Source organism: Kordiimonas laminariae, from assembly GCF_023008165.1.
GTDB lineage: Bacteria > Pseudomonadota > Alphaproteobacteria > Sphingomonadales > Kordiimonadaceae > Kordiimonas > Kordiimonas laminariae.
Genome location: NZ_JAKQZA010000003.1, coordinates 456812 through 507590, shown reverse-complemented (window position 1 = coordinate 507590; position 50779 = coordinate 456812). Strand labels below are relative to the sequence as shown.

Below are 50779 nucleotides of genomic sequence, written 5' to 3'. Positions count from 1 at the left end.
CGCAGATTGCCTAGATCCTTTGCCTGGCTGACCAACCACGAAGGGGAGACTAACCCTCCCCACAATACCACCTTAACTCGACCTGCAAGAGCATTTTTTCCTAAAGTCGGATAGTTAGCTAGGCTAACTGGATCAAAGAAAGTATATTTTAATATTTGGCTGTTTAGATGGCCAACGTACTATAGTTGGCATGGAATTTGTTTTGTCGATAGGGAACTGTGGGTGCTTATTAAGTGAGGGATGGCTCTATAAAATGGATAAGAAACTAAAAATTCTACTTTGGAAACCTGGTGTCTATGACATGACTAGAGGAGAATTACCTACTATAGGGTTAAGTATACTGGCAACCTCGGCTATTAATGCCGGGCATGAGGCAGTGGTTGCCGATCACCATTTCAGCCCGCCACCTGAAGATAAAGCCGAAGAAGCAATCCTGGACCTTTTAGACGAACATAAACCCGATATTCTTGGTATTTCAGCTGTTTCGTATGAATGGACCATGCCGAGGGTGCAAGCCGCACTAAATGCTGCTAAGGAACGGAATATTCAGGTATGGCTCGGTGGCCCGCAAGCAGTTGCTTACAGCGATAAGTTGGTAGAGGACGATCGCCTGACAAAAATTGTTATCGGCGAAGCAGATGGTCGATTTAATAAAATTTTAGAGGCCGAAGAAAAAATTATTCACTTGGGCCGTAGCCCCAGCTTCGATCGACCAACATTTACGGCGATGATCGATCATGAAGAATTGACCACCTATCCACTTTTTGTATCCAGAGGGTGTCATTATAACTGTACTTTCTGCGCTGCTACAAAAGTTTTCGGCAATCGCTGGCGTGCAAGAGAATTATCACCAGAGTTGTGGGATGAAATAGACCAGATTGCAGTAAACCACCCGAAATGTAAGACCATCTCGATCATTGATGACGCATTCACACAGGATATGGATCACGCTAAGAATTTTCTGAAAGAGTATTTGAGGCGAGGATACCCCTATCAGGTAAGTGTCTTTAATGTACGGGCAGACTATCTGGATGAAGAGATACTGTTACTCCTTAAAAAAACAGGCGTTGAAACGCTTGCAGTAGGTATAGAATCAGCTGACCCTGAAGTGTTTCGGATGTTGCGCAAAGGCGAGAAACTGGAAACGATCGAAACTGCCATTAGGCTTATTCAAAAAGCTGGTTTAGTACCTTGGTTGAATATGGTTATTGGATTGCCGGGCGATAATATTGAAGCCCACCGGAGATCTCTTGATTGGGTATTACAGTTTGACCAGCCACGCGTGATACAATGGAACATATTTTCACCCTTCCGCGGCACTATGGCTTATGATTATTTCGTTAAAACCGGGGATATTGAAGATGGGTTTACTCCGCCCTTTTGGGGGAGATATGAGCAGTTGCCAGATGATGGTATGTTTGATGCCGCTGATTTTTCCAGAGAAGAAAAATCACTTGCTCAATTAGAGGCCTTTCTGAAGTGTAATGTTCCGATCATCATTCTGAGTGACAAGAAAGTCAGAGCTCTATGTAAAGAGCATGGCATGTGGGATTTGTATGAAGAGTGGCGAAAAAATGCGCCGATAAAAGAGTTTCTGGAAAATACGGTGCCGAATAAAGTTGAAAAAGGGCAGGAAAGTATTTCACAAGAAGACTATAACTCGCTTATGGCAGAGTTTGTAAACGATAATCAGTATCCAACTGATCCGTTTGTTTACAAAACGGTTTCACCTTAGGAATTCCTTGATGACGTATGTTGTTTGTGAGCCTTGTGTTCAGTGTAAACATGGTGATTGTGTAGATGCTTGTCCGGTTGATTGTTTTTATCAGGATGAGGAGATGCTATATATCAACCCTGAGGAATGTATTGATTGTGATGCCTGCGCAAGATTTTGTCCGGTAGATGCTATTTTTATCGATTCTGAAGTACCTGAAAAATGGCAGTCTTATATTAAAATAAATGCAGATTTTCAGTTCACGGAAGAAAGCCGGGTTTTAGAAGCCAAGGATGTAGTCCCTGGCCCTAAGTTAGATTCGCAAAAAGCTGAGGAAAATGAGGAAACTCATCTACCGTATAAAATTCTGTTGGAAGAAAAGAACAAAGCCGGAGCCTCATAGAGGCTTTTGTGGTGTTTGAGAGCTTCCTCATTATACAGCCTGTTATCTCGTAACTTCAAACATTCCATTTGAAGACTAAAACGTACGAAACCCCGGTTAGATTTTAGTCGGGGTTTTGGCTTTTTGAATAGTATAATGACTTTTTCATAGTTTACTTGTTGTCGTCATCCTCGACTATTTCTTTGATACTGTAATATCGGGCGTTGATCCATTTTGTGGTATCATTTGCCCAAATGAGGCTGGCAGATGTTGTTTGTCCTGACATTATTGATTGTTGATAAGATAATAATACTGTCATGGAGAGCGAGATGGAAAATTCAAACATATCAAGAAGGCGGATGGTACGGCTTCTGGGCGCTTTGCCTGTTGCTGGCGTTGTGGGGGCTTTCACCAGTAAAGCAGAGATGCTGCAAGCTGATGCTCGGACGGTTACACCGCCCCAAACGGAAGGGCCGTTTTACCCACGAACCAAGCCTGTTGATATTGATAATAATCTAACCTTAATGGGACAGAGGGCTGAGCGCGCGACTGGTGAGCAATTGGAATTGCTAGGCAGAGTGGTAGACAGGCATGGTAATCATCTCAGCGGAGCGAAGGTGGAAATCTGGCACTGTGATCACTTAGGTGTTTACCACCATGTGGGGCTTGATGATACTCAGGATGAGCACTTTCAGGGGTATGGTGAAACCCGCTGTGACAGTGAAGGAAAATACCGTTTTTTAACGGTGCAGCCGGGGCTTTATCCGGGACGGACACGCCATATCCATTTCAAGGTATTTGCGGAAGGACACCGTACGCTTACGTCCCAGCTTTATTTTGAACAAGATATGAAAGCAAATCTCAGGGACGGTATATACCGGAGGTTTACAAGCGCGGAAAAGAAAGCCGTAACAATGCAGGCTAACCCAGCGAGTGACGGTAAAGGACGTTCAGGCTTTTTTGAGATTGTAGTCGCTTAAAAGCATTAATGAAAATCGCGGCTGCGGGGTATAAGGTCTTTTACATTCCTTGGGTGCCCGCCGCTGCGATACGCTGGTAATTGCAAGCTGGCCTCTGCATCATTTTCCAGACCGTCAGAGAGTTTTAAAAGTTCAGTAGAAGCATCCGAAAGGTCGTTTGCCACTAGATGGGTGACGCCGCTTTCGTGTTGAAGTTTACCTTCGATAATAAGCAGACGGCTACTCATTACTGTGGCACGCTGGTTTTCAAATACCTTCTTCCATACCACCACATTAGCTACTCCAGTTTCGTCTTCGACAGTCAGGAAAATAACACCCTTAGCACTACCGGGCCGTTGGCGTACCAGCACAAGGCCTGCAACTGTTGCTTTTGCTCCATCTTTTAAGTTGGTGATATCAGCACAGCGTAGAATGCCTTTATGTTCAAGGGTGGGACGCAGAAAGCTAAGCGGGTGTGCCTTGAGGGATAACCTCATGCTCTGGTAATCATTCACAACATGTTCTGAAAGCGGCATTGTTGGGAGTTCAGTTTCTGGTTCAACATCTTTGTCTTTGGTATCTGCGTGAGAAAATAGTGGAAGGTCTGGACTGTCTATCAAACCGCGCACTTGCCAAAGTGCTTGTCTGCGATCAAGCCCACAGGAACGAAAAGCATCTGCTTCAGCCAGCTTTTCAATTTGGGCTACAGGTAAGCGTGTGCGTATATGCAGGTCTTCTACATCAGTATAAGGGCGCAGACGGTTATCAGTAAGTGTGTTGGCGTTATCTTCGCTGATACCTTTGATTTGCCGAAACCCTAGCCTGAGCGCCCACCCCCAGCGGTTGTCAGGCTCTGGTTCCAGAAGATTATTCCATGTACTGATGTTGATATCCACTTCGCGCGCCTTCACACCATGTTCTCGTGCATCCCTTACAATTTGCGCTGGCGCATAAAAACCCATGGGCTGGGAATTCAGGAGTGCGCAGGCGAATACATGAGGAAAATGGCACTTTAGCCAAGCGGAGGCATACGCAAGCATCGCGAATGCGGCAGCATGACTTTCAGGAAAGCCATAATCTGCAAAGCCGCCAATTTGCTTAAAACAGCGTTCAGCAAAATCCAGCTCATACCCGCGTGAGGTCATACCGTTGATGAACTTCTCCTGAAATTTATGGATTGTACCTTGGTTCCGGAAAGAAGCCATGGAGCGGCGAAGTTGATCTGCCTCTTCTGGTGTGAAGCCTGCTGCTACAATGGCAATGCGCATGGCTTGTTCTTGAAACAGGGGCACCCCATAGGTGCGTTCCAGTACCTCATTAAGCTCGTCAGCAGAGCCAAAGCGTGGGTCACGTTTGGGTAATTCTCGTTTCTCCAACCCTTGGCGTCGCCTGAGGTAAGGGTGCACCATATCACCCTGTATAGGCCCGGGTCGCACAATAGCCACTTGCACTACAAGATCATAGAATACATTTGGCCGAAGGCGCGGTAACATGCTCATTTGCGCGCGGCTTTCCACCTGAAACACACCAATAGTATCTGCCTTATGTAACATTTTATAGGTTGGCCGATCATCAGTCGGAATATTTTCCAGCGTATAGAGTTTGTTGTGGCAGGCCTGGATCATCTGGAAGGATTTTCGGATGCAGGTAAGCATACCAAGTGACAGTACATCTACTTTGAGAATTTCAAGTGCATCCAAATCGTCTTTGTTCCATTCAATAACAGTGCGGTCCTGCATTGCCGCATTCTGGATAGGTACAATTTCATGGAGGGGTGTTTCCGTGAGTACAAAACCACCTACATGCTGGGATAGATGCCTTGGAAACCCGATAATTTCATGAGCTAGATTTAAAGTTTGGCGTAAACGGTTGTCATTCGGATCAAATCCTGCTTCTTCCACTTGGCTATCAGGTATTTCCTTGCCGTATGAGCCCCACACCGTGCCGGACAGGGCTCCGATCATATCTTCTGATAATCCCATAACTTTTCCCACCTCGCGAATGGCGCTACGTGCACGATAGGTGATGAGGGTTGCCGTAAGGCCAGCGTGTGCTCTACCGTATTTCTTATAGATATACTGGATTACTTCTTCGCGGCGTTCATGTTCAAAATCTACATCAATATCGGGCGGTTCTGAGCGAGCATCAGAGATAAAACGTTCAAACAGCAAATCTACTTGCTCAGGATTTACATCAGTGATGCGGAGTGCAAAACAGATGAGAGAGTTCGCCGCAGAGCCGCGTCCCTGGCAGAGGATTTTATTGGTGCGAGCATATTCAACAATATCATTTACAGTAAGGAAGTAAGGAGCGTAATTCTTACGGCTTACAATCGCCAGTTCGTGAGCCAGTGTTTTTTTAATAGAAGCTGGAACCTTTCCATTTTCATAACGCTCTTTGATACGAGACCACACAAGATTTTCCAGATGTTCCTGCGGGGTGATATCTTTTGAAACTGCTTCTTTGGGGTAATTATAGCGCAGTTCATCAAGGCTGAAGTTACAGGCTTCTTTAATAGCCATCGTATTTTTAAGTGCCTCGGGATGGTCAGAGAACAGGCGTTCCATCTCATGAGCAGGTTTTAGAAAGCGTTCTGCATTCTGTTGCAGCAGATAACCTGCTTCTTCAATGGTTTTATGTTCGCGGATACAGTTTATTACATCAGCAATTTGCCTGCGCTCCGGGGCGTGAAACAGGATATTGCCAGTAGCAACCAGTGGAACATGTGCTTGTGCTGCCGTGTAGGCTAACCAGGCAATACGGCGCTTATCATTTCCCTGATAGCTATAGCTTGCCGCCAGATACAGGTCTGTATTTAGTTGCTCCTTGATAAGGGGTAATTCGGTGTGGAGTGCGCCGGATACGGTTTCAGGAAGTAATGTGAAGATTATACCTTCGGAGAAAGCAGTTACATCGCTCAGATAAAGATAGCATGATCCTTTCTCTGCACGCCGATTACCGATGGTAAGAAGTTCTGTGAGACGAGCATAGGCAGCTTTATCTGTGGGATAAGCAAGAAGCGACAAGCCACACACAAGATCAAGCCGACAAGCGGGGATATAGGTCATGTCATGGGTTTTGGCTGCACCATGAGCGCGCACGATACCTGCCACTGTATTACGATCGGTAATCGCTGCAGCGGATAAGCCTATCGCTTTTGCACTTATTATCAGTTCTTCAGGGAATGAAGCCCCGCGCAGAAAGCTGAAATTGCTGCTAATTTGTAATTCTGCATATTCGACCATGGCACACTCACGCAAAAAAGCCGTGCATAAACCATTGTGGCTGGGTGCTTTGTTTCCGATTTTCAGAAGGGCGAACGCCTTTGATTGGATAAAGGCCCGAACGGAAAAGCCATAACCGAGCGCCGCTTTTTACTTCTACCTGATAATAATCACGTGTTGGGTCTTCGGAGTTTATCCACCATTCTGGGGCAATGCGTTCTGGCCCCTCGGCTTTTGCGACTAAATGTTCAACCCGGCGCCAACGGAACCGTTTTGGTGCCCCTTCTGGTACTTCAGCCATCACGTGAATAGCTTCCGGGCGCAAGAGCAGTCTGATAGGACGTATAGGTAAGGTGGAAGGATATTCTTCCCAATGAAGTTCGTTGGTTTGAAGTGAAGTGAAGGTTTGCGCCTGTTCAGGAATATAGCTTTGGCGGTGTTTAATTTTCCTGACAGACGAAGGGCCAAGGCGGGCACCAATACGGTCAAGAAATTCAGTGATTGAATGCTCGGCGTGTGCTTTTGCGCTGCTGGTTTGTTCAGGCGGCAAATGGGTGGTTTCCTCTGCGCTTAACAACAGAAGATCAAAGCCAAATTCTGCTTCCAGATCAGGTAGCTTTTCCTCAAGAAGCCGCATCAGGTGTTTTTGGTCTCGGCTTGGCTTATTGGTGCCAATCATTAGTTTCTGCACACTGCCGTCTACACGAAAACCGTAGAGAGCTAATCGCATAACACCCTTATCCGCTTCAGCAAGAAGATCAGTAAGTTCGAGTAATAACTCCTTGATAGCGGTACTAACCATTTCCTGTAGTTGTAGTGGTTCGCTGAAGGCCATACGTACTTGCCATTCAGGTAATAATGTAAAAGGAATGATGGGTTCATCGCGGCGGCCTTCAGCCTGATCCATTCTTGTAATCAGCGCTTCTATCTTCTTGCTGTCTTTGCCTCGAAAGCGCTGCATTAGGGATGCTCGCGGTAAGTCAAAAAGCTGCCCTGCTTTTTTCAATCCCAGCTTAAAAAGCATTTGCTGCATACCATCATCAAGCTGTAGGGCTGCCATGGTTAAGTTACTCAGTATGGCTTGGCTTTCTGTAGGGTTTTTAGTTATTGTTCCGGGTATGTAATGAGAAAAGGCCCAAGCCATGCGGCGATTTTCCGCCATAGAAATTTGGCTGTTTATACCGCTGTCCCTTAGGCGGGTTTTGATACTATCAAGCATAGCTTCTTCACCACCAAACAGGTGGGTGCATCCAGTGACATCAAGCAGTATGCCATCGTCACCATCCACTGCTACCAAAGGGGTATAACGAATGAACCAACGGGTGAGGTCTTCCAGCTTTTGCTGGTCAGCTTCCGGGGTTGAGGGAGCAACATGAAGTACAGGATGAATGGCACGTGCTTCAGCTAAGGTCATACCAACCCGCAACCCTATTCTGTGGGCGGCAGGGCAAACAGCATATAAGGTCTGAGTTTGTCGTTCGCTAGCCGTGAGAGCAAAAGGCTCGTCAAATGGCTGCTTGTGCAATCGGTGTGATCGACGCCACTGGTCGATCGGCCACAGGGGAAGCCATATAGAGATAATCCGGCGCATGGAACCATTCCATTGTCTGAGTGATTGGGCGTTTCCCCCCGCGATGTTTTGTAAGAGCAGCACTGAGGACTGCATGCCCTGGTGCCTGCTCATTAAAGAAAGAGTGGTGGCTTTCTCCCGCTTCAGTTTGCCAGCGCGTGTAAGCCGCTGATGAGGGAGCATGTTCTGATCGCATTAAAAGAAGGCACCGGGTGTTATGGTCTTGCGCTGTAATAGTAAGGCGCCGGCTGGAAGTAAGATCCATTTGTGTTACTTCCCCAACAACAGCACTGATGGCATTCACCTTGAGGCCTTCTTCTATAGCCCACAAAGCTTCTTTTTCATCGCGGCACATCACAAATAATAACCGTTCCGGTGTTATGCCTTGCGCATGCAGACCGGGGCCATAAGGTACACCATAATCATAGGAGAACCGGCGTGTGGTAACCCAGAGAACAGGTGCTGTATTTTCTTTCTCAATAGAGAGCAAAAGTGCCATTGCTGCTGCTGTATCTATAGGCTTCTGTGCCCATATTTCATGAACACCGCTTTGTCTTAATTCGCCGAAATCAAGTGTTGAAGTAGCGTGAACAAGGGTATTTTCTGTTTCCATATCCCATGTGGGAGTTTTGCCTTCTTCTTCAATTTTCGCCACCATATGGCGTAGTTTTTTCAAAGCCTCTATTTTGTTATTAGAGCTTGCGCTGCCAGTTTGGTGTTCCTCATATGTATTATCATTATGGGCGATAAACACCGTTCTTTCCTTCATGTTTGATTCTTTTGTTCACTATATGTTCTCATTAAAAAAGAGTCAATTCACTCACGAAAGTGAAGGTTAATCTTCAGATCTGGGTGTAATTTTTCAGTAGGGTAAAATTAATTGGGCCTGATGCTATTCTTTGTTTCACCAGTCGGCGATAAAATGTTGTAATAACAAAGGAAGTAGGTGAGATATGAAATCAGTATGACACATTCTGGACCAGCAGATTTTAGTGCCCTTTTCAGTTTAGGACTGTCTTCCTTTTTTCTTCAGCAACTGAGTGTGGAAGAAAGAACGGAAGGAAAACTTGCGCGTGTTGTTGAGGTGCAGCGGTCGCAGGTCACAGCAAATGATGGAATAGATGAATGGATCATCCCACTTGGCGGTAATTGGTATCAATTACCTGCGGAACAACGTCCCACCATTGGTGATTGGGTGTTGCTGGATGCAAAGCGTGAAAAAGTCCTGAGGTTACTTGAGCGGAAAAGCGTTTTCAGGCGCGTAGCTGCGGGCCCGAAGGTTGATCTGCAATTGATTGCCGCAAATGTTGATACGCTGTTTATTGTTACTTCCTGTAATGAAGAATTTAACGAATCTCGTCTGGAGCGGTATCTGGCACTGGCTTATGAGGTGGACGTGTATCCCGTAGTGGTGATGACCAAAACCGATATGGCAGAGAATGCAGAAAGCTACCGCAGGCGAGTACAGGCGATGAAGCCTGATCTGGTGGTTGAGCTTGTTAATGCCCTTGATGTGGAAGATGTGCAAAAACTGGCAAGCTGGGTTTCAAAGGGGTCCACGGTGGCGCTTGTCGGGTCATCAGGGGTTGGAAAATCAACACTTGTAAATTCGCTTTCCGGCCAAAAACTTACTGAAACCAGTGATATTCGGGAAAAGGATGCAAAAGGGCATCATACGACCAGTTACCGCGCACTCTATCCGTTATCATCTGGTGGTGTACTCCTTGATGTGCCAGGTATGCGAGAGGTGAAAGTTGCGCACCTAAGTACATCCCTTGCGGAAGTTTTTGATGATATTGAAGCTATCGCCCAGCACTGTAAATTCAGGAACTGCGCGCATGTGGAAGAGCCCGGCTGTGCTGTAAGAGCTGCCCTTGAAGCAGGAGAGCTTGACCCTCGACGCCTGAAAAATTACCAGAAGCTTATTCTTGAAGAAGCGAGAAATACTTCGTCCTTATCAGAGCAGCGACACAGAGACCGTCAATTCAGTAAAATGGTGCGGCGTCATGTGAAAGCTAAAAAAGGACAGCAACGTTCATAGAAAAAAGGCGCATGACTGCTTATCCATGCGCCTTTCTGTTTTTTTAGTGCTTGTGCCCAGCACCAGCGCCTGAAGGAATACGAATAGTATCCACAAGCTCTTGCACCTCAGCGGGTGGTGCACTGCTGGCTTTTGAAACGGCGGTTGCTACCAGGAAGTTCAGTACCATACCCAGAGAACCAATACCTTCAGGTGATATACCAAACCACCAGTTTGCCGCTGTGTTTGCCTCTGGCGCGATGAACTTGAAATAAACGATATAAGCAAAGGTGAAAAGAAGCCCCACCAACATGCCAGCAATCGCGCCTTCCTTGTTCATCCGGCGTGAGAAAATACCCATGAGGATTGCAGGAAACAGGCTTGCAGCCGCAAGGCCAAAAGCGAAGGCCACCACTTGCGCGACAAACCCAGGTGGGTTGATGCCCAAATACCCTGCCACCCCGATGGCACAGGCTGCGGCAATGCGAGCATAAAGAAGTTCTTCCTTGTCAGTAATTTCAGGCTTGAAGGTTTTCTTCATCAGGTCATGGCTGACAGCAGAAGAAATCACTAGAAGAAGGCCTGCCGCGGTGGAAAGGGCAGCAGCTAAACTGCCAGCGGCTACAAGTGCGATCACCCAGTCTGGTAGTTTGGCAATTTCAGGATTTGCGAGCACCATGATATCGCGGTCAACATATACTTCGTTAGCGCTTGTGGTAACAGAATTGGTTATAACACGTTCACCGTTCGGGCCTCGTTTTTCGCCATCAAAAGTGGGTTTGCCGTCAAATGGTGCGCCTGCGCGGTATTGAATATTGCCGTCACCGTTTTTATCGGTCCAACCAACAAGGCCAAGGTCTTCCCAGTTTTTGAACCACTGAGGTGTTTCCGCGTAAGCTGTTTCATTTACTTCGTTAATGAAATTGATGCGGGCGAAAGCACCAACGGCAGGTGCAGTGGTATAGAGAATCGCAATAAATACCAGCGCCCACCCCGCTGATTTACGAGCATCAGACACTTTGGGGACCGTGAAGAAACGGACGATCACATGCGGCAGGCCTGCGGTACCCACCATCAGGGCTGCGGTAATTGCGAAGATATCGGTAGTGGATTTGGTGCCTTCCGTGTAGGCGGTGAAGCCTAAATCTGTTAGCACACTATCCAGCTTTCCGAGCACTGTTAAGCCTGAACCATCTGTGACTTCGGAACCGAGCCCGAACTGAGGCACAGGGTTGCCTGTAATAAGCATGGAAATAAAAATGGCAGGAACAGTATAGGCGAAAATAAGCACACAGTACTGCGCTACCTGTGTGTAGGTAATACCTTTCATGCCGCCGAGTACCGCATACATGAAAACAATAGCCATGCCGATGATCACGCCGAGATCAATATCTACTTCAAGGAAGCGAGAGAACACGATGCCTACCCCGCGCATCTGCCCTGCTACATAGGTGAAGCTGATAAAGATAAGGCAGATAACAGCCACAAGACGGGCAGCATCACTATAGTACCGATCACCAATGAAATCAGGCACGGTGAATTTGCCGAACTTTCTGAGATAAGGCGCAAGAAGGAGTGCGAGCAGCACATAGCCGCCTGTCCAGCCCATCAGGTAAACGGAGCCATCATACCCAAGGAAGGCAATAAGCCCCGCCATGGAGATAAAGGAGGCCGCGCTCATCCAGTCAGCTGCGGTGGCCATACCGTTCACAACAGGGTGCACACCGCCGCCTGCCACATAAAACTCTTTTGTGGAACCAACACGGGACCAGATGGCAATACCGATATAAAGCGCAAAACTGATGCCTACGAAAATATAGGTGAGGGTTGAAGCATCCATCAGGCATCTCCCTCATCATCAACGCCGTATTTGCGGTCAAGCTTCCGCATGGCGGAGGTATAGACAAATATCAGGGCTACAAAGACATAGATGGAACCTTGCTGTGCGAACCAGAACCCGAGCTTCACTCCAAAGAGTTCAATGGTGTTAAGTTCATCAACGAATAGAATGCCAGCACCGAAGGACACAACAAACCAAACCGCTAATAGTTTAAGGAGTAAGGCGATATTGGCTTTCCAGTAATCGTTTGATCGTTCACTGATATCTTTTGATGTGGTTTCTTCTTTCACCTCAGGTGATTGCATATAGCCCTCCAGCTTCCCTGTTCCCAAAAGGAATATGAAAACAGGGGCGGAAGGAATGCAAGCAGAATAGCTGTTTTATTTATGGCGGTGCAGTTATTGGAACAGGCTTTGGCCTATATGGTGGCCATATTCATACCCTACTGAAAAACTAAGTAAAAGTATGAACCCCAGTGCACTGGCAACGATCAGGTGGTGCGGTTTAATTTCAGTTTTTTGCATTACATTGCCCGACGGAAAAGCTTATTGAGTGGTCAGTAAGATATAAGCAGTGGTTAAGGTCAGCCCGAGGACGATAAAAACAGTTACCTGCCAAGGTTTCACAGTTGTGGTCAGAAAACCTTCTTTAAAATCGGCAATCAAATCATTTTTTAATGCCACTTTCTTAACCCTTTGTAGTGTCGTGTTCGATAGATATGGGCTGCTTAATTTGAAAGGTGTGTCCGTTTCATCAAAGAAATACTCGCTATATCTCCATATAGATGAATTACAGAAAATATTTCTTAATTAAAAGGAGTCCAAGGATAGCCAGCCCGATATAGACACCAAAAGAGACCCCTTCCTTGAAGCCTAAGCGTAATCCGGTTTTAAAGTATGCGTTCATTTGGAGCATTTTCTGTTCTCTTTAGTGCGTCAGACTTAATTATGCTTGAGTACTAAATCTTTGCCAAAAACATAACTGCAAATTGGCACCACAGTTAATACGATTAAAAACTGCGGTCGCGAAGTATTACTCTTCTGGTTATCGTTATTTTTATAATGGCGCTTGAAGCCTTTGCAAGGTTTGCATTCAGATCATCATGCAAAAAAGAAAGAGAGAAATTGCATTAGCGAATAGGTTAACTGAATATCAGATAAATCTGTATTCCATTATGAACCGCATGGGCTATAAGAGGTGCAAGAATGCTTTTGTATTTTACCCGCAAGTAAGAATAAGCTAAACCCGCCCCGAAAATGCTAAATTGCGCCATGACTGGATAGTCATAATGAATACTTGCCCATATTAAAGAAGTTAAAATAGTTGCCAGCACCACGCCAATTTTAGAAATCATAGGCACAAACAATAATTGCCGGAATATAAATTCTTCCGCGATAGGTGCTAAAACCACTGAAAATATTATTGCTTCCCATAGTTCTGTTTTAGCTATGGATTCATTAGATTTAACGGCAAAATCACTTATAAAAATTTGGGAAAAAATTTCTGCGCAAATAACAATGATTAAGGAATATGTAAATATATCTCTATATGGAAGCTTTTTCGTTATGCCCATTACTTTGAGGGTATCGCTTTTGAATTTTTTATAATGAAGCAAAGAAACTGTAATAATCAAAATAGAAAAAATCAGTGCACCAGAGTATGCATCATTAGTTTCAAGAAAATCGGGCCAAATTATAAATGCTGCAAAAACACATAAGAAAGAAATCATAACTGAAATAAAAAGAGTTATGATCGACTGGCTTAGTGAAAAATATGTAATATTTGGACTTGAATTAATCGTCTTATTCATAAAATTGCCCTTGTATGGTAAGAAGGTTGGGCGGCATAGAATTACACCGCCTAACATTATTGATTAATCTAGAAAGAAGCCAAGTGCGCGGGCTTTTTCTTCAAGATCATAATATGCGTGCCTAGCAACTCTGCCGACCCATTTGCCAGCATCGTGAATTATGCCGCCGCCAGTTACTAATGCTACTTCTGTATCACTCAGTTCTCTAATCATGTCTTTATCTCCATTTGAATTTAACACTAAAATGATTGTTGTATTTATCCGTAGGGTGAGTTCCAACCTTCTTTGAAACCTTCAGCAAATTCATCAATAAGCGCGATAGCGCCAACAGCCTCTAAAAGCCCCCGAATGCATCTAATGCCTAAGCCAGCAGAAACTTCATTGATTTCATCAATGGTTAATTCCTGAATCTGGGTGTCATTGCGATTATCTGTAGTAATGCTCATATTACTATCTCCGTTTTATTGGGTTAAATTTCGACTTACAGTGCCAAAGTTCCAAGGAACTGTTAGGCTATCAATTCGTTGAATGTCTCTTCTACATTCTTCCAAATTTCTTCCCAGCTTAAACCACCACTTACACTTGTAGTATCTTCAGAGTTGATTTCTTCAATCTGATTTTCATTGTAATTATCAATATTATCAGTCATATGACTGCCTCCATTTCTTCATGTTATGGATTGGGGCGAATGGAATGGTTTAGCGGTCATCCATTCGCTCCTTCAGTTTGCAGAGATGAACCATTCATGCCTGCCTTCATGCTATCAGTAGTTTGCAAATGTTCACTGACAGCATTGAAGCTCTCTAAATTCTGTTGTGTGTTGATTTGTTCCGCAAGCTCACCGCCTTTCATCTCCAGCACACGGTTAGCGGAGCGGATGGTTTCTGGCCTGTGGGCGATAATGATGCGAGTGATACCGAGGTTCGCGATTGATTGGTTCACCATGTGCTCGGTTGCCACATCCAGATGTGCAGTACCTTCATCCATAAACAGGATCTTGGGTTGTCTGTAGAGCGCGCGGGCCAGCATAATACGCTGTTTTTGGCCGCCGCTGAGGGCCGAACCCATATCCCCTACAAGGCTTTCATAGTTCATAGGCATTGCCATGATTTCATTATGAATCTGGGCGGCTTTCGCAGCTGCTATCACGCGTTCCATATCGGTTTCCGGGTCGAAAAAGGCGATGTTCTCGGAGATGGAACCTGCAAAAAGATCATCTTCCTGCATAACCACACCAATATGTTTGCGGTATTTGGTAAGTCCATAATCTGAAAGAGATGTATCCCCGAGCAGCACCTGGCCTTCATTTGGTTTAAAAAGCCCGGTCATAATCTTGAGCAGCGTTGTTTTTCCGCATCCACTTGGGCCTGCGATCGCAACAGATTCTCCAGTTTTAATGTGCAGGTTCACGTTTTTAAGAACGTCCGGTGTGTTGTCAGCGTATCTGTAACGAATATTCTGGAGGATGATTTCACCCGTAAGCGGTGGTTGTTCAACGGTTTGCGGTATATCCAGAGGCTGTTCTTCCTGTTCCGCATGGGCGATATCTGCGATACGCTCAAGATGCAGGCTGAGCATGCGGTATTCTATGGCCTTTTCAACAAGCGCTGTTGCTTTATCGGTGAAGTTCCGTTTGTACGCCATAAAGGCAAAAATCATTCCCACGCTAAAATCAGCGCTTAATACCATCTGCACTGCCACATAAATAAGAATGATATGTTCAATGCCGAAGATGCCTGAATTTGCGCTCTGAAACCAGATGCCGAGCTTTGAATTTTTGGCATTGGTATTGATCACTTCGGCATAGCGGTTCTGCCACATGCCTGTACGTTCGCTTTCACCGCCAAACAGTTTCAAACTGGTCATGCCGCGAACAGTTTCCATAAAGGTTGTTTGTTCTTTTGCTCGTGCGATGATGGCATCTTCCTGCGCTTGCCGGAAAGGGCGGTAAAACATCATCCGAAGGACCAGATAAAGCGCCCATGCAGTAAGTGCGATTGCAGCCAGCGTAGGGCTGTAGATAAACATCAGCACAAGTGTGGTAAGAGCCATCATACCGTCAATCAGGCTGGCAATTAGCCCTTCTGTGAGCATGGCCTTAATCGGTTCCATGGAACCAAAACGTGAGACAATATCGCCAATATGGCGCTTCTCGAAGAAATCAATGGGCAATTTAAGAAGGTGTCGGAAAAGATTTCCAACCATCTGGTAACTCATCATGCTACCGAAATAGAGCAGCACATACCCTCGCAGAGTTTGTGTAAGTACATTGATAAGGGTGAAGCCAGCGAACCCTAATGCGAGTACAAAAAGAAGGTCTGTATCAAATTTGGTAAGCACTTCGTCCACAGCAATTTGCAGATAAAAAGGGCTTGCGAGTACAAAAAGCTGCAATACAACAGACAGAATGAAAACCTGAACGAGGTTTCGTTTGAGGCCAAACATACGGCCCCATAAATCTGTCAGGCGAAGTGTGGTTTTTTCTTCCCGTTTTTCGAATGTTTCTGACGGTGTGAGTTCAAGCGCAACCCCTGTAAAGTGATCAGAAAATTCTTCAGTGGTATAGGTTCGTTCACCAAGAGCAGGATCATGAACCACCATTTTGTTTTTGCCAACAGATTTAAGCACCACAAAATGGCTCATATCCCAATGAAGAACGGCAGGTAATTTTACCTGATCAATCATCTCTAGGGGTACTTTAATTGGGCGCGTGGCAAATTCCATTTTGGTTGCCACTTCAATAATATGTCTCAGGGTCATACCTTGAAGCCCGGCCGCGTATCTGCGGCGTAAAGTGGCGAGGTCGGTTTTGAAACCATAATACCCCGCCACCATAGCTAAAGATGCAAGCCCACACTCAGCCGCTTCATTCTGCCGAATAAGCGGAAGGCGTGATTTGCCGGAAAGATTGAGTGTGGACTGCATATTTTAGCCTGAAGTATTTGAGATATTAGCGAGGAATTCTGGAGCCTGTACTGCCAGAAGAGCCAAAGAAAATGGTATTACCTTGCGGGCCAAAGTCAGCCACACTTGTAATTTCATCGCCTTCACATGCAATAGCATCTTCTTCAGAGGCAAAAAGGCCATTGCCTGCACCATTTACAAGATCAAGTTCAATCAGGTTTAGTTCTTCAAATTTATTCATGTTTGTTACTCCACAAGTTGATAATTGGCATTATTGCCTTTGTTATGTGAGGCTGATGCCTCTATCTGGTTTCAGAGAAACCAAATTCTTTAATCGTTTGAGGCTCCTATTGATTTCAAAGGTTCCAGAAGCCATTCCATAAAACTTCGGCGTTCCAGAATGATATTTGCCTGTAAGGTCATGCCGCCCTGTAAATTGATTGACTGTTCACCTGTCACAATTTGATCAGATTTCAGATTGGCAACCACCCGGTACACAGGTTCTTGAATCTCAAAGGGAGCGAGTGTTTCCGTTGGGGAAAGGATTGTTTCCGTGACACTTTTTAATGTTGCCGCATGGCTACCAAAGCGTTGGTAGGGGAAGGCATCATAGAGTAACTGAACTTCCTGCCCTTCTTTTACAAAGCCTGCTGCGCGGCTGGGCACGAACAATTCAGCTTCAAGGGTGCTGCCTTCCGGTAATATCGCCAGAAGAGGTTGGCCACCCTGTACAGATCTGCCTGCGTTCCTAATGGAGAGGCTTACAACTTTCCCTTTTACAGGGGAGGTGATGGTATAGGCTTGTCTGCCTTCCAATTCCGCTTTACGGCTATCGAGTTCAGATTTTTGATTTGCCAGACGGGTAATACGTTGTTGGCTTTCTGTGGAAACCTGATTTAAACGGATTTGTAGCTGCTCATTGCGGGCATTCGCCTCAACAAGTTCTTGCTCCCGTAACTGTTCCTGTGCTTGTTGTGCCAACCATGTTTGATGGCGGCGTTCAGATTCAACCTTGCTGATGTATCCTTTGCCGAGAATTTCCTGAACATCCTTGTAGGCTGCTTCAGCGGACGCTGTGATTTTTCTTTGGATACCTAATTGCTGGTTTAAAGATTGAATGCGGAGCGTAAGCTCTTTTTGATCTGATGACAGTTTTGCCAGTTCAGATTCCAGCTGGTTTTCTTCAAGTGTGATTTGGGTATCAATTAAGGTGTATTGATGCTGAACAGCCGCGAGGCCTCGATCAATAAAACTACTTCCATCCGCAGCATTAGGGGCAATTAAAATATCTACAAGGGCTTGCCCTTCTTCAACTAGGTTGCCTTCTTTCACATAGAGATTTTGGAGAACACCAAATTGGCTGGCCTGTATTTTAACGAGGCCTTTTGAAGGGACGAGATAACCAGCAACTCTTTCGCTTCGTGCATATGAGCCTGTAAACAATAAAATCATTAACACTGTAACGATAGCAGCAATCAGAAGTGTAATCGTGGTGATAGGTATGGGCTGCGTTAGAAACACATCTCCGTGTACCTTCTGTTTTTGTGCATTTAGAGCTTCACTACGAAACACACTCAACCCCCACGATTGAATTTGACTTATTACTGGCTAAACTTTGGATAGATTTAGTCGAATAAAACAATAAGTTGTCAATAAGGATGTGATCACAACTAATTGATTATTTAGTGCTTGTCTAAATTGTGGCGAAAATGTGGGAATTTTTTTGGAAGAATTTATATAAGTTATTGAAGCAATTGATTTAAATTTGTTTTAACTAAAATATCAAAGAGATAAGCAATAACACCATAAAGTAGATGTTATTGCTTTTGGCTATTTGGGTAGAATTTGCTGATTCATTGCTTCGTCTTTTGCAGTATCGCTTATGATAAGCTCTGCAATAAGCGGACGGCTTAATGTACGCTCACTGTATGCGCTTAGGTTTTTATAGCCTGAAGCGTCAAGTTGAGCGCGGTCCGATAAAACGAAAAACCATGTAAGATATGCATCTGCTGCTGTGAAATGGTCGCCGAGCAAATATGGTCTGTCCGTTAGATGCCTATCAAGAAATTCAAATCGCTGAGGCGCTAAATCCCGAATTCGGTCTTTCACATCATCCGTTGCTTCGCCGTAAAAAACGATACGGAAGATTTGTTTGTGCAGCTCTGTGGCGCAGAAACCAAGCCAGCGTATCATCTGGAAATAGTCAGGATGGGACGGGTCTATACGAAAAGAGGTATTTTCTGATTGAGACTGGATCCACAAAATTGTAGCTGCAGTTTCAGTGATGAATGGCTGATCCTCTGGCTTGAGCACAGAAACCTGCCCAAGTGGGTTTACATCAAGAAATGAACCACCTTTTTCCAGCTCTTTGGTGCGCAAGTTCAGGTATTCAATATCAAGCGGTACGCCACCTTCAGCGGCTGCGAAACGAGCAGCTAGTGAGCAGGCGAGAGGCGCATGGTAAAGTGTTGCAGGCATGGGATTTCCTTTCCTCTAACTCATTAACCTAAATAAGTTTTGGTGGAGATCACATTCGCGTATGCAAAACCGAGCGCTGACATATAGGCTGCGTGAACATCTACTGCTTTCACCGTCTTGTTTTCAAACTCCAAATCGCGGGAGGCGCAGGCATCTTCAACCACTGTAACCTGATAACCGTAATCTGCGGCTGCACGCGTGGCGGCATCAATGCACATGTGGCTCATGGCACCGATAATGGTTATTTTTTCAACACCTTTTTCATCAAGAAGTTCTTTAAGATTGGTGTCGCGGAAAGCATTTACCTGATGCTTGAGAACTGTTGCTTCTCCTTCTATTGGCTTCAGCGTTTCATGGATGTTGGCACCTTCGCTTCCAGGAGCAAAGAAAGGCGGGTTTTCCATCAGAAATTCATGATGCACATGGAAAACAGGGAGGTTCTTTTCCCGAGCGTTAGAAAGGATTTTTACAGCGTTTTCAGAAGCTTGTTCAATACCGTGTAGTTCCCATTTTCCGCCGGGATAATAATCATTTTGCAGATCGATAATGATGAGGGCTTGATTGCTCATTTCAGGGTCTCCTTATTGCTTGAAAGCTAAAATAAGAAGCTTGGGATGGTTTGAGGATTGGCATATGTGACATATTTCATGCTAAATCTGCCATATGGTAACATCACCTGATATTCATATTGGTATTTTTAAATATCCCGGGGCGCAAAATGCGGCGGTTTATGGGCTTTTGGATCTGTTTGAAACGGCTGAGAGACTTCACAGGGAGGCTGGGCACACTTTTGGGCACAGACCCCTGAAAATAGAGGTTTTGACCGAACTGTGTGCCCAAAAGTGTGCCCCTTTGTCTGCCCTTATCCTGCCGCCAAGTTTGCATGGAGATATTCTCAGTACCGCCGGTATATTTAGAGCTGATCTTCAGAAATTATATGGCGACGGCGTTTTAATGTGTTCGGTATGTGCTGGTGCGTTCCTGCTTGCTGAAGCAGGTTTGCTTGATGGACGTACGGCTACCACCCATTGGGATCTGGCGAGCCAATTTGAAAGCAGCTACCCTGATGTTGAACTGAATGTTGAGCGTATGCTTGTGGATGATGGCGACCTTATCACCGCTGGCGGCGTTATGGCATGGATTGATTTGGGGCTTAAGCTGGTAGATAGGTTTTTAGGGCCAGCCATTATGCTCAAAACGGCGAAATTTTTACTGGTTGATCCCGGTGAAAGAGAACAACGTTTTTATAGTGTTTTTTCGCCTTCTCTGTCTCATGGTGATAGTGCAGTTCTGAAAGTACAGCAGTGGCTCCAGTCTGGGTTTGTGGAGGCAATTACAGTGAAGGAAATGACAGAGTTTTCCGGCTTGTCTAGTCGCACCTTTATACGCCGTTTTCAGCAGGCCACAGGTTTTAGTCCATCTGAGTATTTGCAGCACCTCAGAATCGGGAAAGCGAGAGAATTGATGGAACTTACGAGCCAAAGTGTAGATCAGATCGCGTGGCAGGTGGGTTACCAGGACCCGGGCGCATTTCGCCGGATATTCCATAAGGTAATGGGATTAACGCCGAGAGATTACCGGGCACGTTTTGCCATCTCTACGGGGACGTGAGTATTAAGAGAATGATGGTGTTTGTGTAGCCGCTTTTCTGAAAAACCATGCGGCTACCAGCCAAATAGCTATGAACCCGGCTGATAACATGAATATCTGCCCCAAGCCTGCCAGATATACTGTAAGAGCTATCGCTGCTTGTAAGAGAGCGGTGGCAATAAGTGTGTAGCTCATCCCTGTGGGTTTGAAACGGCTGATCAAGGCACCAACCACTGCAGCGATAGATATACCAAAATATACCAGATTGGCTGGATTGGCTTCATTGCCAATAATCCCAACAGCAAGGTTTACCCAAACCAAAAGCAAAAAACTGAGAGCTGATAAACCTGCGGCAATACGGTAGTAATATTGCCTGGATTTCAAGGTCATAAATTCATAGGTGCAGAGAGCACCAGCAATGAGAATGGCGGCTACCAGAAAATCACCCGCACTCCAGTTTACTTCAGTTGTGAACTGCATGGCTACAAGTGGCACGGAAAGCAATATCATCGTTATCACGAAAATACGTTGAGCAGCTGAACGGTGTTTCATCTGGTGGCCTTTAATTCCTGTGTGCGACACCGATAGAGTATCGCACACTATGAGAATTCCGGCAAACCAGCCCAACCAACTGACCGTTATGGTGCTTTAGTCTTGTTTTATCCCGTCTATTTTTTTGATTATAGGTGGGCAACTGAGATCAGCTTGTGGCGGTACAAGCCCTACTTTGTTGATAGTGAAAGCAAAGGGTTTATCGGTACCAACACGCCATAGTGTTTCCAGCTTTTCCATATCAGCACCTGCAGCGCGGAAACATTTGAGAGGTACGTTGACGTTGACCCATTCTCCAGTAGTGAAGTTTGATAGGCGCTCTGCGATATCAACGCCGCCAAAACATTCGTTGCCGCAGCCCATGCCCAGATAAACCGGGCCCTCTGGTTTGCTGTCTACCCGAATAGTCATGCCAAGCTGCATATCGCCGTTTGTTTCGCGGCTTAGGTCAAGCGTATCAAAGATTTTGAGCATTGCTGCGGCTTGGGCTTGGCCTGAGAAGCTGATACGGCGTGCATCTTCCTGCACATTGCGGTCTACCAATTCTACGGCGATCTGTTCCGCAACTTTAAGCTCACCACCATTGTTCGCAATCTCCAGGCTCCACGCTGGTTCTGCGGTTACAAAAAGCTTATACGGGGACACGACGCCATCATTGAAGAAGTAATCGCTGTTAGCCGTTTCCGGCACTGCAAATTCTTCAAGGACAGGGAGGTTTTTGCTGTCTGTGTATGAGAGACCGTATCCATAGGCAAAGAGCGGCGCATAGTGTTCATCACCCACGTTCAGGGGGCCTTGATCAGCTCTTTCAGGCCAGGAGAAGCTTAGTTTTCCCTTGAAATCATTGGAAGGATTTCCGTCTTGGCCTGAAAGAATAACATCACCAACTCCAGCGCCTTGTGAGCCCGGTAGCCATGCAGCTACGAAGGCATCTGAGGCATTCAGCTCAGGCGTTGTATAAAGAGGTCGACCGCTCAGGAACACGGCAACAGTTTTAATACCCGCGGCCTGATATTTCCTGAGCAGTTCAACCTCGTTGTTTTTACTGGAACCATATGCCAGATAATCCCGGTCGCCCTGAAATTCGGCATAAGGATTTTCGCCAAATACTACGATAGCCACGTCAGGCTTTTCGGCATAAGAACCGTCGGCGCTTAAGGTAGCTTTACTACCGTTATTGTCAGCTGCCTCTTTAATGCCGTCCCAGATGGATGTGCCGCCCGGGAAATCGCTGTTCTGGTTATCGTTACCCTGCCAGGAAAGGGTCCAGCCGCCAGATTGTTTACCGATATTATCTGCACCGTCGCCAGTTACAAGAATTGTACTGTTTGGCTTGATAGGTAGAAGACCATCGTTATTTTTAAGAAGAACAAGGCTTTCTCTTACTGCTTGTCGCGCTAAAGCGCGGTGGTCTCTATGCCCAAGAACCTCGGTTTTTGCGGCGAGTGCCCGGCTTGAAGGCTTGCCACCATCAAAAAGGCCGGCACGAATTTTTACTCTGAGGATACGGCGTACTGCATCATCAAGGCGCTCCAGCGGAATAGTACCATCTTTCACTTGTGAAACGGTGTTATGATAAAGCGCTTTCCAGTCTTCCGGCACCATCACCATATCAAGGCCAGCGTTATAGGTCTCAGGGCAGTTTTCGTTAGTACAGCCCTGTACTTGTCCGTGGCCGTTCCAATCCCCAACAATGAAACCGTCAAAATCCATCTGGCCCTTCAGTACATCAGTGAGCAGCATTTTCCTGCCATGCATTTTCCTGCCGTTCCAGCCGCTGAAGGATGCCATTACAGTCTGAACGCCAGCATCAAGTGCTGTTACATAACCGGCAGCATGGATATCCCGGAGGGTTTCTTCACTGTCTATATTATCGCCCTGGTCTTTGCCGCCATCAGTGCCGCCATCTCCAAGGAAATGCTTAGCAGATGCGATCACATGATCGCCGGTCAGGAATGTATCAGTGTTGGCCGCACCCTGAATGCCTTCCACCATGGCTTTCGCATAGTCTGCAACAATTTGGGGGTGCTCGGAGTAGCTTTCATAGGTGCGACCCCACCGATCATCCCGCACGACCGCAAGGGTGGGCGCGAAGGACCATTCTTGCCCTGTTACACGCACTTCACGTGCTGTAGCATGGCCAATCTGACGAATAAGATTTGGGTTCCGCGCTGCTCCCAACCCAATATTGTGCGGGAAAATAGTAGCGCCTTTAACATTATTATGGCCGTGCACTGCATCTGTTCCCCACAAAATAGGAATGGCAATGCCGCCTTCTGATGTGTCCATAGACGCATCGTAGAATTCATCTGCAAGGCGTAGCCAGTCTTCTGGTGTGGCAATCTTCTTTCCATATGGTTGAGAGCCGCCGCCATTTAGTACTGAACCGAGCCTGTATTTTCTTACGTCTTCAGGGGTTAGGTGCCTAAGTTCACCCTGAATGGTTTGGCCTACTTTATCTTCAATAGACATTTTCGCCATGATTACACTGATACGGTCTTCAAGTGCTTGATCATGTTTGATTGGCGAAGTGAGTTTAGGCCAGGCTTCAGGGTGTATTTCTTGCATTTGATCAGCTGTGGCATCTGCTGTACCCAAATGTGCCGAAGCTGCTACGCTGAGTGCCAAGATGGATGCTGCTTTAAAGAGTGTGTGTGTTTGCAACATGCTTTTAATCCCTGAAAATGTAACTCTATCACTGAGATAGGCGTTGTTAAGCGGATAAAAAAAGGGAGAGATAAAAATCTCTCCCTAGGAAACCCTTAAATCCGTGAGAGGAGGATGTTAAGGGGGTGGGCCGGCCCCGCTCGATACAGTGGCCCACGTCTCTGAGTTTTTAGAAAGAAGTGCGGATGCGTACGCCCGCAGTTCTTGGAAGGTTAAGGAACCTAAGGTTCAGGTTCGGACCCTGGATAGACTTTGTAGAAGCATCGATATTGAAGAGGTTAGTGATATAACCCTCAACACGAACGCCGTTTTCAAAGCTGTAACCAGCGTTTACGTTAACCTGAACATAGCCATCTTGTTCGTCAGCAAAACCAAGGCTCGCTGCATCACCCACTGTACCGTCGCGGAACTGAATGTCCTGCTGGTTAAACGGAGTTAGGTGATAGCTAGAGCGGTAGTTTGCCAGAACGAGCCAGTCGAAGCTGTCAGCGCCAAGATCAATTGTTTGCCCGAGGCGAAGAATTGCTGTGAACTTGGATGCAAGCGCAAGACGATTACCTGATAGATCAGCTTCTGGTGTATTAGCGAAGTTGCCAAAATCTTGTGCACGGAAATCAGAAACAACACCGTCTTTAATCTCTGTATCCAGATACAGAAGATTTGCACCAAAGTTGAAGCCGTTACCCAGTTCAATCGCTGATTCTACTTCGATACCAAGAACTGTACTGTCAGAGATGTTCACATTCTGCTGTGAAAGGCCAACGTTTGAACCTTCACCGCCGAGTGATACCTGCGTAGGAAGCACTAGATCATCATAAAGATAGTAGAAAGCGGAAGCATTCAAGATTGCGCGGTGACCGTTCAGGTCAAACACATTCTTCGTACCAAGTTCGAACGATGTTACTTTCTCGTTGTCGAAAGTAATGCCGTTTAGAACGCCGCCATCAGGGCCTGGAAGGCTATCATTAAAACCACCAGATTTATGAGCTGTAGTTACGGAACCGTATAGAAGGCCATCTTCACCATAGTCATATTCGAAGCCAACTCGCCAATCGAGGAAATCAGCCTCAAATGTACCTTCCTGACGGCCAGGAGTGGTTACAGTAAGGAAGCTGAATGTATTATCTGGTCCACATACAACGAACCCGTTATCAATACGTTCATCGTTCACTGGGCTGTCTAGACATGCACCTGCATTGTTGCCGCCAGCGTTGATGATTGCCTGAAGCTGATCATCAAGGGTATCGCGGAAGCCAAAGTTTGTTACGCCATCCAGAAGGAACTGCGCCTGATCAACAGGGTTACCGTTGGTAGGTGGTGCAAGCGACGGGCGATCAAGGAATGCTGGTACAAAACCAGGTGTTGAGAAACGTGCACTAAAGCAACAAGCGAAGCCATCACCACCAGCGATAAGAGCATAGTTACCGCCAACACCAACACGTGATTTCTCTTCATCAGTGTAGCGTAGGCCACCCTTGATGCGGAAGTTATCAGTGAGGGCGTATGTAACATCTGCAAAAGCAGCTTTAGAGTTACTGTCTGTTACTGTTGTAAACTCTACGCCAGAGAAACAACAGAAGCCGTTGTCAGCTGTTGAGAAGAAGCCAGTATCCTGATCTTCGTTGAAGTAGAAAAGACCGCCAGAGAATTGCAGGCGAGAATCTTCATCGTTAGAAGAGAAGAACAGTTCATGTACGCTTGATTTGGAATTTGTATCCCAGAAAACGTTACCGAAGTTATCGTAATCAACAGCTGCTAGATCGCGGCCTGGGAAGGCGATACCATCTGTTTGTGCGTTGATTTGCTCAAAGTCAACGATACGGCGGCTGCCAGAATAAGTAACGGTTACACCATCAAATTCGTATGAGATCTGTGCCTGAAAACCGTAGTTTTGACTGTCAAGTTCGCCTTGCCAGCCGCGGTTAACTGTGTCGCGAGCATCCAGATCATCGAAATCAAATCCAGCCTGGAAAGCTGTGAATAGATTTGCGCCAGGGTAGCCTGTACCACCTTCTTTACCGTAATCAGCCATCAGGAATACAGATAGACGATCATTTGGTTCCCAAAGACCAGAGAGACGGAAAGCAACCTCATCTTCAACACCAGCTGGTGTCAGGTTCTGATCAAGGCCTGCATTGTTGAAGTATGAATCGTGATACTCGGTGAATGCAGATGCTCTTACTGCGAAAGTATCACCAACCGGTAGGTTGATGGCGCCCTGGAATTCGCGAGAATCGAAATTGCCGAGCGCACCTTCGATATAGCCTTCCACTTCACCCAGAACCGGGCGTTTTGTGATAAGGTTGATCGAGCCCGCTACGGCGTTACGGCCGCGTGTTGTACCCTGCGGGCCTTTGTTCACTTCAACGCGTTCCAGATCATAGAACATAGCGCCAAGCCCACGTGGTCGAGGGATATATACACCGTTGATGTGTGTTGCGGCGGATGGATCACCAAGCTCAGTGTTGTTGGATGTACCAACACCACGGATAAAGATTTCGATGTTACCTTCCTGGTTGGAGATGTTAACTCCCGGAATGGCAACGGTCAGGTTTCTTAGTTCTGACCCGATCCCTAGTTTTTTCAGGTCTTCCTGGCTGAACGCTTGTGCCAAGCTGGCTACATCCTGAAGGGACTGAGCTCTACGATCAACGGTAATGATGATCTCTTCGAGTTCCTCTGGGGCGTCAGTTGAAGCCTGTTGCACCCCGTGGGACGGGGTCGCGATGCCAGCTGTAGCAATCGCTGCTGCAGCCAGTAGGTTTGTTGTTTTCATAATTTCCTCCCGTTCCTCGCATCCGCATATCTGTTTCAGGCATACGATGGCGAAGTGTCTAAACGGTAGGTAGTGAGGTGAGACTTGTCAAATATTATCTGAAAGCGATTTCATAAATATTAAGTAATTGAAATTTATATATAAAATATTACATATAAGTATTTCTGAAAATATTTTCAGAAAACAATGTGCAAAAATGCATCAGTTTTGAGTGTGGAAATTAGGTTGTGAGTTGTTGTGTTATTTTTTGATGCTCAGTTTCATAAGCGGGGTAAAATTGCGCCATAATGGCTGATAGAATGATTGTAGCTGCAGGAATGATAGCGACAATAAGTGCGATTTTCTCAAGGTTTAGAGCGGATTCTACAGAAGGTGATGCCCATTCCATCAAGATACCTAACGCAAAGGATGCAGCAGCTATCGTGAGTTTTTGGAATGCTGAGACAATGCCGATAATACTCGATTCGAGTCGTACACCTGTTTGGTGCTCTCCGAATTCCACTGTATCCGGAATCATAGTCCAGATTGAAATGCCGTAGAGGCTGCTACCAAATCCGGTAACTGTATAGGCCGTGACAGCAAGTACGGGTGAGGATGGCATAGAAGCTAGTGTGAACAACCCCAGACAAGTGATAAAAGTACCAAGTACCCACGTATATTTCTTACCCAAGTAGTTGTTAGCCCAGGACCAAAGCGGGATAGCGATCAGCGCAATGCCAATAAATCCTGCTTGTGCGTACCCAGCATATTGAGGCATCTCCAGAGCATATTCAAAATAGTGAATAATAGTTGCCATTATAAAGCTCAGACCAAAGGTAACGCCTGCAATCATAGAAATCAGGATGAGTGCAGCTCGGTTTTTTCGAAATGCAGTAAATGTTTGTTTCAGTGGAATCGTCTGCCGGGAGCTTATAGGGGCAGTAACCTTAATCGCTTGCTTTGTAGTATGATAAAACAAGAGAAATCCCAGAAATGCAATGGCTGAGCATATGCCAACTGCGCTGGAAAAGCTTTTAGCGTTTACCCCTAAATCTTGTGCAGCAGTTAGAATAACAATAACGCTCATGCCCCCAAGAAAGCCAAAATACATTCGAATTCCCGCAAGTTTATTTCGTTCGAGCGTATCGCTTGTTAGCTGGATGGTTAGTGAAGAGTAAGGAATTGAGATGAGCGTATATAGTGTCCTGAATAAGAGCAGCACAAGGAGGCATGTTATAAAGCTATTATATTCTGAATCTAGTAGCTGTGGAGCACTGAAGAGGAATGTAAAGCTCAGGCAAAGCGGTAGGGCCGTATATTTGATGATTTTCAGATAGGGGTTATCAGTTTTAAGGCGTTCGGCAAAATATCCGGTTAGAGGGTCAGTGATTAAATCCCACAGAATACTGAGGCTGATAAGAAGCCCTGCATCATAAGGGCTGAAACCACTGATTTCCGTTAAAAAGTAAAATAAAAACAAGGCTGTGCCTTGCCAAAAGATATTAAGGGAATAGTCACCGAGGCCATATCCAAGCCGCGTTTTCCAGGGGAGTTTATTTGAGTTCTGCAAAATTTTTCCCAAGTAGAAAATACTGATTTTTATTGACTTTCCTCTAAACTACACCTCTAAGCTAAGCATAAATGAAAGCGTTTTCATAGAGTTTTGATCCATAGTTTGGCTGGAAAGTATATTGTCAAAAATCACCATCACAGATGTAGCGCGTAAAGCTGGTGTATCAGTTTCAACGGTTTCCCGTGTTTTGAACGATGAAAAATACGTCAAAGCAGAAAAGAAGGATGCTGTGCTTCAGGCAGTGGCTGCGCTCAACTATAAGCCCAATCTTTATGCGCGGTCGCTGGGTGGTGAAAAATCTTTTCTGATAGGCCTTTTGTTTGATGATCCAAGTGGTGGGTATCTGTCTGATATGCAGCGCGGCGCAATGAAGGCTTGCCAGCGTGCTGGATACCATTTGGTGGTGGAACTGTTTAATCAGGATAATAAAGAGGGGATAGACCGTTTTCTTGATACTTTGAGCCTGCAGGGCGTTATCCTGGCGCCACCTGTGTGTGACAATCCGCAAGTGCTGGATGCGCTGGCTAAACGTAATATCCCTGTGGTTCGTATTTCACCTAGTGAAGATTATGAAGGTACGGCCTCAATTGGTATCGATAACTATAAGGCAGCCTCTATTCTTGTGAATTATCTGATTTCTCTGGGGCACAGCAAGATTGGATTTATCAAAGGTGATCCTGACCACGCTGATGCTATTGAGCGGCATCAGGCTTTCACAGATAGTATGAAAAAACATAGTTTAACCATTAACCCAGAATGGACACGGGTTGGGAATTATACATTTGAAAGCGGCCTTAACTGTGCCATCGGTATTTTAAGCAACCCTGATAGGCCTACTGCTATCTTCGCATCAAATGATGAAATGGCCGCGAGTGTTATTACCATAGCCAATAAGTTCGGTATCAGAGTGCCGGAAGATCTATCAATCGTTGGGTTTGATGATCTTGCAATTGCGACACTTATATCTCCAAGCCTCACTACTATTCATCAGCCCGTAGAGAAAATGGCTGAACTTGCGGTGGAGCGTATTCTTGATCTCAGAAATTCAGATGATGAAGAGTTTTACGAGCCGCAAATTCTCGAATCTGAATTTGTTATGCGGCGTTCAACAACAAATGCGCCAGTAATAGGTTCTAAATAGAAGAACGAGGCCCAAAACCCTTTATAAAAGATATGGTAGCATCAATATGCTGCTTGGCTTTACTGAAGATGTTTTGTCGCCACTTAGGGTCATTTGGATAGAAGAAATGTTTTAGTTCGTCTTTTATTCTTCTGCCTGTGGCTGAGCGAAGGTCCCCGTGATGAATAAGCCAGTTATCTTCAATTTGCAGGCGCATAAGGTCATCTACTGAGGATGTGCCAAACTCCAGTGCTACAGGGATATTGAGTGCATTCGGGAATGCTTGTTCGAACGCGTAAAAGGTATCGCCCTTTGTTTTGTAAGGAAGTGCGCCTTCTTCAGAAATTGAAACCAGTTTCTCTCCATATATCTGTTGGGCAAGGTGAAGAGCGGTGGAATTTTGCGGGCTGTTGTTAATAATAATATCTTCACCGTATTCACCAAGGCCAGTGTGGATATCTATAGCCGTTACCAGTTCCGCAGTTCTCCGAAACTCCTCCAAAGTCTGATAAAACATCCGGCGTGACCAGCTTGGTTTCCAGCCGCCAAAGCCAATACCGTTTGCATGGGTGTATTGCCCTTGAAATAGCGCAACGTGATAGGCCTGCAGGCCATGGGCATCAATGAAGCGGGTGATGCGCTTCGGTACAGTAGGATTTTCGGTATTGTCTATAAACAGGTTGGTGATGCATACCTTATCGTGCAGCAGGTCGTAATAAAGATTGCCGGGTGATGTTGCTGTAAAGTCGATAAAGTTGCGGTTCAGGTCGATATTATCTTCATTTTGGCGTCGAGCGTGAACCATCCCCCAAGGGTTAAGGGCATGAATAAAGCAAAGGGCAATATCGCTGATATTATAGCTTTCAAGCTGATCTATAATGCCCGTTTGAATGCCCGAACCTGCAAGTCCTTCAAGGCCGTGTGTGCCTGAGTTTATAACCAGCAATCTGGAAGCATTTAAATCGCCAGCGATTGCGACATCTATTGCAAAATCACGATCTGATTTTGCACTTTCTGGATGGAGGAAGCTTTTGATTTGAAGATTTTGCTGTGAAGCGGCCTTTAAGAACTTTTTACGGGCTGAAAAATAGTCCTGCGAAAAATACTGTTCATGTGGATAAGCCATAACAAAAGCCTTTCAGAAACATCCTGAAATCAAGAAAACGAAATAGAAAGAAGTTGGAGCTTTAACCTGAAGGCTGCTTAAGCTCGAAAAATCTAGTGATTGTCTGAACAAGATCATCGGGGACATCTTGCTCAAGCAGATGGCCACCTTCTTTAAATAGCGCCAGGTGTTTTCGCTCTGCTGCCAACAGGTTAAGTGTTTCTTCCGCAAGTGTTGGTGGGAAAATTACATCCTTTTCGCCGTGAAGGAGCAGGGTGGGTACATTGATTTTCTTTAAGTCTTCTGAGAAATCACATCGGTACATCTCACCACTCTTTCGGAAGAAATGCATCATCACTTCAGGTCTGGGAGGGATACGAGCCATCGCTTCAGCGTCTATGCCTTTATAGGCATAATATTGCAGGCAGGTTTCAAAGTATTTTTCAACCACGCCGGGGCGTTCGGCGTCCGTGAAAAAATCGCTGGCTGCTGCTGAGGCGTGCATGCCGCCTGCAAGCAGGATTTGCTCAAGTGTAGCTTCAATTTGTGGTTTGTAGGTGGTAGCCATCAAAACCAACCCACTCAATAGGTCTGGATATTTTGCGGCGAAACGTTGAGCTACAAAACCGCCAAAGGACGTACCGAGTACAATGGGTTTCTGAAGGCCAAGCGTTTCAATAACGCCAGCCACATCATCGGCCCACTGGTCCATATGCCAGTTTGATTTTGGGCCATCTTCGCTTCGCCCGGAACCTCTGTGATCATACATCACCAGTTGAGCATGCTCAGAAAGGGGTTTGAAAGCAGGGCGGAAGACAGAGTGATCTAATCCGGGGCCACCATGCAGTAGCAGAATTGTTGGGCGTTCTATAGTTTCATCACCACGGAAACCAAGTTTTGCCCCAACAGTTTCTACAAACAGTTTCACACCGTTGACCTGAATATACATCACTCCACTCCCTTACCGTTACCAACGACTAAAACTGATAACTTACTCTGAAACCAGCTCTGCGAGGTGGTAAGACAACTGAAAATGGTCTTGGTTCCTCGAAGAAGAATGCGTTGAAGACGCGGGTTTCAATAAAGTCGTTGGTAACGTTATCAACAAACAGTTCAAACCGCCAATCATCAGCCACGATTGCGGCGCTTAGGTCGATCACGTCATAAGATTCCACAGGGAACTGGAGATCAATGTCTACTCCGCTGCCTGAAAGAATATCATCCACATAGCGGTATTTTGCGGATAGATCGAGTTCACCCCAAGTCCCGAGTGGGATGGTATAGGTACCGTAAGCTTGCAGGGTCCATTCAGGGACAAAAGGTAGTTTTTCGCCAGAACGGTCCGCACCAACCGTATCGATATATTCACGGAATTCAGCGTTTACATACCCGGCGCTTATCCCGAATTCAAAATTGGACGTTGGGCGTGCTGTGATATTGGCCTCAAACCCGCGAGAGCGGCTGCGGCCTGCGTTATCCACAGAAGCTACCGGAAGGTTTGGATCATTATTGATGAATACCAACGTGGTTACCTGTTGGTCTGTAATATCAATTTGGAACAGAGACAGATCAAAGTTCACAAGCCCATTTGCAAGTTTGCCCTTTAAGCCAAATTCATAGTTGTCTGACGTTTCTGACTGGAAAGAAAAATTAGTAACTGCGGTGGCAGGTGCTGCGGGAAAACCGCCAGCACGGAAGCCACGAGCATACCGAACGTATGCTGATAAATCGTCACTGATATTATAGCGAAGCGACGCAGCAGGGGAGAAATTGCTATCGCTTACGGTACCAGTGCCTACTTCATCCACAGCCAGGCCAATAAGGGGGGCCGTAAAATCGAGAGTGATTTCAGAATCTACGCTTTCATCGGCATAGCGAATACCCGCTTGCAGTTCCAACCGATTAGTGATTTCCCATACCGCATCGGCGAACAAGGCAAAGCCCTTGCGGTCCAGCTTTTGATCTTGCGCGTCAACAAGCAGGGAGCCAAAGATAAGGTCCTGGAACTGAATACGGCGGCGTGTTTCTGAATTTTCAGAAAAAGCATATCCACCGACGATCCAGTTCACCTGATCATCAAAGGTACCAGAAAGGCGAATTTCCTGAGAGAGGATTTCTTGTGAACTTTGAAGATCTTGAAAATTGGGGCCGCGTTCCGGAGACCCGTCGAAATCGAAAGGCAGCTCACTGGATACATGGCGGTATGCGGAAATAAGCGTGAGATCCACATTTTCGAACCCATAATCAATATTTAATGCGCCACCATAATTTTCATATTCAGCATCGATCTGAAAATCACTGCGCACAATAAACTCTTCGGTACCGCGCGGCACGCCAGGGTGACCATCAAGGCCTTTTCTGTATGAACCATCCACAGCAAGATTTACATCAAGCCTTGAATTGGGCTTGTAGCGTAGCGCCCCCCGGCCCGAGAATTTGCTGCCATCGTTCGCAGAAACTGATCTACCGTTGCCGTTGGCACCATTCTGGTTCGCGAGCACCGGGTTTTCCAGGTAACCGTCTGTGCGGGACACATCAATAGCCGCACTACCAAACCAGTTTTCGCTGATCTGACCAGAGATAGCGCCCTGAGCACGTACCGTTTCAAATTCATCTACCGTGAAAGCGACCTTACCTGTGGTTTCTTCATCTGGGCGTTTGAGCACGATATTAAGCGCACCACCTTGCGTGTTACGCCCGAACAATGTGCTTTGCGGTCCTCGGAGTACCTCAACCCGCTCCACATCAAGAAAGCCAATATCAAAAGAAAGGGCTGGCACAAAAGCGCCGTCAACAAAGGTGCCCACAGCAGGTGCGCCGGCACTTTGGGAGCCAACACCCCGGATAACGATATTCAGGAAATCGTTGCCAGGAGAAAGCAGGTTTGAGCTTAATGATAAGTTGGGCACTCTGCCGATCAGGTTTTCAACGTTATCAATACGTTCGTTCTCAAGCTTGTCGCCGGTGATTGCCTGCACCGAGAGTGGTACTTCCTGCAGGCTTTCCTGACGTTTCCGCGCGGAAATCACAATATTTTCGATAACAAGACCTGAATCAGATGTGGCGGTATCATCTTGATCTTGAGCATACAGCGGCTGAGGGTACATCGCTAATGTTGATAAACATATGCCGCTCAAGAGCTGTTTCTTTGATGCAGAGAAATTCCTACCTTTAATTTTAAACACTGCTTCCTCCCTGGACTTCCCGGTTTAATCATCTCTCCTGCATTTCGTTTGGGTCGATCGTAGCATACGAGTGATGATGTAATTGATAAAGTCAATTACTAATTGACAAGATCAATCATTTTCCTTGTTGGCTGTGATGGATGGATGTATCGTTTGTAAAAGTTTCCAGAAGTTGATTTGCGTTGCGTGAAAATCTGCAACGCTATGAAATTAAAGGGATTGGGCTTCATTGTTTCTGGGTGGAACGAGATAATTTAAAGATAGTCTGGAGAAGGTTTTGGCGGAAGAAAAAAAGGAACAAAAATATGTGGATTTTGACTCTTCATTCGATTTTGAAGCGTATATTCCCTATTGTGTCGTAAGGACTCAGCTTTGGATGCACCGGGCTATCAACTATGAAAGCCTGCCAAATGTGAAGGCCATTGCCTCTGTTTCCAAAACGGAAGTACGGGTGATTATGCTGGTTGCGACCCGGCAGGGTATTATCCCTTCTCAAATCGCAGATACGATGGGCTTTGATCGGGCTTTGGTTACACGTGCTATCAGCACGCTGGTTAAAAAGGGCCTTATTTACACCAAAGCCATGGATAAGGATCAGCGCAGTAAAGCACTTTATATCACGGAAAAAGGTTCAGCGCTTTGTAATGAGCTTATTACAGTGTTCGAGAACTTTAGTGAAAAGCTTGAAGAAGTTATTTCCGCTGAGGAAAAGCAGACGCTTATTGAAATCCTGAATAAGTTGGTTGTTGTTAGTCAAAACCATGATAGCTAGCGCTTCGGGTTTCACTTAAACTCTGTCTGGTTATCGAGTGTTTTCAGGAAAGCAACAACCTCTGCAGTTTGCTGATCACTGATTTTTAATCCCACCTGATGCCATGCTGTATCTTTCACTGCCCTATCAAGGGAAGCAACTGCGCCGTCATGAAAATAAGGGGCGGTTTGGCTTACGTTTCTGAGCGTAGGCACTTTGAATACAAATTCATGGAACTTTTTACCGGTGATCTCGGCACGGCCTTTATCTTCCTTATTGGGGTATGGGTTTCTTAATCCCATCTTCGCAAATAATTTTCCGCCCATAAGGGGCCCTGTGTGGCACCGACTGCAGCCAATTTTGATAAAGGTACGCAAACCCTGTTTTTCCGTATCTGTCATGGCTGTATCGTCACCTTTCATAAAGGCATCAAACCTGTCGGTTGTGATAAGGGTGCGCTGAAAAGCTGCGAGAGATTCAAGAATATTCTCAAAGGTCAGAGCCGTATCGCTATTGGGATAGGCTTCCGCAAATTGAGGACCGTACCCAAGTTCTGATAAACGCTCTACCGCCTCTTCTTCCGATGAAAGAGCCATTTCAAGTGGATTGAGAAGTGGGCTTTTAGCTTGGTCTTTCAGGTTACGGGCCCTCCCGTCCCAGAATTGAGAGGATTGAAACCCAGCGTTCCATACGGTTGGGCTGTTTCTTCTGCCAAATTCCCCGAGAGCGCCAAAGGAAGTTGGTAGATTATCAGTGCCAGGACCGCCGTGTTTAAGGGTGTGGCAACTTTCACAGGATTGAGTACGGTTGGCTGATAGTGCTGTTTCGAAATAGAGCGCTCGGCCAAGTGCTATTCTTTCTAGGGTATCGTTTTGGCTGCCCGGCATGGTTGCTGGCAAGGGGCCAAATAAACGGCGGGCAAGGGAACGAAGATCTTCCGCTGCGTTTAATTGGCTTGAAATACCTGTAAACAGCAAAATAAAAACGATGCTTTTTTTGATCCACATATGTTTTTCTCCTTGCTGTAAACGCTATTCATTTACTCAGTATGGCGATTTATCAGTGTATTAAAAACAGATAAAACCGATATCAATAATTCAAAGTGATAGAAAACAAGCCATTAGCTTCCCTTCTAAGACCATGGTCTTAGAGCGAAGGCGACCATTGGCTTATATGCAGTGAAACCCTGATCCGATGTGCCGCTTTGGTAATCTCTGTACAAAATGAACCTGTAAGTGATTCTCCCCACTCAGAGCACGCTTTGAGGACAGATCACTGAAAAAGACACATGATTTTACAGGGATGAAAACAATGAAAAAAATCATTAAGACGGCAGCAGTAGCAGCGGTGGTTGCAGTATCTGGTGCAGCACAAGCAGACGATAAACTTTTCGACGGCGGCTATATCGGTGTTGAAGCAGGTTTCAATAATTTCGGCGGCGTTAACGGTAACTCTGGCCTTTATTATGGCGGCGTTCTTGGCCTTCGTAAGCAAACAGACAGTGGTTTTGTATTTGGTATTGAAGGCCGTTTTGGTGGTTCTTCAGTAGACCGCGGTTTGAATGTCAACGGTACAAACGTTGAAGCAGAAGTTGGCCGTCATATCGGTGGTGATCTGCACCTTGGCTATACTGTAAGTGATAGAGGGCTTCTTTATGCACTTGTTGGTTACGATAATATTCGCGTTGGCGCAGATGTAGCTGATGTAAATATTGGCAGCACAAAAGTAGATTCTTTCCGTTTCGGTGGTGGTTACGAATATGCCGTGAGCGAAAAAGTAAGTATCCGTTTTTCCGGTATGTATTCAGAAGATAAAGAATTCCAAGGCTTAGGCGGCGTTCTCTTTAAATTCTAATCTCGCATGGGGGCAGCTTAGGCTGCCCTTTTTCTTTTAGGCAGTGAAAGGATAATAAAATGGGGCCATCCGTTGATAACAACAGAACAGTAACAGATGTGCGTGCTACATCATCTTTCAGCCCTACTGGCGACAACCGAATTGATGGTTTGCTTTCCAATATTCGCTATGCGGCAGATGAAGATGGTTCCGGCCTTACGACACTGACTTTTAGTCTGGTTACAGAGACCAGTACGCTGGATTTAAGTACAGCAACCGGAGACCTTGCAGAACTATCAGACCTTGGCCTTAGGAACTATGGCCCACTGCCTGAACGTTTGGCTGAAGTTGCTCGGGATGCGTTGAAGCAGATTGAACAATTTTCTAACCTTCGGTTTACAGAGGTTCCTGATGGTGGTGATGAGGCTGGTACCATCCGCCTTGGTAGCGCAGACATAAACGGGAATGATGCTGCAGGCATCGCTCTTTTCCCCGGTTCCGGGCCACTTTCAGGCAACGTATTTATCATTAATGGCGGTATTCCGGCATCAGACCCGGGTTATGAGGTAAATGTGCTGCATGAACTGCTACATGCGCTTGGTATTGAACATCCTGAAGAAGCACCTGATCGCGGTGCAACACCACTTCCTGCTGAATTTCTAGGGCATGAATATTCAGTTGCTTCACAAGTAGGGGATGGCAGTATTTCTGCCAAAGTGGCTAATGCTGATGATGCAGATTTGTGGCCAACCACATTTATGTATCTGGATATTCTAGCCTTGCAGGCACTTTACGGCAAAAACGAAACAGCAGCAGCTGGTAATGATACTTACACGTTCGATCTGTCTGAACGTCATTACCAAACCATCTATGATTTGGGTGGTACAGATACGCTTTCATTTACTGGTGGCAATAGTGATTTGAAATTAGACCTGACCCCAGGCACTTGGGTGAATGTTGGTACCACCATCACCTATACGGATGATGCAACAGGTAACGTTGTCGGTACAGATAACGAGACAGTTTACCTGACCCCTGAAACAGTGATTGAACGTGTGCTTGCTTCCGGAGGTGATGATGAAATCACCGGGAATGACGCAGATAATTTTATTCGTGCCGGTGGCGGTGCCGATACGGTTGCTGGCGGCGCAGGGAGTGACGCTATATATGCCGGTGCTTCTGACACGGGAGCTGATACGTTTTCCGGTGGTGAAGGTTCCGATACACTGGGGGGCGGGGCTGGCAACGACACGCTGAACGGCGGCGCAAGCGATGATATTCTATATGGTAGCACTGGTGCTGATGAGCTAACAGGTGCAGCGGGTGATGATACCCTTTTTGGCGGCGCTGGTGATGATGTGCTTAGTGGTGGTGAAGGCACTGACCGACTGAACGGTGGCACAGGAAACGATACTCTCACTGGCGGTGATGGCAGCGATACGTTTGTTTTCCGTGAAAACAGCGGTGCGGACCGAATTACTGATTTCAACACCACGGAAGATAGCCTTGATCTCCGTTTCACGGAGACTGATTTCACAGATATTGCATCACTTCAAAATGCTGCGACCGAGCAATCGGGCGGTGTGAGCTTTGATCTGGGTGGCGGCAATAGCTTATTTATTGAAGATATCGCGCTGGCAGATCTGGCTAGCCTTACGGTGCAATTCTAAAAGGTAACAGGGAGCATACTCATGAAATTGGTAAGAGATTTATTATTAGCAAGCCTGGCTTTTGGTTTTGCTGCGCAAACTGTAGCCGCAGATGATGTGCTGGAGTTTCTGGATGGAGACCGTGATGGCACTATCAGCGCTTATGAAGCAATGGACCAGCTCCTAAGGTTGCAGAAGGAAACCGGTAAGAAACAGCTGAGCATAGCCGATTTTAAAAAATATCTAGCTAACTTGAAAGCAGATGAAGAGGCAGAACTGAAAGAGATGATGGCGTCTCTTGATGCAAATGGTAATGGCAAACTTACGGTGAAAGAGCTGAAAAAAGCTGTAGGAGATTTAGCGCGTGGTGTGGACCGTAATGGGGATAAGACTGTTAGCCTTCAGGAGCTTCAGGCCTTTGATCTCGCCAATGCCATTGTGGTATCTGATAGCGAAATCCGCGATGAAGTTGCCTATATTATGGAAGCGCTGGATGAAAACGGCAATGGCGCGCTTACCAAGCGAGAGATGCCTGAGGCAGAAATCTGGGATGACCTTAAGGATAAAGATTTGAACCGTGATGGTTCCATTACCAGAAAAGAGCTAATTACGGCAGCGAAACAAGATAATAAAATAGCCGAATTTGATGTGCAGGGTAGTACCGCTGTGATGACAGGTACTATCAGTGCATCTACGCCAGCACGTGTTTTGGAGCTGGTTATTGAGCACCCTGAGGTAACAACAATCCTTCTTGGTCGTGTCCCGGGTTCCGTAGATGATGAAGCAAACCTTCGGGCTGCATCTTATGTACGCCAGTTCGGCCTTAATACTAAACTGGCTTCAAATAGTGTGGTTGCCTCTGGCGGCACAGACTTCTTTCTCGCGGGTGTTGAGCGATCGGTAAGCCCGGGTGCGATGGCTGGCGTGCATTCCTGGGGTGGTCCTGGCTATGAAGGCAAGGATGTGCCGAGAGATGATGAACAGCATCAGTCCTATCTGGAATATTACCGTGAAATGGGGATTCCTGCGAAATTTTACTGGTTCACATTAGAGGCAGCGCCCGTTGAAGGCGTGCACTGGATGACCTCTGCTGAATTCAAAAAATATAAGTTTGCTACCTCGCAAAAATAATGTTCCGAGTATTGTAACGAGTGAGAAAGCGAGGCTGTCTGGCCTCGCTTTTTTTATGAATTATTGGAAACCAGATCATTCCGCCATGCATAGACGGCCGCTTGAGTACGGTCATTCAGATAAAGTTTGCTGAGAATATTTGTTACATGAGATTTTACTGTTTTTTCGCTGATACCAAAATTGCTTGCAATCGTTTGGTTTGAATCACCGTTTGCGATAGCGCGCAATACTTCATGCTCACGCTGTGTCAGGCTTTCATGGAGCGGATTGTCATGGTTGCCTGCACGGCTCAGATGTTTCATCAATGCGCGTGCCAGCCTTGGGCTAAGGGTTGCTTCACCTTTGTTCGCTTTATGGATCGCAGCTATTAAATCGTCAGGATCGCTTTCCTTGATAAGATATGAAAGCACACCTGCTTGCATGGCATCGGTGAGATATTCATCCCCTTCATGGCTTGTAAGCATCAATATCTGGCTTCTGGGGGTTAGTTCTTTAATGCGGCGGGCGGCCTCTACCCCAGAGATGTCGGGCAGAAACAGATCAAGAAGTATAACATCGGGTGCGGTTTCGGCGGCTAGTTTCACAGCGTCTTCGCCGTTTTCAGCTTCACCAATAATGTTGATGCCCGGGCTGTTTTCCAGCAGCAGTGATAGACCACGCCTTACAAGTGCATGGTCATCAACGATGATAAGTGAGATTTCCGTTTCTTCTGTCATGCTTTGCTCGTTTGCACTGTTGCTTTCCAGGTAACGCACACGGATGTGCCCTTTTTAGGGGTACTTTCAATGATGATATCCCCATAAAAACTTGTGGCACGTTCCTGCATGTTATTCAGGCCAAAGCCGCTTTTAGGATTGCCGGTATCAAAACCCACGCCGTTATCCCTTATTGCTAATGACCATACATTATCTTCCCTTTTTAGGCGCACTACAACATCGGAAGCTTTTGAGTGCTTTACACAGTTGTTTAGTGCTTCTTGTGTGATACGCAAAAGATGATGTTCCTGCATTTGGCTCATCATCAGTACCTCTTCATCATAATAAAGAACCACAGATATGTGTTTTGTGTAGCTGGGGATAAGATCTACCAACCCCTGAATAAAGTTCGTACTGGTCTGGGAAGATGGCCGGGCTTCAGAGAGGAGTTTTACGATTTCACTGTTGATAGCTGAAACGGTTTTTTCTGTTTCCTCTACTCGTGCTTTCAGTACATCCGGCATTTCTGGGTGTTTTGATAAGGCTTTTATCTGCAGAGCTAGCGCAAAAACCTGCTGCTTGACAGTATCATGTAGTTCTTTGGAGAGGTGTTCGCGTTCATTATGGGCGGACAGTTCCTGCCTTAAAAGTACAAGCTCGTTCAAATCATCTGCTACCCGGTTCAATTGCCTTACGTGGTCGCCAAGTTCATCACTGTGACTATCATCAATGCGTTCACCCAGATGTCCTGCGGACCATTCTCTGGTAACTGCTGATATCCGGTCTAGCCGCTTGGTCATATGCCAGCCGCTTACAAAACCACTAAGGATACCTACAAAAGTGGCAAGCAGAATGAACACAATCCAGGGGCCATCAGCAAAACCAAAGTTATTTGAAAGCGTTTTCCACAGGTTGAATGTGGCGTATATTTCAACTTTCACCCTGCCTGTGTGAGGAGCTTCCATGGGCACGTTCACATTTGCCACATGAAAACGGGTGTTTTCCTTCAGGCTAAGAGGAATTTTATCAGAGCTCATAGTGATAAGCTCTTTATCTTCTGTGTTATAAATCGTGATACGGTAAGCTACGTCCGCCACATTGTTGAGTGTGAAGAAATAATCGATATCTTCAGTGTCAGGAACAAGAAATGGCTCCTGATACATTTTAAGGCTCTCAAGCATTGCTGTGGTATTCTCAATTAAATTTTCAAATACCGGACTTTCGATGGATTGCTGAATGGCTGTAGAGTGCTCTTCGACAATTTCTTCAGCGATCATCTCCAAACTGTCTTTTTCTGTAGTATCGAGAAAATCTGAATAGTCATTTAAAACAAGAATTAGGCTGATTGCTCCGCTGATAACAACAAAACAGCTCAGGCCTGCATAAATACTGATACGCCACCAGAAACGGCGACGAAACTGAGAAATATATCGTTTAAAATTCATCATCATGATCAAGTAGTAGCATACCGCATAGATGCGCGAACCAGACTATGGTCTTAGGCCAGGAAAATATTGATACTAACGCTGGTGCCATACCGTGCATTCGTGGCGCGCGGGAAATCTTAATTATTTCATGATTTTTGTTTTTTATATGCCCCGGTAATGTGAATTACCAATGAGGATATTTTCGTGTCTAATTTTTTCGCAAAACCCTTATTTCTAGGGGGTGTTATTGGCGTAGTTTTGTTTGCAGTCACAACTGGGTTCAGTTTTCCGGTGCAAGCTGCTTCATCCTTTGATCATACAGAAAAGCTGAAAACTGATGTCAGGCAGCTTTTGGATAAATATGAACGTAAAAACTTTTCAGGCTCCTTGCTTGTTGCCCATAAAGGGCAGGTTGTTTTAACCGATGAATTTGGTGTAATGGCGGAGGATAGCCAACAAAAAACCAACGTGCATACTATTTATGATGTGGGTTCGCTTACAAAGCAATTTACTGGTGCGGCGATAATGAAATTGGTCGAGGAAAAACGATTAGCTTTAAGTGATCGCCTGCAAAAGTATTTCCCCAATATACCAGCAGATAAAGCCAGTATAACTATCCATCAACTGTTGACTCACAGTTCCGGCCTTCGTGGTTTTCCTGATAAAGGAGATTATGACCTGGTTGAAACCCATGTGTTTTTTGATACTGTTTTCAAACAGTCTCTCCGTTTTGCACCGGGATCTGAGCATGAATATAGGAATGTTGGTTATAGCGCACTAGCTCGGATTATAGAGCTTGTAACCGATATGGAATATGAGGCTTATCTCCAGCAAACTTTCTTCAAACCACTTGGGATGTTTAACACTGGATATTTAGCGCCTGACTGGACAGAAACACTGGTAGCAGAAGGATATGCACGCGGTAAAAAGTTTGGCTCTGGTATTGCCCGTTATCAGGATATGGGTGAAATTTCCTGGCTGCTAAAAGGCAATGGCGGCATTCATTCAACACTTGGGGATATGCATGTCTGGCTCAAGTCTCTTAGCAATGCAGAAATTCTAACAGAGAACTCTATAGAACTTTTAACAACCCGGCATATTGCGGAAGATCCATCTGGCAATAGCCATTATGGTTATGGTTGGGCGATTTTTACAACAGACAAAGGCGGAGATTTAGTGGCTCATAATGGGAGCAATCGCTTCTTTTTTGCTGATGTCCTCTGGCTCAAGGATGAAGACGCATGGATTGTTATGCTGAGCAATAGTTTTTCGAGAGATATGATGGAACTTGCTTGGCGAACAGAACGTCATTTGGCAGAGTATTTGGGCTCGCAGTTGGTGACCAAGGTTGTTGAATATTGAATGATCAACTTGACGATAAACCACTTGTTTTAGTGGCGGAAGATAACTGGGATACAGCCGAAAACCTGCGGCTGTATCTAGAGCACCATAATATGCGGTGTATTACAGCGCGGAATGGCACTGACGCCATTCGGCTGTTTGAGCAGCAGAAACCAGATTTGGTTATTCTCGATTGGATGATGCCAGAACGGGACGGTGTTGAGGTATGCGCTCATATAAGGCGAAAAAGCCAGATTCCTATCATTATGGTAACGGCCCGTATTACCCCTGACGATCTGGTTGTTGGCTTGGAGGCCGGTGCTGATGAATATGTTAAAAAACCGTTTGAGCATAAGGAGCTGATCGCCAGAATAAAAGCGCACCTCAGGCGGCAGCATTTTAAACCCGTATCTGATGAAACAGGTGCTTTAGGCCCCTGGCGGTGGCATGAGCTCAACAAACAAATCTTTTACTGCGGTCACGAACTAACTCTTACCAAAACTGAATATCAGTTACTGATGATTTTGCTGAAGTCACCGGAAAGGATTTTTACACGGGAACAGTTGTTCGTGGCTGTTTTTGGTTACGATTCTGAGAGCAGTGACCGTACTGTGGATGTGCATCTGCATAACGCCCGGAAAAAGCTTAATCAGATTGACCGAGAGCAGCACGGAATTTCGTCTGTCTACGGTGTGGGGTATAAAATGAAACTCATACCTGATCAGCCCCGCCAGTAGCTCAAAGGTTCGATATCATGAAATTTTATCACAGACTTGAATGGCAACTTGCTTTTGCAATTATTATAGCTCTTGGGCTTACTATAACCTTTACGGGGCTTTTGAATCAAACCACCGTTGGCATATTCCTGACACCGCTTGAGGCAAATTCTGGTGTCAACAAGCCTGATTATAAACACTATTTAGGATCGCTTCCGGAACCTCAAAATACCAAACAACAAATCGCAGGTTTGATTACTGAATTTGAACAGCAGAGTGGTGGCGATGATAATGTTATTATTGTTACAAATCAGCGGTTTGAAATTCAGGGATTTAGTAATAGTGAGTTTGTGTTTACGGAGCTGGTGAGAGCAGAACCAGATGCTCAAGGATATTCTGTGGTGCTCAGCAGTCTCTATAACAAGCAAGAGATTATTCAAATTTATAACCGGGTTCCGGCATTCCAGTGGGGCACTGAATATCTTATTTTCATAGTGCCGGATCCTACGTTTAAATCTGAGCCAAGCACTTTTACCATCATCACAAAAAATCTGGGCAAACATGTGCGAGAGCTTGGTATTTATTATGCACTGGTTGGCGTGTTTATTATTCTGCTCGTCAGATTTCGACTAGCGCCGCTGCGCATGCTTGAAAGCTTCTCTCGGAAGCTTTCTTCTGAGAAGTTGCCTGCCCCTATGCCAGCTTCTGGATTTAAGGATGAAGTGAATAGTTTGGTTTCGGCTTTCAATAAGGCACGCGACCGATTGGAACAAGAAAAAGACAGAAGAAATGAACTGCTTGCAGAGATATCTCACGAACTGCGGACACCGCTTCATAACATGCGAGGGCGACTGGAATTAGCCTCGGAAGGCATTATTGAAGGCGATAATAAAACGGTAAAATATGCTCTCGATCAAACACAGCAGTTGGTTAATTTAGTCAATGATCTGGATTTACTCAGTGCTCTAGATAATGCTGATTTGCATCTGGGAAAACAGGCCATTGATCTGCAAGGATTTCTACAGGAAAAATTGCAGGCGGGCAGGGTGATTAGCCCTTACGAATGGTCATTATCCTGCCCTGAGGTTATTTGTGAAATTGACCCCATACGGATGACCCAGGTGTTTGATAATTTGGTACAAAATTCGGTAACTGCAAAGGCAGAGGGATTGCGGTTAGATATCGAGTGTTCTGTATCTGAAAAAAGAGTCCTTATCGTCTTCACAGATAACGGCCCAGGTGTGCCGGAAGCAGCCTTGCCTATGCTGTTTGATAGGCTTTACCGGGTTGATGCCAGCCGCACGCAAGCCACTGGTGGTTCCGGTTTAGGGTTAAGTATTGTTGATAAAATTATCCGTGCCCATGGTGGGGAAATTGATGCCTTTTTACCTGAAGATGGCGGCCTTGGCTTTCGCATGGAACTTCCACGGGTTTGATGCGTAACCGATAGGGTATTTCTTTTTCAGTTGACACTTTTGTGATTATTTCATACCCCTTTCATCGCAAATGCGAATCATTCGCATTATTAATTGCAAATAACTCTCTCCTCCCCATTCAACCCGAGAGAGATGTGAGGAAACGATGAAAAAACAACTGCTACTCTCTTCAGCGATGGTGCTTGTGTGCACTGCCGCTGCCCACGCACAAGATACTGAAGATAAAAAGAAAAAAGACGAAGAAAGCCGCCTTGAAAAGGTAACGGTTTCAGCAACTTTCACGGAGAAGAAAGAGCTTGAGACAGTTAAATCGGTTTCTATCGTTGGTTCTGAAGATATCAGCCGCCGCCAGGCAAACAATGTTATGGAACTTGTTGCAGATCTCCCTGGTGTGGACATTAATGGTGGTCCCAACCGCCAAGGTGCTGAGTTCAGTATTCGTGGTGTTACTCGCCCTGAACAGAATATTGTGCGGGTAGACGGTGTAACCAAATATTTTGAGGGATACCGCCTTGGTTCTTTTTTCGGCGATCCGGAGCTCTTGAAGCAGGTGGATGTTGTCCGTGGTCCGGTTTCGACATTGTACGGGAGTGGCGCGATTGGTGGCGTGGTGAACATGACCACGAAAGATGCATCTGATTTCCTAAAAGCTGGCCAGACTTTTGGTGCCAAAGTTAAGGCCGGTTTTAATTCAAACAACGATGAATGGAACGGTTCCGCTTTCCTTTATGCACGTCCGGAAGAAAATATTGATCTTCTTGGTGCCGTTACATTCCGTGATTCTGATGATTTTGAGTTTGCATCTGGTGATACATTTGAGGGGTCGGCAGTTAATGTAAAAAACCTTCTATTGAAGGCCTCAATAGTATTGGCTGATTACCATAAATTAAGCGCTTCCTACCAATACGGTGAAGACAGCGGGATTGTTGAATTCCGCCAGAATGACCGAGGCACAACGGATAGTGGTTTCTCTGAGGGACTTATCGACCGTGAGCTTGAAGATACATCGGTAGCGCTTGAATATGCTTACCAGAATGATGATAACCCGTGGGTCGATTTCACCCTGAGCTTTGGATATTCCAAAACCCATAATATGGAAACTGGGCTTGATTCAAGCATTGTTGCTGGCCCGGTGTCCACATCGCTTGATCCGGGTGAGACGCGTATTTTCGATTATAAAAGCTGGCAACTTTCTGCGATCAATACATCTCGTTTCAGCACAGGTAGTGTGAAACATGTGATGACATTTGGTGCTGATTTCTACACCCAAGACCGTTTCGGCGAGCAAAGTGGTGGCCCTATTCGCAGCCAGCCAAGTGGTGAACAGGATGTGTTTGGTGCATTCATTCAGGATGAAATCAATTTCGCTGACCGTGTGATCCTCACACCGGCTATCCGCTATGCGACATACACAACAGAAGGTTCAACGGTTGGTCTTGAAGACCGTATTGCTGACCCGGATGATTTCCTTACAGCGGATCAATTCCGGCAGGCAGACCGCTATTCAGCCTGGACACCAAGCGTAACAGCCGAAATAAAGCTAACTGATTGGGCAAGTGTTATTGGAGGATACTATGAAGGTTTCCGTGCTCCGGCAATCGACGAAATTTATGCTCACTCACTCTTCTTCGGCGCTCCATTCCCTCCGGGAACAGCTGATAAAACAACAAGCCTCCAGCTCCGGGAAGAAACAGCCCAAACATGGGAAGGTGGTATAAAGCTGGCGTTTGAAGATGTAATCACCAAGGGGGATATCCTGCGTACCAAGCTTGTGTATTTCCGTAATAATATTGAAGATAAGATCGTAAGCATCCGCAGCACATCTGCGCTTATCAATCCTATGAGTTATATCAATGACGGTGAAGATCGTCTCAAAGGCTGGGAATTTGAAGGCCTTTACGATAACGGCGTAACCTATATCCGTACGAGCTTTTCAAGCATTCGCGGTGAAAACCTTTCCCGGAATATTGATCTTACAGCAACACCCGCCGATCAGCTTTCTATCTCTGGCGGTACCCGCTTCGGGGACACTGGCCTTGAAGGTGGTTTCCAATCACAGTTTGTGTGGCGTCATCACACAGAAGATGAAGTGGATGGTAACCCTGGTTACAACATTCATAATCTATACTTCACATACCGCCCGGAAGCGGTTGAAGGTGCGGAAATCCGTCTCGCGGTAAACAACCTGTTTGATAAGGATTACCGCCGTCACAGAGCAGGCACAAGGAGCTTTGGCCGCGACGTTCGCGTATCCGTTTCTTACCAGTTCTAAAAACAGATACCCCCCAAGTATGTACTTGGGTAGTGTCGCAGCGTTTGGGGGACGCTGCGGCACAAACCATTTAAAAGAGGCTATAATGAACAATCGGTTACTATGGTCATTATCAGCGACAATCGCGCTTGCAGTTCATGCGGGCGCGATTGTTTATTATGCAAACACATCCTTTGGTGATCCTGCGCCGCCACCCGCTGGTCAAAAAGGAGTACTTGTTGAACTTGCTTTTGAAGGGGCTGCTGCGGGCGGTATTTCTCAGGCGGGTAACACACAGGAAATTTCAGAACATCAGCAGATGTTAGACCAAGCGGCACCGAAAAAGACAACTGCTCAGAAACCCCGGGAAGAAAGACAGCCAGAACCCTTGGAGCCGCTGCCAGAGCCGCCAATAGCCCCCCCCCAAGAACCTGAGCGTGCGGAAGAAGTGCCTAAAGAACCAGAACAAGCGGAAGTACCGGTAGAGGCAGAAGAAACGCCTTCGGAGGAAGAGGAAATAGTAGAAGACCCGGATATCGTTGAACCCAAAACTGCATCAGCACAAAAAACAACAACACCTTCACCGCAGCCGGCAGACGCTATAAACAATACGGTTGGTGAAGAAGAAGGAAGTGCTGCACCCGCTGTTACTAACAGTGTAGGTGGGGCTGGCGGTAGAAACTCGGAAGCAAAAGGGAATGAAGGGGATGGTAATGCGGCACAGTCAGGCGGGGTGGGCGGTGTTATCCGTACCTATGAAGATCTTGTACGGGTATGGGTGCAAAAGAATTTAATATATCCGCGTATGGCCCGTGAGCGCCGTTTGATGGGTATCGTGACCGTGCGGTTCACACTTGATCCAGTAGGTGGTCTCTTGAATGCTGAAATCCTTGAAGAAAGTGATTACCGTATCCTCAATAAATCTGCTTTGAAAACCATAAAACGCGCTAGTCCTTTTCCTGTATTTCCTGATGAAATGACAGATATGAAGGAACGTGTTTTTGTGCTTCCAATAGAGTTTGGAGCTCAATAAAAAAAAGCCCTTCGGGGAGAGCCGAAGGGCAAGTTCTGGAGATATACCTTATTAAGCAGATTAAGGTACAAGGAAATAAATCAGAGCACCGAGGAATACCGTAGAACCCCCGATGACGCGCAGGCTGTTCTTCAGCCGCATTTTTACCGTGAATAAAATGATAAACCCAAAGAGAGACAGCGCGAGGGTGAGATAAGCGGTGATATCAATGATCCACGGCCACACCGTGCCAGTATATTTGCCTTTGTGAAGATTATGCATTTTATCGGCAATTGTCGCGCGGCGGACGGTCACTTCAGCTTCGCCTGTAAGCAAATCAACAAACACACTGGCACTACCGCCAAGACCTCGATACTCAAGCTGATAGCCGTCGCCTAAATCTTCGTGGTTCTTCAGTTCACCTGGAATATAGATCTGGTTGGAAACCAGATCAGATAGGGCCTGAACAGGGTTATCTGTAGCGGATGCCGCTTTTAGATCGACTTCTCTAAGTGTTAGAACGTCGTCGGTTTTAACGCGGTCGCTCTGAAACCATTCAGGGTGGTTGAGCATCAAGCCACTAAGGGCAAAAAACAAAAGCAGAATGAAAGCGAGTGCCGATACGTATGTATGCAGCATCCGGCTTTGCCGGTACATTTCATTCTTTTTCTTCTTGATCTTCTTTTTGAACTCAGGCGAACGGAATTTGGCAGTAAACCCGTTCTCAATATCACCTGCCGCAGCGCCGGAACGCTGTAGGTTCATATCACTTTGTTTAACAGCAGAAGGCATGGCCTGTCCTTAGCTTTTCTTGCCAAAAACGACAGTTAAGTCACCAATTTCGCCTTCTGCAGGCTGTTGTAGCTTAAAACCATTTTTGTCAATTTTGATGGCGATCTGCTTGTAGGTGTGGCCGCCGTGTTCGCGCGCCATTTCTACATGCAGGATATAGTCACCGTTTTCGATAGAGTTACCAAAATCATCACGGCCGTCCCATGTGGCATTATAACGCCCCGGCATACGGGTTGGACGGCTTACACCGTCTACAACAGAATCAAATTTACGGCCGTAACGGCGCCACCAAACATAATTTTCTTCCATCCATCGGCGGCTTTCGCCCAGCAACATAAGGCTGCGGACAAGTTTCTTACGAGGTGTTGTAACCCAGATACCAACGTATGGACGGCGATAATTACCTTCATCTACTTCAGGAATGGCGAAATCGATATTGAAGGTGAAATCGTTATTCCAGAGCGTCTCTTCTGTTTCGGCATCTTTGGCCTGTAGTTTATGCCAGCCGTTTGTTGGGAACTGGCGACCGTCTGGCGCAATAATCAATGCTTCGACATCTGTCATGGTGTTGATGAGCTTAAGGCCTTCTTTGATAGGCATAACAGAAAGTGCGGTGGCTAACGCGTCGGCTGTCATGGCATCGTTGGCAACAACGGTAGCGGCAGGTGCTTCGTTAACTGGCCAGCCGGTTTTCGGATCAATGATCTGGCTATAATCTTTGCCATCAACGGTATAGGTGCGAGTATTGTGTCCGCTTGATGCAACGGCTTTGGATGATAGCGAGAGCGTTGTCAGATAATTTGCGTTATCTGCCGCGCCAAATGGATTGGCAACGCCTACATTCCAGTTAGTACCACTGCTGGCGTTCCCCCAATATAAGGCATCACCGCCTATATCCAGTTTAATACCGGTTGCGTCTGGCACTTGTGCTTTTGCTGCCTTTAGGGCCTTGTCGAGGATGTAGCCTTTCGCGAGCGACGTGGGATCCAGCTTCAAGGAATTTGTTTCAATTGAATTACCAGTTAGAGTGACTGTCGCTTCCCCAGAAGCGCCCGCAAGCCGTTTTAACCGTTCTGTGTTTGGTGTGCTGTTGTTGCGTGTAGCGTCCTTCCAGATGGCTTTGATCTCACCAAGTCTGCAGCTAAGGCTGCCTGCGGTTTTAACACGCCATTCCTCGCAAGCTTTTAAGACAGCTGCCATATCGTCGGAAACTGTGCTCGCGCCGCCGTTTAGGGCTGCGAGTTCACTATCTGCTTTGGTTGGGCTGAAGATATTTTCAAGACGGTTAATTTCCTGAAGGGCAGCGTCAATTGCTTCTTTAGCTTTTTTATCGCTTACCCCGTGCACAGCCATATCAAAAGACGTGCCGAGAATATTTTCCCGGTGCTCTTCCGTATTTGCAATAGCAGGAGCAAATGCGGCTGCTAGCAGGCTGAGGCTTGTAAGAAAAGTAGTAGTTTTAAAACGGTTCATTATAGATCTCGAAAATCAGGTCTGGACTGTTACAAGCTGCACACTTTTGTGTCCGGCCTTTTGGAGCGCTCGCAACACAGGGAGGAAACAGTCGCGGGTGCAGTTTTTATCAATTTTCACCAACAGAGTTTTGCCGTCTTCGGCTTTGAGCGCGGTGGTGATGTTTTCAAGGGGAATTTCTTTATCGCTGAGGGCGATCTTGCCGTCTGCGTTAACAAGCAAGCGATCTTCCATGCCTGCGATATCAGTTTCCGCCTGAACGGACGGCGCCATAACATCCAGCATCTCTGAGCGAGACATCTGGCCTGCGATCATGAAAAAGATCAAAAGCAGAAACACCACATTGATGAGGGGAATAACATTTTCTCGTTCAGGGCGGACTTGCGGTTTCATAATCATTTGCCCTGCTCCCGCATTTGCAGCTTTACTTCCGTGAAGCCAGCTATGCCCAACGCTTCGATCAGCTCAAGCGTTTGTTGGAGCGTTACTTCTTCACCAAGGTTGACATCAATTGGTTGTGCGAAATCGTTTTGCATCAAAGCTTGGAATTCACTAAGGGGGAGTGTTTGATTTCGGTGGCTTATCAAACCATCCGCCTGAAGCGTGATTTTCACGCGCTCAATTTTTACATCTGACACAGGAGTATTTGCCTTGCCTACACTAGGGAGGGAGAGTTCCTGCATTTGCTCAAGGCTCAGACGGGAGACAATCATGAAAAAGATCAAAAGCAGAAACACCACGTCAATCAGAGGTGTGAGCGAAGGGCGCTTCCGTTTTGTTTCCATCACCTTTATCATGCCACTGCTTCAGCCTGTGGAATCGGT

General features: G+C 46.0%; 45 protein-coding genes (1 of these 45 only partly in view). 15 read left to right on the top strand and 30 right to left on the bottom strand.

The features are described 5' to 3' along the window. Positions 1 to 253 precede the first annotated feature (253 nt). The 3 genes from MF542_RS08450 to MF542_RS08440 all read left to right on the top strand — a co-directional run bounded on the left by MF542_RS08450 (position 254) and on the right by MF542_RS08440 (position 3076). Positions 254 to 1735: a B12-binding domain-containing radical SAM protein gene (locus MF542_RS08450; protein ID WP_247017935.1), complete on the top strand. Its 1482-nt coding sequence runs from the start codon at positions 254 to 256 to the stop codon at positions 1733 to 1735. Between the two features lie 10 nt (positions 1736 to 1745). Next, positions 1746 to 2117 carry a 4Fe-4S dicluster domain-containing protein gene (locus MF542_RS08445; RefSeq protein ID WP_247017933.1) on the top strand — a complete coding sequence of 124 codons (372 nt, stop codon included), beginning with the start codon at positions 1746 to 1748 and terminating at the stop codon, positions 2115 to 2117. A 308-nt stretch (positions 2118 to 2425) separates the two neighbouring features. Then, positions 2426 to 3076, top strand: coding sequence for a dioxygenase family protein (locus MF542_RS08440; protein ID WP_247017931.1), 651 nt, complete (start codon positions 2426 to 2428; stop codon positions 3074 to 3076). A gap of 5 nt (positions 3077 to 3081) precedes the next feature. On the opposite strand, the gene MF542_RS08435 is transcribed toward MF542_RS08440, so the two are convergent. From MF542_RS08435 to MF542_RS08425, 3 genes are read right to left on the bottom strand one after another with little or no spacing between them, the layout of a single operon-like run. Next, the gene (locus tag MF542_RS08435) at positions 3082 to 6300 is read right to left on the bottom strand and encodes an error-prone DNA polymerase (RefSeq protein WP_247017929.1); all 3219 of its coding nucleotides are present in this window, start codon (positions 6298 to 6300) and stop codon (positions 3082 to 3084) included. A 7-nt stretch (positions 6301 to 6307) separates the two neighbouring features. Continuing rightward, positions 6308 to 7870: a Y-family DNA polymerase gene (locus MF542_RS08430; protein WP_247017927.1), complete on the bottom strand. Its 1563-nt coding sequence runs from the start codon at positions 7868 to 7870 to the stop codon at positions 6308 to 6310. Then, positions 7785 to 8618, bottom strand: coding sequence for an ImuA family protein (locus MF542_RS08425; RefSeq protein WP_247017925.1), 834 nt, complete (start codon positions 8616 to 8618; stop codon positions 7785 to 7787). The genes MF542_RS08430 and MF542_RS08425 overlap by 86 nt, the downstream gene beginning before the upstream one ends. 195 nt (positions 8619 to 8813) lie before the next feature. On the opposite strand from MF542_RS08425, the gene rsgA reads away from it, so the two are divergent. After that, complete coding sequence (gene rsgA / locus MF542_RS08420; RefSeq protein WP_247017923.1) at positions 8814 to 9890, top strand: ribosome small subunit-dependent GTPase A; 1077 nt, start codon at positions 8814 to 8816, stop codon at positions 9888 to 9890. A 43-nt stretch (positions 9891 to 9933) separates the two neighbouring features. Here rsgA and MF542_RS08415 read toward each other — a convergent pair whose 3' ends face one another. The 12 genes from MF542_RS08415 to MF542_RS08360 form a co-directional block, all read right to left on the bottom strand. Next, complete coding sequence (locus MF542_RS08415) at positions 9934 to 11709, bottom strand: sodium:solute symporter family protein (protein ID WP_247017920.1); 1776 nt, start codon at positions 11707 to 11709, stop codon at positions 9934 to 9936. Then, positions 11709 to 12014 carry a DUF4212 domain-containing protein gene (locus MF542_RS08410; protein ID WP_247017918.1) on the bottom strand — a complete coding sequence of 102 codons (306 nt, stop codon included), beginning with the start codon at positions 12012 to 12014 and terminating at the stop codon, positions 11709 to 11711. The genes MF542_RS08415 and MF542_RS08410 overlap by 1 nt, the downstream gene beginning before the upstream one ends. 240 nt (positions 12015 to 12254) lie before the next feature. Further along, a complete protein-coding gene (locus tag MF542_RS08405; RefSeq protein WP_247017916.1) occupies positions 12255 to 12392 on the bottom strand; it encodes a hypothetical protein in 138 nt (45 codons plus the stop codon). A gap of 458 nt (positions 12393 to 12850) precedes the next feature. Then, entirely contained in the window at positions 12851 to 13519 is a 669-nt protein-coding gene (locus tag MF542_RS08400) for a CPBP family intramembrane glutamic endopeptidase (RefSeq protein WP_247017914.1), read from the bottom strand. A 63-nt stretch (positions 13520 to 13582) separates the two neighbouring features. Continuing rightward, positions 13583 to 13732 carry a hypothetical protein gene (locus MF542_RS08395; protein ID WP_247017912.1) on the bottom strand — a complete coding sequence of 50 codons (150 nt, stop codon included), beginning with the start codon at positions 13730 to 13732 and terminating at the stop codon, positions 13583 to 13585. 44 nt (positions 13733 to 13776) lie between these two features. Beyond that, complete coding sequence (locus tag MF542_RS08390) at positions 13777 to 13965, bottom strand: hypothetical protein (RefSeq protein ID WP_247017911.1); 189 nt, start codon at positions 13963 to 13965, stop codon at positions 13777 to 13779. A 62-nt stretch (positions 13966 to 14027) separates the two neighbouring features. Further along, complete coding sequence (locus MF542_RS08385; protein WP_247017909.1) at positions 14028 to 14168, bottom strand: hypothetical protein; 141 nt, start codon at positions 14166 to 14168, stop codon at positions 14028 to 14030. 56 nt (positions 14169 to 14224) lie between these two features. After that, positions 14225 to 16444, bottom strand: a complete 2220-nt coding sequence (locus tag MF542_RS08380) for a peptidase domain-containing ABC transporter (protein ID WP_247017907.1) — start codon at positions 16442 to 16444, stop codon at positions 14225 to 14227. 25 nt (positions 16445 to 16469) lie between these two features. After that, positions 16470 to 16664, bottom strand: a complete 195-nt coding sequence (locus tag MF542_RS08375; RefSeq protein ID WP_247017905.1) for a hypothetical protein — start codon at positions 16662 to 16664, stop codon at positions 16470 to 16472. An 89-nt stretch (positions 16665 to 16753) separates the two neighbouring features. Beyond that, positions 16754 to 17995, bottom strand: coding sequence for an HlyD family efflux transporter periplasmic adaptor subunit (locus MF542_RS08370; RefSeq protein ID WP_247017903.1), 1242 nt, complete (start codon positions 17993 to 17995; stop codon positions 16754 to 16756). A 258-nt stretch (positions 17996 to 18253) separates the two neighbouring features. Then, entirely contained in the window at positions 18254 to 18901 is a 648-nt protein-coding gene (locus tag MF542_RS08365; RefSeq protein ID WP_247017901.1) for a glutathione S-transferase family protein, read from the bottom strand. 23 nt (positions 18902 to 18924) lie between these two features. Beyond that, positions 18925 to 19470, bottom strand: coding sequence for a cysteine hydrolase family protein (locus tag MF542_RS08360; RefSeq protein WP_247017899.1), 546 nt, complete (start codon positions 19468 to 19470; stop codon positions 18925 to 18927). Positions 19471 to 19753: 283 nt separating this feature from the next. On the opposite strand from MF542_RS08360, the gene MF542_RS08355 reads away from it, so the two are divergent. Then, on the top strand, positions 19754 to 20512 hold the full coding sequence (locus MF542_RS08355; RefSeq protein WP_247017883.1) for a GlxA family transcriptional regulator: 759 nt from the start codon (positions 19754 to 19756) through the stop codon (positions 20510 to 20512). Between the two features lie 3 nt (positions 20513 to 20515). Here MF542_RS08355 and MF542_RS08350 read toward each other — a convergent pair whose 3' ends face one another. The 4 genes from MF542_RS08350 to MF542_RS08330 all read right to left on the bottom strand — a co-directional run bounded on the left by MF542_RS08350 (position 20516) and on the right by MF542_RS08330 (position 28035). Continuing rightward, positions 20516 to 21043: a hypothetical protein gene (locus MF542_RS08350; protein WP_247017881.1), complete on the bottom strand. Its 528-nt coding sequence runs from the start codon at positions 21041 to 21043 to the stop codon at positions 20516 to 20518. Positions 21044 to 21139: 96 nt separating this feature from the next. After that, entirely contained in the window at positions 21140 to 23710 is a 2571-nt protein-coding gene (locus MF542_RS08340) for a glycoside hydrolase family 3 protein (RefSeq protein ID WP_281501586.1), read from the bottom strand. A gap of 169 nt (positions 23711 to 23879) precedes the next feature. Further along, positions 23880 to 26486, bottom strand: coding sequence for a TonB-dependent receptor (locus tag MF542_RS08335; protein WP_247017879.1), 2607 nt, complete (start codon positions 26484 to 26486; stop codon positions 23880 to 23882). 220 nt (positions 26487 to 26706) lie between these two features. Beyond that, positions 26707 to 28035, bottom strand: coding sequence for an MFS transporter (locus tag MF542_RS08330; RefSeq protein WP_247017877.1), 1329 nt, complete (start codon positions 28033 to 28035; stop codon positions 26707 to 26709). A gap of 121 nt (positions 28036 to 28156) precedes the next feature. On the opposite strand from MF542_RS08330, the gene MF542_RS08325 reads away from it, so the two are divergent. Then, the gene (locus tag MF542_RS08325; protein WP_247017875.1) at positions 28157 to 29179 is read left to right on the top strand and encodes a LacI family DNA-binding transcriptional regulator; all 1023 of its coding nucleotides are present in this window, start codon (positions 28157 to 28159) and stop codon (positions 29177 to 29179) included. On the opposite strand, the gene MF542_RS08320 is transcribed toward MF542_RS08325, so the two are convergent. The 3 genes from MF542_RS08320 to MF542_RS08310 form a co-directional block, all read right to left on the bottom strand. Continuing rightward, complete coding sequence (locus MF542_RS08320; RefSeq protein WP_247017873.1) at positions 29172 to 30284, bottom strand: DUF2817 domain-containing protein; 1113 nt, start codon at positions 30282 to 30284, stop codon at positions 29172 to 29174. The genes MF542_RS08325 and MF542_RS08320 overlap by 8 nt on opposite strands. A gap of 61 nt (positions 30285 to 30345) precedes the next feature. Continuing rightward, entirely contained in the window at positions 30346 to 31212 is an 867-nt protein-coding gene (locus MF542_RS08315) for an alpha/beta fold hydrolase (protein WP_247017871.1), read from the bottom strand. A 28-nt stretch (positions 31213 to 31240) separates the two neighbouring features. Further along, positions 31241 to 33448: a TonB-dependent receptor gene (locus MF542_RS08310; RefSeq protein WP_247017870.1), complete on the bottom strand. Its 2208-nt coding sequence runs from the start codon at positions 33446 to 33448 to the stop codon at positions 31241 to 31243. A 277-nt stretch (positions 33449 to 33725) separates the two neighbouring features. Between MF542_RS08310 and MF542_RS08305 the strand changes: the two genes are divergently transcribed. Next, positions 33726 to 34220 (top strand): MarR family winged helix-turn-helix transcriptional regulator, encoded by a 495-nt coding sequence (locus MF542_RS08305; protein WP_247017867.1) that lies wholly within the window; start codon positions 33726 to 33728, stop codon positions 34218 to 34220. Between the two features lie 11 nt (positions 34221 to 34231). Here MF542_RS08305 and MF542_RS08300 read toward each other — a convergent pair whose 3' ends face one another. Beyond that, positions 34232 to 35206 (bottom strand): cytochrome-c peroxidase, encoded by a 975-nt coding sequence (locus MF542_RS08300; RefSeq protein WP_247017865.1) that lies wholly within the window; start codon positions 35204 to 35206, stop codon positions 34232 to 34234. Positions 35207 to 35510: 304 nt separating this feature from the next. Here MF542_RS08300 and MF542_RS08295 point away from each other — a divergent pair, with 304 nt between their 5' ends. The 3 genes from MF542_RS08295 to MF542_RS08280 are packed head-to-tail and all read left to right on the top strand — an operon-like array spanning position 35511 to position 38812. Beyond that, positions 35511 to 36053, top strand: a complete 543-nt coding sequence (locus MF542_RS08295; protein ID WP_247017863.1) for an outer membrane protein — start codon at positions 35511 to 35513, stop codon at positions 36051 to 36053. Between the two features lie 59 nt (positions 36054 to 36112). Further along, complete coding sequence (locus MF542_RS17620) at positions 36113 to 37702, top strand: hypothetical protein (RefSeq protein ID WP_281501585.1); 1590 nt, start codon at positions 36113 to 36115, stop codon at positions 37700 to 37702. Positions 37703 to 37723: 21 nt separating this feature from the next. Then, positions 37724 to 38812: an EF-hand domain-containing protein gene (locus tag MF542_RS08280; protein ID WP_247017861.1), complete on the top strand. Its 1089-nt coding sequence runs from the start codon at positions 37724 to 37726 to the stop codon at positions 38810 to 38812. 53 nt (positions 38813 to 38865) lie between these two features. Here MF542_RS08280 and MF542_RS08275 read toward each other — a convergent pair whose 3' ends face one another. Beyond that, complete coding sequence (locus MF542_RS08275) at positions 38866 to 39528, bottom strand: response regulator (protein WP_247017859.1); 663 nt, start codon at positions 39526 to 39528, stop codon at positions 38866 to 38868. Next, positions 39525 to 40952: a sensor histidine kinase gene (locus MF542_RS08270; RefSeq protein WP_247017858.1), complete on the bottom strand. Its 1428-nt coding sequence runs from the start codon at positions 40950 to 40952 to the stop codon at positions 39525 to 39527. Before MF542_RS08270 ends, MF542_RS08275 begins: the two co-directional genes overlap by 4 nt. 186 nt (positions 40953 to 41138) lie before the next feature. On the opposite strand from MF542_RS08270, the gene MF542_RS08265 reads away from it, so the two are divergent. From MF542_RS08265 to MF542_RS08245, 5 genes are all read left to right on the top strand, one after another. Beyond that, positions 41139 to 42296, top strand: coding sequence for a serine hydrolase domain-containing protein (locus MF542_RS08265; protein ID WP_247017856.1), 1158 nt, complete (start codon positions 41139 to 41141; stop codon positions 42294 to 42296). After that, positions 42293 to 43012 (top strand): response regulator transcription factor, encoded by a 720-nt coding sequence (locus MF542_RS08260; protein ID WP_247017853.1) that lies wholly within the window; start codon positions 42293 to 42295, stop codon positions 43010 to 43012. The genes MF542_RS08265 and MF542_RS08260 overlap by 4 nt, the downstream gene beginning before the upstream one ends. 17 nt (positions 43013 to 43029) lie before the next feature. Further along, positions 43030 to 44427, top strand: a complete 1398-nt coding sequence (locus tag MF542_RS08255) for a sensor histidine kinase (protein WP_247017851.1) — start codon at positions 43030 to 43032, stop codon at positions 44425 to 44427. 145 nt (positions 44428 to 44572) lie between these two features. Beyond that, complete coding sequence (locus tag MF542_RS08250) at positions 44573 to 46699, top strand: TonB-dependent receptor domain-containing protein (protein WP_247017848.1); 2127 nt, start codon at positions 44573 to 44575, stop codon at positions 46697 to 46699. A gap of 85 nt (positions 46700 to 46784) precedes the next feature. Then, positions 46785 to 47711, top strand: a complete 927-nt coding sequence (locus MF542_RS08245; RefSeq protein WP_247017846.1) for an energy transducer TonB — start codon at positions 46785 to 46787, stop codon at positions 47709 to 47711. Between the two features lie 60 nt (positions 47712 to 47771). On the opposite strand, the gene MF542_RS08240 is transcribed toward MF542_RS08245, so the two are convergent. The 5 genes in view from MF542_RS08240 to MF542_RS08220 are tightly spaced (at most 15 nt apart) and all read right to left on the bottom strand, a layout consistent with a single transcriptional unit that may run on beyond the window. Then, complete coding sequence (locus tag MF542_RS08240; protein ID WP_247017844.1) at positions 47772 to 48482, bottom strand: PepSY-associated TM helix domain-containing protein; 711 nt, start codon at positions 48480 to 48482, stop codon at positions 47772 to 47774. A 9-nt stretch (positions 48483 to 48491) separates the two neighbouring features. Beyond that, positions 48492 to 49955, bottom strand: a complete 1464-nt coding sequence (locus MF542_RS08235) for a DUF2271 domain-containing protein (RefSeq protein ID WP_247017842.1) — start codon at positions 49953 to 49955, stop codon at positions 48492 to 48494. A gap of 15 nt (positions 49956 to 49970) precedes the next feature. Beyond that, positions 49971 to 50348 (bottom strand): ExbD/TolR family protein, encoded by a 378-nt coding sequence (locus tag MF542_RS08230; protein ID WP_247017840.1) that lies wholly within the window; start codon positions 50346 to 50348, stop codon positions 49971 to 49973. A gap of 2 nt (positions 50349 to 50350) precedes the next feature. Next, positions 50351 to 50740: an ExbD/TolR family protein gene (locus MF542_RS08225; protein ID WP_247017838.1), complete on the bottom strand. Its 390-nt coding sequence runs from the start codon at positions 50738 to 50740 to the stop codon at positions 50351 to 50353. An 8-nt stretch (positions 50741 to 50748) separates the two neighbouring features. Next, on the bottom strand, positions 50749 to 50779 hold the 3' portion of the coding sequence (locus tag MF542_RS08220; RefSeq protein ID WP_247017836.1) for a MotA/TolQ/ExbB proton channel family protein. It continues 668 nt past the right edge of the window; 31 of the gene's 699 nt are visible here — the last part of the coding sequence; the start codon falls outside the window, past its right edge — the gene reads right to left on this strand; it ends in the stop codon at positions 50749 to 50751.

Coding starts and splice junctions, on each gene's coding strand:
- MF542_RS08350 (WP_247017881.1), bottom strand. CDS start 21,043: ATGAAACACCGTTCAGCTGCTCAACGTATTTTCGTGATAACGATGATA.
- MF542_RS08335 (WP_247017879.1), bottom strand. CDS start 26,486: ATGAAAACAACAAACCTACTGGCTGCAGCAGCGATTGCTACAGCTGGC.
- MF542_RS08340 (WP_281501586.1), bottom strand. CDS start 23,710: ATGTTGCAAACACACACACTCTTTAAAGCAGCATCCATCTTGGCACTC.
- MF542_RS08415 (WP_247017920.1), bottom strand. CDS start 11,709: ATGGATGCTTCAACCCTCACCTATATTTTCGTAGGCATCAGTTTTGCG.
- MF542_RS08255 (WP_247017851.1), top strand. CDS start 43,030: ATGAAATTTTATCACAGACTTGAATGGCAACTTGCTTTTGCAATTATT.
- MF542_RS08385 (WP_247017909.1), bottom strand. CDS start 14,168: ATGACTGATAATATTGATAATTACAATGAAAATCAGATTGAAGAAATC.
- MF542_RS08445 (WP_247017933.1), top strand. CDS start 1,746: ATGACGTATGTTGTTTGTGAGCCTTGTGTTCAGTGTAAACATGGTGAT.
- MF542_RS08390 (WP_247017911.1), bottom strand. CDS start 13,965: ATGAGCATTACTACAGATAATCGCAATGACACCCAGATTCAGGAATTA.
- rsgA (WP_247017923.1), top strand. CDS start 8,814: ATGACACATTCTGGACCAGCAGATTTTAGTGCCCTTTTCAGTTTAGGA.
- MF542_RS08450 (WP_247017935.1), top strand. CDS start 254: ATGGATAAGAAACTAAAAATTCTACTTTGGAAACCTGGTGTCTATGAC.
- MF542_RS08440 (WP_247017931.1), top strand. CDS start 2,426: ATGGAAAATTCAAACATATCAAGAAGGCGGATGGTACGGCTTCTGGGC.
- MF542_RS08225 (WP_247017838.1), bottom strand. CDS start 50,740: ATGGAAACAAAACGGAAGCGCCCTTCGCTCACACCTCTGATTGACGTG.
- MF542_RS08270 (WP_247017858.1), bottom strand. CDS start 40,952: ATGAATTTTAAACGATATATTTCTCAGTTTCGTCGCCGTTTCTGGTGG.
- MF542_RS08295 (WP_247017863.1), top strand. CDS start 35,511: ATGAAAAAAATCATTAAGACGGCAGCAGTAGCAGCGGTGGTTGCAGTA.
- MF542_RS08430 (WP_247017927.1), bottom strand. CDS start 7,870: ATGCGCCGGATTATCTCTATATGGCTTCCCCTGTGGCCGATCGACCAG.
- MF542_RS08360 (WP_247017899.1), bottom strand. CDS start 19,470: ATGAGCAATCAAGCCCTCATCATTATCGATCTGCAAAATGATTATTAT.
- MF542_RS08280 (WP_247017861.1), top strand. CDS start 37,724: ATGAAATTGGTAAGAGATTTATTATTAGCAAGCCTGGCTTTTGGTTTT.
- MF542_RS08315 (WP_247017871.1), bottom strand. CDS start 31,212: ATGTATATTCAGGTCAACGGTGTGAAACTGTTTGTAGAAACTGTTGGG.
- MF542_RS08435 (WP_247017929.1), bottom strand. CDS start 6,300: ATGGTCGAATATGCAGAATTACAAATTAGCAGCAATTTCAGCTTTCTG.
- MF542_RS08410 (WP_247017918.1), bottom strand. CDS start 12,014: ATGCAATCACCTGAGGTGAAAGAAGAAACCACATCAAAAGATATCAGT.
- MF542_RS08320 (WP_247017873.1), bottom strand. CDS start 30,284: ATGGCTTATCCACATGAACAGTATTTTTCGCAGGACTATTTTTCAGCC.
- MF542_RS08380 (WP_247017907.1), bottom strand. CDS start 16,444: ATGCAGTCCACACTCAATCTTTCCGGCAAATCACGCCTTCCGCTTATT.
- MF542_RS08300 (WP_247017865.1), bottom strand. CDS start 35,206: ATGTGGATCAAAAAAAGCATCGTTTTTATTTTGCTGTTTACAGGTATT.
- MF542_RS08275 (WP_247017859.1), bottom strand. CDS start 39,528: ATGACAGAAGAAACGGAAATCTCACTTATCATCGTTGATGACCATGCA.
- MF542_RS17620 (WP_281501585.1), top strand. CDS start 36,113: ATGGGGCCATCCGTTGATAACAACAGAACAGTAACAGATGTGCGTGCT.
- MF542_RS08365 (WP_247017901.1), bottom strand. CDS start 18,901: ATGCCTGCAACACTTTACCATGCGCCTCTCGCCTGCTCACTAGCTGCT.
- MF542_RS08235 (WP_247017842.1), bottom strand. CDS start 49,955: ATGAACCGTTTTAAAACTACTACTTTTCTTACAAGCCTCAGCCTGCTA.
- MF542_RS08250 (WP_247017848.1), top strand. CDS start 44,573: ATGAAAAAACAACTGCTACTCTCTTCAGCGATGGTGCTTGTGTGCACT.
- MF542_RS08245 (WP_247017846.1), top strand. CDS start 46,785: ATGAACAATCGGTTACTATGGTCATTATCAGCGACAATCGCGCTTGCA.
- MF542_RS08240 (WP_247017844.1), bottom strand. CDS start 48,482: ATGCCTTCTGCTGTTAAACAAAGTGATATGAACCTACAGCGTTCCGGC.
- MF542_RS08230 (WP_247017840.1), bottom strand. CDS start 50,348: ATGAAACCGCAAGTCCGCCCTGAACGAGAAAATGTTATTCCCCTCATC.
- MF542_RS08375 (WP_247017905.1), bottom strand. CDS start 16,664: ATGAATAAATTTGAAGAACTAAACCTGATTGAACTTGATCTTGTAAAT.
- MF542_RS08400 (WP_247017914.1), bottom strand. CDS start 13,519: ATGAATAAGACGATTAATTCAAGTCCAAATATTACATATTTTTCACTA.
- MF542_RS08425 (WP_247017925.1), bottom strand. CDS start 8,618: ATGAAGGAAAGAACGGTGTTTATCGCCCATAATGATAATACATATGAG.
- MF542_RS08395 (WP_247017912.1), bottom strand. CDS start 13,732: ATGATTAGAGAACTGAGTGATACAGAAGTAGCATTAGTAACTGGCGGC.